This is a genomic window from Streptomyces sp. SAS_270, assembly GCF_052543295.1.
Genome location: NZ_JBMNDS010000066.1, coordinates 1 through 56,386, shown reverse-complemented (window position 1 = coordinate 56,386; position 56,386 = coordinate 1). Strand labels below are relative to the sequence as shown.

52 protein-coding genes (1 of these 52 cut by a window edge) are annotated in these 56,386 nt (G+C 71.2%); 31 read left to right on the top strand and 21 right to left on the bottom strand.

Going from position 1 to position 56,386, the window contains the following annotated elements; all coding sequences use genetic code 11:
- A protein-coding gene (locus ACN6LB_RS33405; RefSeq protein ID WP_445029101.1) for a PH domain-containing protein crosses the window boundary here: on the bottom strand, positions 1-202 show its start. 1,136 nt of this gene lie to the left of the window's left edge; the window shows 202 of its 1,338 coding nt (coding positions 1-202); its start codon is at positions 200-202; the stop codon falls past the left edge of the window.
- A 119-nt stretch (positions 203-321) separates the two neighbouring features.
- Positions 322-834: a PH domain-containing protein gene (locus ACN6LB_RS33400; protein ID WP_356146861.1), complete on the bottom strand. Its 513-nt coding sequence runs from the start codon at positions 832-834 to the stop codon at positions 322-324.
- 31 nt (positions 835-865) lie between these two features.
- Here ACN6LB_RS33400 and ACN6LB_RS33395 point away from each other — a divergent pair, with 31 nt between their 5' ends.
- Positions 866-2,017, top strand: a complete 1,152-nt coding sequence (locus ACN6LB_RS33395) for an NADH-quinone oxidoreductase subunit D (protein WP_445029096.1) — start codon at positions 866-868, stop codon at positions 2,015-2,017.
- Here ACN6LB_RS33395 and ACN6LB_RS33390 read toward each other — a convergent pair.
- Positions 1,982-3,049 carry an SAM-dependent methyltransferase gene (locus ACN6LB_RS33390; protein WP_445029095.1) on the bottom strand — a complete coding sequence of 356 codons (1,068 nt, stop codon included), beginning with the start codon at positions 3,047-3,049 and terminating at the stop codon, positions 1,982-1,984. The two genes, ACN6LB_RS33395 and ACN6LB_RS33390, sit on opposite strands and share 36 nt — an antisense overlap.
- Positions 3,050-3,304: 255 nt before the next feature.
- Here ACN6LB_RS33390 and ACN6LB_RS33385 point away from each other — a divergent pair, with 255 nt between their 5' ends.
- The 3 genes from ACN6LB_RS33385 to ACN6LB_RS33375 are packed head-to-tail and all read left to right on the top strand — an operon-like array spanning position 3,305 to position 5,926.
- Entirely contained in the window at positions 3,305-4,510 is a 1,206-nt protein-coding gene (locus ACN6LB_RS33385; RefSeq protein WP_356146852.1) for a sensor histidine kinase, read from the top strand.
- A gap of 54 nt (positions 4,511-4,564) precedes the next feature.
- A complete protein-coding gene (locus ACN6LB_RS33380; protein WP_356146850.1) occupies positions 4,565-5,236 on the top strand; it encodes a response regulator transcription factor in 672 nt (223 codons plus the stop codon).
- Between the two features lie 57 nt (positions 5,237-5,293).
- Positions 5,294-5,926, top strand: coding sequence for an AAA family ATPase (locus ACN6LB_RS33375; protein ID WP_356146847.1), 633 nt, complete (start codon positions 5,294-5,296; stop codon positions 5,924-5,926).
- Positions 5,927-5,944: 18 nt separating this feature from the next.
- Here ACN6LB_RS33375 and ACN6LB_RS33370 read toward each other — a convergent pair whose 3' ends face one another.
- The gene (locus tag ACN6LB_RS33370; protein ID WP_445029094.1) at positions 5,945-7,051 is read right to left on the bottom strand and encodes a DUF5937 family protein; all 1,107 of its coding nucleotides are present in this window, start codon (positions 7,049-7,051) and stop codon (positions 5,945-5,947) included.
- A gap of 168 nt (positions 7,052-7,219) precedes the next feature.
- Here ACN6LB_RS33370 and ACN6LB_RS33365 point away from each other — a divergent pair, with 168 nt between their 5' ends.
- Complete coding sequence (locus tag ACN6LB_RS33365; RefSeq protein WP_356146841.1) at positions 7,220-7,441, top strand: hypothetical protein; 222 nt, start codon at positions 7,220-7,222, stop codon at positions 7,439-7,441.
- On the opposite strand, the gene ACN6LB_RS33360 is transcribed toward ACN6LB_RS33365, so the two are convergent.
- On the bottom strand, positions 7,431-8,606 hold the full coding sequence (locus tag ACN6LB_RS33360) for a threonine aldolase family protein (protein WP_445029093.1): 1,176 nt from the start codon (positions 8,604-8,606) through the stop codon (positions 7,431-7,433). The two genes, ACN6LB_RS33365 and ACN6LB_RS33360, sit on opposite strands and share 11 nt — an antisense overlap.
- Positions 8,607-8,789: 183 nt before the next feature.
- Between ACN6LB_RS33360 and ACN6LB_RS33355 the strand changes: the two genes are divergently transcribed.
- From ACN6LB_RS33355 to ACN6LB_RS33310, 10 genes are all read left to right on the top strand, one after another.
- Entirely contained in the window at positions 8,790-9,710 is a 921-nt protein-coding gene (locus tag ACN6LB_RS33355) for a Rossmann-like and DUF2520 domain-containing protein (RefSeq protein ID WP_356146835.1), read from the top strand.
- Positions 9,707-10,699, top strand: coding sequence for a pantoate--beta-alanine ligase (gene panC, locus ACN6LB_RS33350; protein ID WP_445029092.1), 993 nt, complete (start codon positions 9,707-9,709; stop codon positions 10,697-10,699). The genes ACN6LB_RS33355 and panC overlap by 4 nt, the downstream gene beginning before the upstream one ends.
- The gene (locus ACN6LB_RS33345; protein WP_445029091.1) at positions 10,696-12,453 is read left to right on the top strand and encodes an L-aspartate oxidase; all 1,758 of its coding nucleotides are present in this window, start codon (positions 10,696-10,698) and stop codon (positions 12,451-12,453) included. Before panC ends, ACN6LB_RS33345 begins: the two co-directional genes overlap by 4 nt.
- Positions 12,454-12,458: 5 nt before the next feature.
- The gene (nadC, locus tag ACN6LB_RS33340; RefSeq protein ID WP_356146867.1) at positions 12,459-13,436 is read left to right on the top strand and encodes a carboxylating nicotinate-nucleotide diphosphorylase; all 978 of its coding nucleotides are present in this window, start codon (positions 12,459-12,461) and stop codon (positions 13,434-13,436) included.
- A gap of 7 nt (positions 13,437-13,443) precedes the next feature.
- The gene (locus tag ACN6LB_RS33335) at positions 13,444-14,241 is read left to right on the top strand and encodes a type III pantothenate kinase (RefSeq protein ID WP_356146826.1); all 798 of its coding nucleotides are present in this window, start codon (positions 13,444-13,446) and stop codon (positions 14,239-14,241) included.
- A 497-nt stretch (positions 14,242-14,738) separates the two neighbouring features.
- Positions 14,739-15,365, top strand: a complete 627-nt coding sequence (locus ACN6LB_RS33330) for a hypothetical protein (protein ID WP_445029100.1) — start codon at positions 14,739-14,741, stop codon at positions 15,363-15,365.
- A gap of 92 nt (positions 15,366-15,457) precedes the next feature.
- Positions 15,458-15,637, top strand: a complete 180-nt coding sequence (locus tag ACN6LB_RS33325; protein WP_356141562.1) for a hypothetical protein — start codon at positions 15,458-15,460, stop codon at positions 15,635-15,637.
- Between the two features lie 177 nt (positions 15,638-15,814).
- A complete protein-coding gene (locus tag ACN6LB_RS33320) occupies positions 15,815-16,216 on the top strand; it encodes a BlaI/MecI/CopY family transcriptional regulator (RefSeq protein ID WP_445029099.1) in 402 nt (133 codons plus the stop codon).
- Between the two features lie 9 nt (positions 16,217-16,225).
- Positions 16,226-16,807 carry an amino-acid N-acetyltransferase gene (locus ACN6LB_RS33315; protein ID WP_445029090.1) on the top strand — a complete coding sequence of 194 codons (582 nt, stop codon included), beginning with the start codon at positions 16,226-16,228 and terminating at the stop codon, positions 16,805-16,807.
- Positions 16,808-17,033: 226 nt separating this feature from the next.
- The gene (locus ACN6LB_RS33310) at positions 17,034-17,369 is read left to right on the top strand and encodes a histone-like nucleoid-structuring protein Lsr2 (protein WP_356141625.1); all 336 of its coding nucleotides are present in this window, start codon (positions 17,034-17,036) and stop codon (positions 17,367-17,369) included.
- On the opposite strand, the gene ACN6LB_RS33305 is transcribed toward ACN6LB_RS33310, so the two are convergent.
- Positions 17,348-17,941 carry an SCO3374 family protein gene (locus ACN6LB_RS33305; RefSeq protein WP_356141568.1) on the bottom strand — a complete coding sequence of 198 codons (594 nt, stop codon included), beginning with the start codon at positions 17,939-17,941 and terminating at the stop codon, positions 17,348-17,350. The genes ACN6LB_RS33310 and ACN6LB_RS33305 overlap by 22 nt on opposite strands.
- A 441-nt stretch (positions 17,942-18,382) precedes the next feature.
- On the opposite strand from ACN6LB_RS33305, the gene ACN6LB_RS33300 reads away from it, so the two are divergent.
- The 4 genes from ACN6LB_RS33300 to ACN6LB_RS33285 all read left to right on the top strand — a co-directional run bounded on the left by ACN6LB_RS33300 (position 18,383) and on the right by ACN6LB_RS33285 (position 23,583).
- On the top strand, positions 18,383-20,911 hold the full coding sequence (locus tag ACN6LB_RS33300; protein ID WP_356141570.1) for an ATP-dependent Clp protease ATP-binding subunit: 2,529 nt from the start codon (positions 18,383-18,385) through the stop codon (positions 20,909-20,911).
- 94 nt (positions 20,912-21,005) lie between these two features.
- Entirely contained in the window at positions 21,006-21,668 is a 663-nt protein-coding gene (locus tag ACN6LB_RS33295) for a response regulator (protein WP_445029089.1), read from the top strand.
- A gap of 107 nt (positions 21,669-21,775) precedes the next feature.
- Positions 21,776-22,420, top strand: coding sequence for a GOLPH3/VPS74 family protein (locus ACN6LB_RS33290; protein WP_445029088.1), 645 nt, complete (start codon positions 21,776-21,778; stop codon positions 22,418-22,420).
- Positions 22,421-22,824: 404 nt separating this feature from the next.
- The gene (locus ACN6LB_RS33285; RefSeq protein ID WP_445029087.1) at positions 22,825-23,583 is read left to right on the top strand and encodes a M23 family metallopeptidase; all 759 of its coding nucleotides are present in this window, start codon (positions 22,825-22,827) and stop codon (positions 23,581-23,583) included.
- Positions 23,584-23,594: 11 nt separating this feature from the next.
- Here the strand turns inward: ACN6LB_RS33285 and ACN6LB_RS33280 are convergent, their stop codons facing one another.
- Positions 23,595-24,182, bottom strand: coding sequence for a TetR/AcrR family transcriptional regulator (locus ACN6LB_RS33280; RefSeq protein ID WP_445029086.1), 588 nt, complete (start codon positions 24,180-24,182; stop codon positions 23,595-23,597).
- Between the two features lie 221 nt (positions 24,183-24,403).
- On the opposite strand from ACN6LB_RS33280, the gene ACN6LB_RS33275 reads away from it, so the two are divergent.
- Positions 24,404-26,008, top strand: coding sequence for an MDR family MFS transporter (locus ACN6LB_RS33275; RefSeq protein WP_445029085.1), 1,605 nt, complete (start codon positions 24,404-24,406; stop codon positions 26,006-26,008).
- 83 nt (positions 26,009-26,091) lie between these two features.
- Here the strand turns inward: ACN6LB_RS33275 and cseC are convergent, their stop codons facing one another.
- The 5 genes from cseC to ACN6LB_RS33250 all read right to left on the bottom strand — a co-directional run bounded on the left by cseC (position 26,092) and on the right by ACN6LB_RS33250 (position 30,696).
- Entirely contained in the window at positions 26,092-27,501 is a 1,410-nt protein-coding gene (gene cseC, locus ACN6LB_RS33270; RefSeq protein ID WP_445029084.1) for a two-component system sensor histidine kinase CseC, read from the bottom strand.
- An 8-nt stretch (positions 27,502-27,509) separates the two neighbouring features.
- A complete protein-coding gene (gene cseB, locus ACN6LB_RS33265; protein WP_445029083.1) occupies positions 27,510-28,217 on the bottom strand; it encodes a two-component system response regulator CseB in 708 nt (235 codons plus the stop codon).
- Between the two features lie 33 nt (positions 28,218-28,250).
- Positions 28,251-28,919 (bottom strand): hypothetical protein, encoded by a 669-nt coding sequence (locus tag ACN6LB_RS33260; protein WP_445029082.1) that lies wholly within the window; start codon positions 28,917-28,919, stop codon positions 28,251-28,253.
- Positions 28,907-29,458 (bottom strand): SigE family RNA polymerase sigma factor, encoded by a 552-nt coding sequence (locus tag ACN6LB_RS33255; RefSeq protein ID WP_356141590.1) that lies wholly within the window; start codon positions 29,456-29,458, stop codon positions 28,907-28,909. The genes ACN6LB_RS33260 and ACN6LB_RS33255 overlap by 13 nt, the downstream gene beginning before the upstream one ends.
- Positions 29,459-29,772: 314 nt before the next feature.
- Positions 29,773-30,696, bottom strand: coding sequence for an A/G-specific adenine glycosylase (locus ACN6LB_RS33250; protein ID WP_445029081.1), 924 nt, complete (start codon positions 30,694-30,696; stop codon positions 29,773-29,775).
- 247 nt (positions 30,697-30,943) lie between these two features.
- Here ACN6LB_RS33250 and ACN6LB_RS33245 point away from each other — a divergent pair, with 247 nt between their 5' ends.
- On the top strand, positions 30,944-31,759 hold the full coding sequence (locus ACN6LB_RS33245) for a hypothetical protein (RefSeq protein WP_445029080.1): 816 nt from the start codon (positions 30,944-30,946) through the stop codon (positions 31,757-31,759).
- A 109-nt stretch (positions 31,760-31,868) separates the two neighbouring features.
- Here ACN6LB_RS33245 and disA read toward each other — a convergent pair whose 3' ends face one another.
- The 5 genes from disA to ACN6LB_RS33220 form a co-directional block, all read right to left on the bottom strand.
- Positions 31,869-32,993: a DNA integrity scanning diadenylate cyclase DisA gene (disA, locus tag ACN6LB_RS33240; protein ID WP_356141596.1), complete on the bottom strand. Its 1,125-nt coding sequence runs from the start codon at positions 32,991-32,993 to the stop codon at positions 31,869-31,871.
- Positions 32,994-33,061: 68 nt separating this feature from the next.
- Positions 33,062-34,471 (bottom strand): DNA repair protein RadA, encoded by a 1,410-nt coding sequence (radA, locus tag ACN6LB_RS33235; protein WP_356141598.1) that lies wholly within the window; start codon positions 34,469-34,471, stop codon positions 33,062-33,064.
- A gap of 94 nt (positions 34,472-34,565) precedes the next feature.
- Complete coding sequence (locus tag ACN6LB_RS33230) at positions 34,566-36,140, bottom strand: MFS transporter (protein WP_445029079.1); 1,575 nt, start codon at positions 36,138-36,140, stop codon at positions 34,566-34,568.
- 129 nt (positions 36,141-36,269) lie between these two features.
- Positions 36,270-37,661, bottom strand: coding sequence for an alpha/beta hydrolase (locus ACN6LB_RS33225; RefSeq protein ID WP_445029078.1), 1,392 nt, complete (start codon positions 37,659-37,661; stop codon positions 36,270-36,272).
- A gap of 270 nt (positions 37,662-37,931) precedes the next feature.
- Positions 37,932-38,741: a PaaX family transcriptional regulator gene (locus tag ACN6LB_RS33220; protein WP_445029098.1), complete on the bottom strand. Its 810-nt coding sequence runs from the start codon at positions 38,739-38,741 to the stop codon at positions 37,932-37,934.
- 302 nt (positions 38,742-39,043) lie between these two features.
- Here ACN6LB_RS33220 and ACN6LB_RS33215 point away from each other — a divergent pair, with 302 nt between their 5' ends.
- A complete protein-coding gene (locus tag ACN6LB_RS33215) occupies positions 39,044-40,834 on the top strand; it encodes a BACON domain-containing protein (RefSeq protein ID WP_445029097.1) in 1,791 nt (596 codons plus the stop codon).
- Positions 40,835-40,863: 29 nt separating this feature from the next.
- Here ACN6LB_RS33215 and ACN6LB_RS33210 read toward each other — a convergent pair whose 3' ends face one another.
- Entirely contained in the window at positions 40,864-41,712 is an 849-nt protein-coding gene (locus tag ACN6LB_RS33210) for a hypothetical protein (protein WP_356141606.1), read from the bottom strand.
- Between the two features lie 71 nt (positions 41,713-41,783).
- Between ACN6LB_RS33210 and ACN6LB_RS33205 the strand changes: the two genes are divergently transcribed.
- The 4 genes from ACN6LB_RS33205 (at position 41,784) to ilvD (ending at position 46,687) form a co-directional block, all read left to right on the top strand.
- The gene (locus ACN6LB_RS33205; RefSeq protein WP_356141608.1) at positions 41,784-42,716 is read left to right on the top strand and encodes a Ppx/GppA family phosphatase; all 933 of its coding nucleotides are present in this window, start codon (positions 41,784-41,786) and stop codon (positions 42,714-42,716) included.
- Positions 42,717-43,185: 469 nt separating this feature from the next.
- Complete coding sequence (locus ACN6LB_RS33200; RefSeq protein WP_356141610.1) at positions 43,186-44,013, top strand: sugar phosphate isomerase/epimerase family protein; 828 nt, start codon at positions 43,186-43,188, stop codon at positions 44,011-44,013.
- Complete coding sequence (locus ACN6LB_RS33195; protein WP_445029077.1) at positions 44,010-44,633, top strand: TetR/AcrR family transcriptional regulator; 624 nt, start codon at positions 44,010-44,012, stop codon at positions 44,631-44,633. Before ACN6LB_RS33200 ends, ACN6LB_RS33195 begins: the two co-directional genes overlap by 4 nt.
- A 200-nt stretch (positions 44,634-44,833) precedes the next feature.
- A complete protein-coding gene (gene ilvD / locus ACN6LB_RS33190; RefSeq protein ID WP_445029076.1) occupies positions 44,834-46,687 on the top strand; it encodes a dihydroxy-acid dehydratase in 1,854 nt (617 codons plus the stop codon).
- Between the two features lie 61 nt (positions 46,688-46,748).
- On the opposite strand, the gene ACN6LB_RS33185 is transcribed toward ilvD, so the two are convergent.
- Entirely contained in the window at positions 46,749-48,863 is a 2,115-nt protein-coding gene (locus ACN6LB_RS33185) for an outer membrane protein assembly factor BamB family protein (RefSeq protein ID WP_445029075.1), read from the bottom strand.
- A 182-nt stretch (positions 48,864-49,045) separates the two neighbouring features.
- Here ACN6LB_RS33185 and ACN6LB_RS33180 point away from each other — a divergent pair, with 182 nt between their 5' ends.
- Together ACN6LB_RS33180 and ACN6LB_RS33175 are read left to right on the top strand one after the other, a co-directional pair.
- Positions 49,046-49,381 (top strand): SH3 domain-containing protein, encoded by a 336-nt coding sequence (locus ACN6LB_RS33180; protein ID WP_356141619.1) that lies wholly within the window; start codon positions 49,046-49,048, stop codon positions 49,379-49,381.
- Between the two features lie 48 nt (positions 49,382-49,429).
- On the top strand, positions 49,430-49,909 hold the full coding sequence (locus ACN6LB_RS33175; RefSeq protein ID WP_445029074.1) for an EamA/RhaT family transporter: 480 nt from the start codon (positions 49,430-49,432) through the stop codon (positions 49,907-49,909).
- Positions 49,910-50,256: 347 nt separating this feature from the next.
- Here the strand turns inward: ACN6LB_RS33175 and ACN6LB_RS33170 are convergent, their stop codons facing one another.
- Positions 50,257-51,726, bottom strand: coding sequence for a SulP family inorganic anion transporter (locus tag ACN6LB_RS33170; RefSeq protein WP_445029073.1), 1,470 nt, complete (start codon positions 51,724-51,726; stop codon positions 50,257-50,259).
- A 288-nt stretch (positions 51,727-52,014) separates the two neighbouring features.
- Here ACN6LB_RS33170 and ACN6LB_RS33165 point away from each other — a divergent pair, with 288 nt between their 5' ends.
- The 3 genes from ACN6LB_RS33165 to proC all read left to right on the top strand — a co-directional run bounded on the left by ACN6LB_RS33165 (position 52,015) and on the right by proC (position 54,710).
- Positions 52,015-52,872, top strand: coding sequence for an ABC transporter ATP-binding protein (locus ACN6LB_RS33165; RefSeq protein WP_445029072.1), 858 nt, complete (start codon positions 52,015-52,017; stop codon positions 52,870-52,872).
- Positions 52,869-53,666 carry an ABC transporter permease gene (locus ACN6LB_RS33160; RefSeq protein ID WP_445029071.1) on the top strand — a complete coding sequence of 266 codons (798 nt, stop codon included), beginning with the start codon at positions 52,869-52,871 and terminating at the stop codon, positions 53,664-53,666. The genes ACN6LB_RS33165 and ACN6LB_RS33160 overlap by 4 nt, the downstream gene beginning before the upstream one ends.
- A 231-nt stretch (positions 53,667-53,897) precedes the next feature.
- Complete coding sequence (proC, locus tag ACN6LB_RS33155; RefSeq protein WP_445029070.1) at positions 53,898-54,710, top strand: pyrroline-5-carboxylate reductase; 813 nt, start codon at positions 53,898-53,900, stop codon at positions 54,708-54,710.
- Positions 54,711-54,809: 99 nt separating this feature from the next.
- On the opposite strand, the gene trpS is transcribed toward proC, so the two are convergent.
- Positions 54,810-55,808: a tryptophan--tRNA ligase gene (gene trpS, locus ACN6LB_RS33150; protein ID WP_445029069.1), complete on the bottom strand. Its 999-nt coding sequence runs from the start codon at positions 55,806-55,808 to the stop codon at positions 54,810-54,812.
- Positions 55,809-56,386 lie beyond the last annotated feature (578 nt).

Genomic DNA, 56,386 nt, shown 5'->3' with positions numbered 1-56,386 from the left:
CGAGTCCGACGAGCAGCGCGGTCGTGGTCAGCCGGGTCAGTTGGTGCTGCGCCTGATCGGGATCGTGCACGGCCCACCCGGCGATCACGGCGACCGGCGCCCAAGCCCGCCGCAGCGGGGTGACGGGGTGGAGACGGCGTTCGGTCAGCGGCTTCTCGTCAGGCACGTCAGTCCCGCCAGGCACGTCAGTCCCGTCAGGCACGGCGGACGCGGCAGATACCGCGGTGGCCTGCGTGATCTTCGGCGTCACCTCCGCGTCACGGGCGTCACGGGCGTCACGGGCGTCACGGGCGTCGCGCGAGGGCGACGGCGGCGGCGTGGTCACAGCCCCGCCGATCGGGCCTCGCCCAGCTCTGTCAGCCGGTCGCGCAGGCGTTCGGCCTCGGCCGGGTCGAGGCCCGGGATGCAGGCGTCCGTCGCGGCGGCGGCCGTGTGCAGCTGCACGCTGGCGAGCCCGAAGTGGCGTTCCACAGGGCCCGAGGTCACTTCGACCAGCTGCATCCGCCCGTACGGCACCACGGTCTCCTCGCGCCACAGCACACCCCGGCTGATCAGCAGGTCGTCCGCGCGCTCGGCGTACCGCCAGGAGCGCCAGTTGCGGCCGAGCAGCACCCAGCCCCACGGGATCCCGGCGAGCGGCACCAGCGCGAACGCCGCCCAGGTGAGACCGGCGAGCCAGCCCACCAGCAGCGCCACGGCGAGCGCTAGCAGCCCCAGCCACACCACCAGCAACAGGCGCCGCATGCGCAGCAGCCCCGGCGGCAGCCCGTTCCACACGGGCCCGCCCCCGGCGCCGTCCGTCATCCCGGTGGTCTTCATGCTCCCCGTCTCCATGTGGCCAGCGTACGTACGACAGACTGTCCCCATGACTCCCACGACGGAGACCATGGTCGGTATCGGCGGCGCTGCGGAGAGCACCGACATGGTGCTCAACATCGGGCCCCAGCACCCGTCCACCCACGGCGTGCTGCGGCTGCGGCTCGTGCTCGACGGTGAGCGCATCCAGCACGCGGAGCCCGTCATCGGCTACATGCACCGCGGCGCGGAGAAGCTCTTCGAGGCGCGCGACTACCGCCAGATCGTGATGCTCGCCAACCGCCATGACTGGCTCTCCGCGTTCTCGAACGAGCTGGGCGTGGTCCTCGGCGTGGAGCGGATGCTGGGGATGGAGGTCCCCGAGCGCGCGGTGTGGATGCGCACGCTGCTCGCGGAGCTGAACCGCGTCCTGAACCATCTGATGTTCCTGGGGTCGTACCCCCTGGAACTGGGCGGAATCACACCGATCTTCTACGCCTTCCGGGAGCGCGAGGAGCTCCAGCACGTCATGGAGGAGATCTCCGGCGGGCGCATGCACTACATGTTCAACCGCGTCGGCGGCCTCAAGGAGGACCTTCCCGCGGGATGGGCCACGCGTGCGCGCGCGGCTGTCGCCGACGTCCGCTCGCGGATGAACGTGTACGACGAGCTGGTGCTCGGCAACGAGATCTTCCGGGGGCGCACGCGGGGCGTGGGCGTCCTGACGCCGGAGGCCGTGCACGCCTACGGAGTGAGCGGGCCCATCGCGCGCGCCTCCGGCGTGGACTTCGACCTGCGCCGCGACGAGCCGTACCTCGCCTACGGGGAGCTCCAGGACACGCTGAAGGTGGTCACGCGCCAGGAGGGCGACTGCCTCGCCCGCTTCGAGTGCCTCCTGGCGCAGACCCACAACGCCCTGGAACTCGCCGACGCCTGCCTCGACCGGCTCGCGGAGCTGCCGCCCGGGCCGATCAACCAGCGCCTCCCGAAGGTGCTGAAGGCCCCCGAGGGCCACACGTACGCGTGGACCGAGAACCCCCTCGGCATCAACGGCTACTACCTGGTCAGCAAGGGCGAGAAGACCCCGTACCGGCTGAAGCTGCGCTCGGCCTCGTACAACAACATCCAGGCGCTCACCGAACTGCTGCCGGGCACGCTGGTCGCGGACATGGTGGCGATCCTGGGGTCACTGTTCTTCGTCGTCGGGGACATCGACAAGTAGGCCGAGCAGGCGGCCGCGCAGTTCCGGGTCACCCGCGGGCTGGAGCAGCCAGCCGAAGTCGCCGAGGCCGCCCGGCGCGGTGAGTTCGGCGGCCGCACCGGCGCCCGCGAGGGCGCGCACGTACGCAGTCGGGTCCGTGGACGCGAGTGAGAGCGAGGGGCGTGCGCCGCTCACGCCGAGCGCGCGCAGTGCGTGCCGCTGGGTGATCACGCGACCTCCGGGCAGCCTGCACGCGTCCAGTGCGACGTGTGCCGTGATGTCGCACGACCCGTCCGGCACGGGCGCCGTCTCGCGTCCCGCGCGAAAGCCGGTGAGCGTCCCGAACGGCGGTCGCGCCCCGGCGCGGTGCGCGTAGTCGGCGGCGACGGCGAGACCTCGGTCGAGGCCCGCGACGGCGGCGGCCCAGGCGAAGTCCCTGGGGAGCCCGATCTCGGCACGGAAGCCCTCGCGCAGCCCGGCCTCCTCGCGAGCACCGGGTCCGTCGTCGGCGAGCGGCCACCATCTGCGCAGCCACTCCCCGTCCGCCCCCGCGACGGGCTCCCCGAGGCGTTCGGTCCCGTCCCGCCGTACGAGAACCAGCCGGGCCACGCCCTGTGCGTCTGCCTCGGCGACGTCGAGCGGCACGTTGTCCAGCCACTCGTTGGCGAACAGCAGCCCGGTGATCCCCTTCGGGGGCTCGGCGCACCACTCGATCCGGTGATCAAGATCACGTGGGCGGTCGGCGCGTTCGACGGCGTACGCACGCACCCGGGAGGCCACGTCGGCGGGGAGTTCGGCGAGGACTCCCGTCACCAGTTCGCCGCGGCCCGCCGCCATGTCGACGAAGGCGAGCGCCGCCGGGTGCCCCAGCGCGGCGTCGACCCGGCACAGCAGCCGGGCCACCGCACCGGCGAAGAGCGGGGACGCGTGCACCGACGTACGGAAATGGCCCGCCGGCCCCTCCGGCCTGCGATAAAAGCCCGACGGCCCGTACAGAGCCTCCTCCGCAGCCTCGCGCCAGCCGCGCCACTCACCCGCCGTCCGATCCGTCACGGCGCCAGGCTAAGCGCCGCCGGGCACCCGGGGATGCGCGGGGCGACCGGTCGGCGCACGCCTCGCTGTGCGCTCCCCGGCGCGCTCCGGAGCGTGCTTCCCGGCGTGCTTCAGGATGCGATCCCGGAGGAGATCCGGGACGCGATCCAGGCGTCACGGACCAGGGAGCCTCCACCTTGGGGAGTACGCGCGCCGTTCGCGGATCGGTCCTCCGGTTGACCCCTGCACGCTGCACGCTTCCCTACTCTGGGTTACGTGCAGCGTCTCTATGACTTCCTCCGCAGGCACCCGACATGGGTCGACAGCTTCTGGGCCGTCGTCCTGCTCGGGATCTCCGCCATGAGCGGATCCGCCCGCGGGGGAGAGGACGGGGGAACCCACCTCGCCGTCGTGGCGGTCCCGATCACCGTCCTGCTGTGCCTGGTCATCGCCCTGCGCCGGCGGATGCCCGAGACGATGCTGCTGCTGACCGCCGCCGTGGGCCTGGCCCAGCTCGTCCTGAACATGGCGCTGGTCCCGGCCGACTTCGCGATGCTGGTGATCGTCTACACGGTGGCCGCGGACGGTGCCCGCTGGGCCTCCCGGTTCGGACTGGTCGCGGGCCTGTGCGCGGCGCCGCTGTCGCAGATCCGCTGGCCGGACGAGCACTCCAGCGGGTTCGGCCAGGTCATGGCGGCCGTCTTCCTCAGCGTGCCCTTCGCGCTGGCCTGGGTCCTCGGCGACTCCATCCGCACCCGCCGCGCCTACCTCGCCCAGCTGGAGGAGCGCGCCGCCCGTCTGGAGAAGGAACGCGAGGCGCAGTCCAAGGTCGCCGTCGCCGCCGAGCGCGCCCGGATCGCCCGCGAACTGCACGACGTCGTCGCGCACAACGTGTCGGTGATGGTGGTCCAGGCCGACGGCGCCGCCTACGTCCTCGACACCGCCCCCGACCAGGCGAAGAAGGCCCTGGAGACGATCTCCGGCACCGGCCGCCAGGCCCTCGCCGAGATGCGCCGCCTGCTCGGCGTCCTGCGCACCGGCGAGCACCAGGAGGGCGGCGAGTACGTGCCGCAGCCCGACGTCGAACAGCTCGACGACCTCATCGAGCAGTGCCGTACGTCGGGCCTGCCCGTCGACTACAAGGTCGAGGGCACCCCGCGCCCGCTGCCCAGCGGCGTCGAGCTCACGGCGTACCGCATCGTGCAGGAGGCGCTCACCAACACCCGCAAGCACGGGGGCCCGAACGCGGGCGCGAGCGTCCGCCTGGTCTACTTCGACGACGGCCTCGGACTGCTCGTCGAGGACGACGGCAAGGGCGCCCCGCACGAGCTGTACGAGGACGGGGGCGTCGACGGGCAGGGGCACGGCCTGATCGGCATGCGTGAGCGCGTCGGCATGGTCGGCGGCACCCTGGACGCGGGCCCGCGCCCCGGTGGAGGCTTCCGCATCAGCGCCCTGCTGCCCCTCAAGCCCGCCCACTGACACCTGTACACACCCGCGCCCACCGACCTCCGTACGAATGTGAAAGGGACCCCGATGGCGATCCGCGTGATGCTCGTCGACGACCAGGTGCTGCTGCGCACCGGCTTCCGGATGGTGCTCGCCGCCCAGCCGGACATGGAGGTCGTCGCCGAGGCGGGCGACGGCGTCGAGGCCCTCCAGGTGCTGCGGGCGACCGCGGTCGACGTCGTGCTGATGGACGTCCGCATGCCGAAGCTGGACGGCGTGGAGACGACCCGCCGCATCTGCATGGAGTCCGACCCGCCGAAGGTGCTCATCCTGACCACCTTCGACCTCGACGAGTACGCCTTCTCCGGGCTGAAGGCGGGCGCCTCCGGCTTCATGCTCAAGGACGTGCCGCCCGGCGAACTGCTCGCCGCCATCCGCTCCGTGCACAGCGGCGACGCCGTCGTCGCGCCCTCCACCACCCGGCGCCTGCTCGACCGCTTCGCGCCGATGCTGCCCAACGCCGGCAACGAGCCCCAGCACAAGGAGCTGGAGCGGCTCACCGGCCGCGAGCGCGAGGTCATGATCCTGGTGGCGCAGGGTCTGTCCAACGGCGAGATCGCGGCGCGGCTGGTCCTGTCGGAGGCGACGGTGAAGACCCATGTCGGCCGCATCCTGACCAAGCTCGGCCTGCGCGACCGCGTCCAGGTGGTCGTCCTCGCGTACGAGACGGGTCTGGTGCGCGCCGGAGGGAACGGCTGAGAGCCGGGCAAACGGGGGCGTGACCCGGGCGTGACCGGCGCCCACTAGGGTCTGCGCATGCTCCTGTGGATCAACGGCCCCTTCGGGGGCGGCAAGACACAGACCGCACACGAGATCCAGCGGCGGCTGCCCGGCAGCGTCATCTGCGATCCCGAACACGCCGGCTTCGGCCTGCGCCGCATGCTGCCACCCGAACTGCGGGGCGACTTCCAGGACCTGGCGTCCTGGCGGCAGGGCGTCGTCGAGGTGCTCGACCTCGCCCTCACCAAGCACGACGGCCCGGTGATCGTCCCCATGACGGTCACGGACTCCGGGTACTTCGACGACACGGTCGGACGGCTGCGCGAACTCGGCCACGACGTAAGGCACTTCACCCTCCTCGCCGAGCGCGAGACCGTACTGCGGCGGCTGCGCGAGCGCGGCTTCGGGCACCTCCTCGGGTACGTCGCGGGCAAGGACGCTCCGCTGCGCCGCGAGAGCTGGGCCGTGCAGCAGCTCGACCACTGCCTGGAACGGCTGCGCGAGCCGGAGTTCGCCGAGCATCTGTGGACGGATCACACGACGGTGCCGAAGACCGCTGACCGGATCGCCGTGCTGGCCGGGCTCACCCTCACCCCGAACAAGGAGGGCGCACTGCGCACGCGGCTGCGTCAGGTGCGGATCGGCGTCAGGCACATCCGGTTCGACTGACGCTCCGAGAACCGGGTGTCAGCGCAGGATGCCCTCCAGGAAGTCGCTGCCCAGCCGAGCCACCACGGTCACGTCCAGCTGGTGCAGTACGTACCGGCCGCGGCGGCGGGTGGTGAGCAGGCCCGCCTTCTTCAGCACGCCCAGGTGCCGGGATATCTCCGGTGCCGTCATCCCGTGCATCTGCGCCAGCTCGCCCGTGGTGTACGCGCTGCGGGCCAGATGGCGCGAGATCCGCATCCGGACCGGGTGGGACAGCGCGCTCATGCGCCGGGACAGCTGCTCGACCGAAGGCGGATCGCTCAGCTCGGACGTGCTGACCGGGTAGTGCAGCACCGGCTGCCAGCCGTACCGGTGGAGCACCATGAGATGGGGGCGGCCGAGGCTGGTGGGGACGAGCAGGAGGCCGCCGTCCGCGGTGACCGTGCGGCCCTCCGTGAGCTTGTCGATGACGATCCGCCCGGCGCTCTCGTCCAGCGCCACCGCGGGGGACACCGCGGCCAGCGCTTCCGTGAGGCCCTTGCGCCGCAGCAGCTCCGTCTTGTGCCGGGCGTCGGCCGCGAGCTGGTGGCGCAGCCGGGACCAGGCCTCCGCGAAGAAGGCCTCGTCGCAGCCCTCCAGGAACTGCCGCAGCCAGGCCCGAACGCTCGGCGGGTCCTCCAGCAGCCGCCGGGTGAACCGCACCTGCTGCGGACCGCGCGAGGCCGCCAGGTCCAGCGCGCGCCGCCGCACCGCGAGGTCGGAGAGCGCGTCGGGTCCCTGCGCGTCGTATGCCAGAGCGCAGGTGAACTCCAGCGCCGCGTCCACGAACTGCCGGTCGGTCAGCTTGTCCAGCAGGTCCAGGTCCTCGGGGAGCGTCGCGCCCGGGAGCGTGGGCCCGCCCGGGATGCCCGCACAGGGCAGGAACAGGTCCGAGAACGTCGACCGCCACAGGAAGTCGGCCTCGCACATCCGGTCCGCCAGGTGCGAGTCGAGCCGGGCGGTCACGCCGGTCGCCCAGCCCTGCAGCCCGGGGTGGTGCCCGGGCTCGGACAGTGCGTGCAGCGCCATGCCGAGCTCGGCCAGGGGGGAGGGCACGACGGCGATCCGCTCCCGTCGCAGCCCGGCGATGTCGATGTGCACGCTCATGACCACATGGTGCACCCCGGCACTGACAACGCGGCCGTCGATTGACGGCGGCCGTCAATCGAGGCGACGTACGCCCTGAACGGGTGCAGGCTGGGAGCACCGGGGCAGTCCGCGCGGGGCCTTCGGATCCCGTTACCCGTCCCGAGATTCCCGAAGAGGCGATCAGCCATGAGCATCACGCAGCAGTACCTCCTCGACACCCACCGCGCCCTGCAGCACGGCGAGGCCGCCCCGCCCGCGCCCGGCACCCACGACCGGCAGACCGTGCGCGAGCTGCGCGACTACCGGCGGTTCCGGGCCGTCCTGGCGGGTCGCCCGGCCCATGGGCGGATACGGGGAGCCCTGAGCAGGTGGCTGCACGCCCGCTCTGCTTCGCGCCCTACTTGCTGACCTCGCCGGGCAGCCGTCGTACGAAGTCCGCGACCGCCGCCTTCACGTCCCGCGCCGTCCACTCAAGACCCGGGGCCGCGACCGTGACCTCGGTGAACGCCAGACCGGGCCCGCTGCGGTCCCACCACTGGGAGAAGAGGGCGGTCTTCGTCTCCTCGGCCTGCCGCATCCCCGCTTCCATGAGGACCTCGGGCTCGTACGGCAGCCAGAGCTGGAACTGGTGGGTGTGCGGCTCCTCCGGGTGCACGCGCGCCCACGGGACCCCGGCCTCGGCGAACCCTTCGCGCAGCGCGGCGGCGACCACGCGCGCGTGGGCCACGCATTCCGGCAGCCGGGGAAGATCCCGATCCAGGCCGATGAGGGCCGACAGCGCGGTCGGGAACTGCTGGAAGAGCTGGCCGCCGTACCGGTGCCGCCAGGTCTTCGCCTCGTCGACGAGCGTCCTGGGGCCCGCGATCGCCGCGCCGCCGAAGCCCTGGACCGACTTGTAGAACGACACGTAGACGCTGTCCGCGAGGCCCGCGATCTCTTCCAGGGTGCGGCCGAAGTGCGTGGTGCACTCCCACAGCCGGGCCCCGTCGAAGTGCACGACGGCGTCCCGCGCGCGTGCCGCCTCGGTGACCGCTTCGAGCTCCTCCCAGGAGGGCAGCACGAAACCGGCGTCCCGCAGCGGCAGTTCGAGCATGAGAGCCCCGAAGGGCTCCTCGAAGTCACGCACCTCGTCGGCGGTCGGCAGCCTGGGCTCGGTGGTCACATGGACCGGGCGCAACCCGCTGACCCGGCTGAAGGCGTGCCGTTCGTGGACCTCGGGGTGGCTGAGCGGATGCAGTGCCACCGTCGGGTCGCCGGTGCGGCCCGCCCAGCAGCGCAGGGCGACCTGCTGGGCCATCGTGCCGCTGGGAAAGAAGGCGGCCGCTTCCTTGCCGAGCAGGGCCGCGACACGCTCCTCCAGGGTCTCGACGATCCCGCCGCCGTAGATGTCGCTCTGTTCGTCGAGGTCGTAGGCGCCCTCCGCCGCCTCGGTCAGCCAGGCCAGCCGTTCGCGCACCGTGTACAGGAACGGAGGCCGCCACATGACACGCTCGGCCCCGCGCCGGGCGGCCAGCCGCCGCTTCCGCTTCTGCTCGGCCGTCTCCTGCGCCGTCTGCTCACCCGTATCGCTCATCTCCGGATCATGTCGTGAGCGGCCGCGGCCGGGCATCCCATTTCCGCTCGCCGAAGCCGTGGGGAAACCCACAGCCTGTGGACAACCGACCGGCCCTCGAACCAATCGCGTTAACATGACGAGAAATCGTCCGGTACATCGTCCGGTACCCCGAGCGGACTGGAACGGGAAGGCCGCCGTCGAGTGAGTACATTCCAACAGCCAGACCCCAGGGACCGCCCCGCGCGGCTCACCGTCGGCGTGGTCGGCGCCGGCCGTGTCGGCCCCGCCCTCGCCGGGTGTCTCCAGCTCGCCGGGCACCGCCCGGTGGCCGTCTCCGGCGTCTCCGACGCCTCCGTGCGGCGGGCCGCCGAGATGCTGCCCGACGTGCCCGTGGTGACCCCGGCGGAAGTCCTGCGGCGCGCCGACCTGGTCCTGCTGACCGTCCCGGACGACGCCCTGCCCGGACTCGTCGAGGGCCTCACCGAAACGGGCGCCGTCCGGCCCGGACAGTTGCTCGTGCACACCTCCGGGCGCTACGGCACGCGCGTACTCGACCCCGCGCTGCGGGCGGGCGCACTGCCGCTGGCCCTGCACCCCGCGATGACCTTCACCGGCACCCCCGTGGACGTCCAGCGGATCGCCGGCTGCTCCTTCGGCGTCACCGCGCCCGAGGAACTGCGCCTCGCCGCCGAGGCCCTGGTGATCGAGATGGGCGGCGAGCCCGAGTGGATCGCCGAGGACAGCCGCCCGCTCTACCACGCCGCCCTCGCCCTCGGCGCGAACCACCTGGTCACCCTGGTCGCCGAGTCCATGGAGCTGCTGCGCGCCGCGGGCGTCGAAGCCCCCGACCGGATGCTCGGCCCGCTCCTCGGCGCCGCCCTCGACAACGCCCTCAGGTCGGGCGACGGCGCCCTCACCGGGCCGGTCGCACGCGGGGACGCGGGCACCGTCGCCGCGCACGTCGCCGAGCTGCGCAAGCACGCCCCCGGGACCGTCGCCGGCTACCTGGCGATGGCCCGGGCGACCGCCGACCGCGCGCTCGCGCACGGGCTGCTCAAGCCCGAACTCGCCGAGGACCTCCTCGGAGTCCTCGCCAACGGCACCGAGGGAGACGCCGGATGACCACCACCCTCCTGCGCACCGCCGACGAGCTGCACGCGCGCGTACGGGGCGGCCGCCGCGCCGTCGTCATGACCATGGGCGCCCTGCACGAGGGCCACGCCACACTGGTCCGCACCGCCCGCGAGATCGCCGGACCCGAGGGCGAGGTCGTCGTCACCGTCTTCGTGAACCCGCTGCAGTTCGGCAAGGGCGAGGACCTCGACCGCTACCCGCGCACCCTGGACGCCGACATCAAGATCGCCGAACAGGCGGGTGCGGACGCCGTGTTCGCCCCCTCGGCGGACGAGGTCTACCCCGGCGGCGAGCCCCAGGTGCGCATCAGCGCCGGCCCCATGGGCGAACGCCTCGAAGGAGCCGTCCGCCCGGGCCACTTCGACGGCATGCTCACCGTCGTCGCCAAGCTGCTGCACCTCACCCGCCCCGACGTGGCGCTGTACGGGCAGAAGGACGCCCAGCAGCTCGCCCTGATCCGGCGGATGGTGCGCGACCTGAACTTCGGCGTGGAGATCGTCGGCGTGCCCACCGTCCGTGAGGAGGACGGGCTCGCCCTCTCCAGCCGCAACCGCTACCTCTCGCCCGAGGAGCGGCGCACCGCGCTCGCCCTCTCCCAGGCCCTGTTCGCGGGCAGTGACCGGCACGCCGCCCAGGAGGCCCTGCGCGCGCGGGCCCGCGAAGTGCCCGCCACGCACGCGCGTGCCGAGGCCCTCAGCGCCCTCGGCGAGTCGCGTGCGGCCGCCGACACGCACGCCGTCGCCAAGGCGGAGCCAGGCGGCCCCCAGGGCGTCCGCCAGGCCGCCCGCCTCGTCCTGGACGAAGCCGCCCGCGTCCAGCCGCCGCTGTCCCTGGACTACGTGGCCCTGATCGACCCGTCCGACTTCACCGAGATCGAGGACGACTTCACCGGCGAGGCGGTCCTCGCCGTCGCCGCCCGGGTCGGGACAACCCGGCTGATCGACAACATCCCCCTCACCTTCGGAGCCGCTTCGTGACCGGCACAGGTACGGGTACCAGCACTGGTACCGGCATACGACTGCACGCGCCCGCCCCGGGCTGGTCCCTCACCGCGGACGTCGTGGTCGTGGGCTCCGGCGTCGCGGGCCTGACCGCCGCCCTCCGCTGCGAGGCCGCGGGCCTGACGACCGTCGTCGTCACCAAGGCCCGCCTGGACGACGGCTCCACGCGCTGGGCGCAGGGCGGCATCGCCGCGGCCCTCGGCGAGGGCGACACCCCCGAACAGCACCTCGACGACACACTGGTCGCGGGCGTCGGCCTGTGCGACGAGGAAGCCGTACGCATCCTCGTCACCGAGGGCCCCGACGCCGTACGCCGCCTCATCGCGACCGGCGCCCACTTCGACGAGTCCGAGGAGGGCGACCTCGAACTCACCCGCGAGGGCGGCCACCACCGCCGCCGCATCGCGCACGCGGGCGGCGACGCGACGGGCGCCGAGATCTCCCGCGCCCTCGTCGAAGCGGTACGCGCGCGTGGCCTACGCACGGTCGAGAACGCGCTCGTCCTGGACCTCCTCACGGACGCCGACGGCCGCACCGCCGGAGTCACCCTGCACGTCATGGGAGAGGGCCAGCACGACGGCGTGGGCGCCGTGCACGCCCCCACCGTGGTCCTCGCGACCGGCGGCATGGGCCAGGTCTTCTCCGCGACCACCAACCCCGCCGTCTCCACCGGGGACGGCGTCGCGCTCGCCCTGCGCGCGGGCGCCGAGGTCAGCGACCTGGAGTTCGTCCAGTTCCACCCGACCGTGCTGTTCCTCGGCTCGGACGCCGAGGGCCAGCAGCCGCTGGTCTCCGAGGCCGTACGCGGCGAGGGCGCCCACCTGGTCGACGCCGGCGGTGTGCGCTTCATGGTCGGGCAGCACGAGCTGGCCGAGCTCGCGCCCCGCGACATCGTCGCCAAGGGCATCACGCGCCGCATGCAGGAGCTCGACGCCGAGCACATGTTCCTCGACGCCCGGCACTTCGGCGCCGACATGTGGGAGCACCGCTTCCCGACGATCCTCGCCGCCTGCCGCGCCCACGGCATCGACCCTGTCACCGAGCCCATCCCTGTCGCCCCGGCCGCCCACTACGCCTCCGGCGGCGTCCGCACGGACTCCCGGGGCCGTACGACCGTGCCCGGCCTCTACGCGTGCGGCGAGGTCGCCTGCACCGGCGTCCACGGCGCCAACCGGCTCGCCTCCAACTCCCTCCTGGAGGGACTGGTCTACGCCGAGCGCATCGCGGCCGACATCATTGAGGGCCACGCGGAAAACGGCCTCCACGCGCGCGTGCCCGTACCCGTCCCGCACCCCGAGAAGCCCGCGCACCCGCTGCTCGCCCCCGAGACCCGGTTCGCGATCCAGCGGATCATGACGGACGGGGCGGGCGTCCTGCGCTCGGCGCAGTCCCTCACACAGGCCGCCGACCGCCTCCAGCGGCTGCACACGGACGCGCGCGACGCCCTCGACGAGAACGGCAAGACGGCCGAACCCGGCGTCGACACCTGGGAGGCCACCAACCTCCTGTGTGTCGCCCGCGTCCTGGTCGCCGCCGCCCGGCAGCGCGAGGAGACCCGCGGCTGCCACTGGCGCGACGACCACGCCGACCGGGACGACACAGCCTGGCGGCGCCACATCGTCGTACGGCTGAATCCTGACCGCACCCTCGCCGTGAACCCCACGGACACAGCAGACTTCCCCCCGACCAGCCGGCCCCGGCCGACGGCGCACCGTACCCAGGAGCAGTGACCGAAGTGAGCACCCCCGACCTTCCCCTCGCCGAGAGCGGCGGCTGCGGCGACGGCTGCGCCTGCGGCGCCGACACGGACGAGGCGTACATGGAGTGCGGCCTCGACCCCGCGCTCGCGCAGCTCCTCGCCGACGCCGGCCTCGACCCCGTCGAGGTCGAGGACATCGCGAACGTGGCGATCCAGGAAGACCTGGACCACGGCGTGGATGTCACGACCGTCGCGACGATCCCCGAGGACGCCGTCGCCACCGCCGACTTCACCGCCCGCGAGGCGGGCGTCGTCGCCGGTCTGCGCGTCGCCGAAGCCGTCATCTCGGTCGTCTGCACCGACGAGTTCGAAGTGGAGCGGCACGTCGAGGACGGCGACCGCGTCGAAGCCGGACAGAAGCTCCTCTCCGTCACCACCCTCACCAGGGACCTCCTGACGGCCGAACGCAGCGCGCTGAACCTCCTGTGCCGCCTCTCCGGCATCGCGACGGCCACGCGCGCGTGGGCGGACGTTCTGGAGGGCACCAAGGCCCGCGTCCGCGACACCCGCAAGACGACGCCGGGACTGCGCTCCCTGGAGAAGTTCGCCGTACGGTGCGGCGGCGGCGTCAACCACCGCATGTCCCTCTCGGACGCGGCCCTGGTCAAGGACAACCACGTGGTCGCCGCGGGCGGTGTCGCCCAGGCCTTCAAGGCGGTCCGCGAGCTCTTCCCCGAGCTGCCGATCGAGGTCGAGGTCGACACCCTGCACCAGCTGCGCGAGGTCGTCGACGCGGGCGCCGACCTGATCCTTCTGGACAACTTCACGCCCACCGAGTGCGAGGAGGCCGTCGCCCTCGTCGCCGGCCGCGCCCTCCTGGAGGCCTCGGGCCGCCTCACCCTCGGCAATGCCGAGGCGTACGCGAAGACGGGCGTCGACTATCTCGCGGTGGGCGCGCTGACCCACTCCGCGCCGATCCTGGACATCGGCCTCGACCTGCGAGCTGCGGAGTAACGCGGTCATGCTGCTGACCATCGACGTGGGCAACACACACACCGGCCTCGGCCTCTTCGACGGCGAGGAGATCGTCGAGCACTGGCGCATCTCCACGGACGCCCGTCGCACCGCGGACGAGCTCGCCGTGCTCCTCCAGGGCCTGATGGGGATGCACCCGCTGCTCGGCGACGAACTCGGCGACGGTATCGACGGCATCGCCATCTGCTCGACCGTCCCCTCGGTCCTGCACGAGCTGCGCGAGGTGACACGCCGCTACTACGGAGACGTACCGGCCGTCCTGGTCGAACCCGGCATCAAGACCGGCGTTCCGATCCTGATGGACAACCCCAAGGAGGTCGGCGCCGACCGCATCATCAACGCGGTCGCGGCGGTCGAGCTCTACGGGGGCCCGGCGATCGTCGTCGACTTCGGCACGGCCACCACCTTCGACGCGGTCTCGGCGCGCGGCGAGTACACGGGCGGCGTGATCGCCCCGGGCATCGAGATCTCCGTCGAGGCCCTCGGGGTCCGCGGCGCGCAGCTCCGCAAGATCGAGCTGGCCCGTCCGCGTGCGGTGATCGGCAAGAACACCGTCGAGGCCATGCAGGCGGGCATCGTCTACGGGTTCGCCGGGCAGGTCGACGGGGTCGTGACCCGGATGGCCCGCGAACTCGCCGACGACCCGGACGACGTCACGGTCATCGCCACGGGTGGACTTGCTCCGATGGTCCTCGGCGAGGCCTCGGTCATCGACGAACACGAGCCCTGGCTCACCCTCATCGGCCTCCGCCTGGTCTACGAACGCAACGTCTCCCGCACCTGACCACGTCCACCGGCCCCGGGCACCCTCCGCTTGAACGGTCACCCGGGGTGGGTGGGCAAACCCCTCTCACCCTTTGTTTCCTTCGCGCCCGGTGTGGGTGCCGGCCGGGGGTGGGTCACGCAACTCGGCGCTTACGAGGTGCCGCTGCGCCCACCCGTGCCGCCCCTGGCGGCACGATTGCCCGCAGAAACGAGGCTTCGCCGGCCCCCAGCGCCACACGCACGCCCCCACGCACCCGCAGTCGTGTACGCACGGAAGGGTCCGTGCCGGTACGTCTCTGCCCGTCGCGTAGCCGGCCCCCAGCCAAGCTCCGCCGTACTCGACTCCCGGGCAGTACGCCCACGCGGCGACGGGCAAGACGTACCGGCACGGACCCGACCCACCCACCGCACCCCCCTGCGACACGACCCAAGGCGCCCCCGCCAGCAAAACGCGGATTTTGTCTGATTAGCGCGTATCGTCGCCGCATGCCCACGCCATACGGATCCCGCGGCGGCATGGCGTTCGGTGCGGAGGAGCTGCGTGTGCTCCGTCGCGCTCTCGCCCTCGCCCTCCACCCCAGCCCCGCCTCGGCCGAGGACGTCCAGGACTGTCTCCGTGTCGCCGAGTCCGTCGACGAGGCGACCCGCGAGGGGGCCAGGCTCCGGGCCTTTCTGCTGGCCGACCTCACCCGCTACCGGGCGGCCCTGCCCGGCACCGCCGCCGGCTACCTCGCCCTCCTGGAGGAAGTCCTCGGCAACGGCTACCGGCCGAACCCCGACGACCTCGCCGCGCTCCGCGCCCTGCGCGGCAACCCCGCCGCCGCAGCCCTCCTGTACCGCTGCCGCACCCTCGCCGAGCAGGACGTACGCACCCGCCTCGCAGACCGCGGCCGCGCCACCGCCGCCGTCACCGCCACAGTCCCGGCATCCCGCACCCGTCTGCACGCCCTCCCGGGCGGCCGAGCAGCCGGCGAACCGGCGAAGAAGCCCACGGAAAGGCCCGCGGGAAAGCCCGGCGATCCGGCAGCCCGCCCCCCGGTCAAGACCCCCCGCCCCATCCCCACCCCCGGCGAGGTCTTCCCCCCTCGCCGCAAGCCGACCCCGCCCCCGGCGAACCCGCCGCAGCAACTCGCGGCGGGCTGAGCCGCTCCGGGGAAGTCCAGGCACGTCTCCACGCCGCCCGGCACGGGGAACGCGCCCGCACTTCCCCGGATCCGCTTCGCTACTCTGGAGCCATGGACTACGTCTCCGCGCTCGTGCCCCCCGTAGTGATGGCCGTGTTCTTCATCGGGCTGATCGTGACGATCGTGAAGACGCAGGGCGGTGCGAACAAGGCCAAGGAGGACGCGTTCGTCGACGCGGCCCTCGCGAGCGCGGAACACACCCGCCAGGCCTCCCGGGACACCGACACCTGAGATCCGAGCGGCCTCCGAGCGGTCCCGCCCCACCGGCGTACGACTCATTTTTCCGAGTCGTACGCCCTTTTTGTTCCTGTTTGTCGGTGAAAGCGCACGTCCGCCACGCCATTAGTGACATCTCCCACTATTGTTCTGAGGGTGCCTCGCCCATTGGGAGAACTCGAAGACGCGGTCATGACGCGGGTGTGGAAGTGGAACCGCCCGGTGACCGTTCGAGAAGTCCTGGAAGACCTTCAGCAGGAACGGTCCATCGCGTACACCACGGTGATGACCGTTTTGGACAATCTCCATCAGAAGGGCTGGGTACGCCGCGAGGCGGAAGGCCGGGCCTATCGATATGAGGCGGTCTCCACCAGGGCCGCCTACGCCGCCGCGCTGATGAACGACGCCTGGTCGCAGAGTGACAACCCGGCGGCCGCTCTCGTCGCCTTCTTCGGGATGATGAGTGAGGAACAGCGGCAGGCTCTGACCGACGCCGTACGCATGGTGCAAGGCCCCGAAGCGACCGAAACGCGGGGAACCCCCGATCGCCCCGACGAGAACCCCGCCTCGGTCCGGGACGACACCGGGCGATAGCGTCCGCACATGCCAGCAGAGCATCCCGCAGAGCTTCCGACAGAGCTTCCCGCGGCGCTTCCCGCGGAGCCTCGCGAAGCCACCGCAAAAGCCGTCACCGTCCGCCGGGCCAGGACCGGCGATGTCGCGGCCGTGCGCCGCCTCCTTGACGCGAACGTCCGACGCCGCATCCTGCTCGACAAAGCAACGGTGACGCTTTACGAGGACATCCAGGAGTTCTGGGTCGCGGAACGGGACGACAACGCAGAGGTGGTCGGCTGCGGCGCACTGCACGTGATGTGGGAAGACCTCGCGGAAGTGCGCACTCTCGCGGTGAACCCCGCGCTCAAGGGCGCCGGCGTGGGCCATCAGTTGCTGGAGAAGTTGCTGCAGACAGCCCGTTGGCTCGGTGTTCGCAGGGTTTTCTGTCTGACCTTCGAAGTGGACTTCTTCGCGAAGCACGGCTTCGTGGAGATCGGTGAGACACCCGTTGACACAGACGTCTACGCCGAGCTACTGCGTTCCTATGACGAGGGCGTGGCAGAGTTCCTCGGTCTCGAACGAGTGAAACCGAACACCTTGGGCAACAGTCGGATGCTTCTGCATCTGTGATCGCCGACAGCTATTCCGGCGGAGCTCCATGCCCAGGTTCCCTATGTCCGAAACGCGCACGTTTCCGGTCTTCCCGGAGCAGATGAGTCTCCCCCAGGGGTTTGTGTTTTTCCGGCAAAAGCGGTTTGCTTTCCGACGTACTGCAGTACTGCATATAACAGGGGACGTGAAACAGCGGCTGTCGCCGCAGACCTCGGCCCTCAAGTTATCGATGAAAGGAAATCCGGTGGCACAGAAGGTTCAGGTCCTTCTTGTCGACGACCTCGACGGTGGCGAGGCGGACGAGACCGTGACGTTCGCGCTGGACGGCAAGACGTACGAGATCGATCTCACGACCGCCAATGCGGACAAGCTGCGTGGCCTTCTTGAGCCCTACGTGAAGGGTGGTCGTCGTACCGGAGGCCGTTCTTCGGGTGGACGCGGAAAGGCGCGCGCCGCTTCGGGTGGCAGCCAGGACACCGCGCAGATCCGCGCGTGGGCCAAGGAGAACGGTTACGAGGTCAACGACCGTGGCCGCGTTCCCGCGTCCATTCGCGAGGCCTACGAGAAGGCCAACGGCTGAGCGCTCGCGCTCCGCAGTCGTACCCGGTGGCATTGCGTTGCCATCGTGTCCACAAGTCGTACGAGGTCGGGGGCGCCCCCCACGCCCCCAACGGCCGACAGTGTCGGCAGCGAGGGTTCGATCTCGCACCCCGGCTCGGGGGGCCGCAGCCACATGGCGGCCCCCTGCGACCCGGCCTGTGAACCGTCCAGGCCCGGCGGCGGGGGAGCCGCCATGGTTCCGCCCGCGCCGATCCCGCTGAGATCCAGCGCGAGGGAGCCCCACTCCAGCCAGTCGAGCAGCCCCGGCAGTTCGTCCGCGCCGCCCGCCGCCACCAGAACCCGCATCCGGTCTCCGTGGAGGACCACTGGAGAGGCGGGGCCCAGATGCCGCAGCGCCGCGAAGCCCGCCTCCGCCGGTACCTCCAGGACGTCAAAGCGCAGCCCCGTCACCAATTCCACCGGATATCCGGAATTTTCAGGACGACCGGGCACGGTTGCCCAGCCCAGTGCGTTCTCATACCAGTGCCGTACGGGATCGCCCGTGTCGAGCGGCCGACGGGGGAGAGGAACGGTGGGGCTCGTGGGAACCATGACAGGAGCAACAGCGAGAAAGGCCCCGGAGTTACGCTGGGTGTCCCGGTGAATGCGCACAGTGCGGATCTGGGGGGCGTTCAAGAGCGTGGGGCAGCGCAAGGTTGTTCGCCCGTAGCGGAGGGAACCGGTGCGCGCGGCATGGAGTGTCAGTGCGTGCGGGTAAGACATCCCTAGTGGGAGGGGCGACACGCGTGGCTCGGGCATCTCACGTTCGCCATCGGCGTACAGATGGTGAGGGTATCTGCCTGGCCTGCGGGAACATCGTCTCGCACCATCAGGTTGGAGCATATGTCGGCGTTCGGGGTCAGGAGGCTGTGTTGGTTCTCGGTCCGGTGTCGGCAGTTGGAATGAGCGGTCCCCGCTTGCGGGACTAAGCTGCGGAAGGACAGGGAGGGGAGCGTCCCCTTACTGCCTGACCGCTCTGAGGAGCGATTAACGATGTTCGAGAGGTTCACCGACCGCGCGCGGCGGGTTGTCGTCCTGGCTCAGGAAGAAGCCCGGATGCTCAACCACAACTACATCGGCACCGAGCACATCCTCCTGGGCCTGATCCACGAGGGTGAGGGTGTCGCCGCTAAGGCCCTGGAGAGCCTCGGGATTTCGCTCGAGGCGGTCCGCCAGCAGGTGGAGGAGATCATCGGGCAGGGGCAGCAGGCCCCGTCCGGGCACATCCCCTTCACCCCCCGTGCCAAGAAGGTCCTGGAGCTGTCGCTCCGCGAGGCCCTTCAGCTGGGCCACAACTACATCGGCACGGAGCACATCCTGCTCGGCCTGATCCGTGAGGGCGAGGGCGTCGCCGCCCAGGTCCTGGTCAAGCTGGGCGCAGACCTCAACCGGGTGCGGCAGCAGGTCATCCAGCTGCTCTCCGGTTACCAGGGCAAGGAGACCGCCGGCGCCAGTGGTGGTCCTGCCGAGGGCACCCCCTCGACGTCCCTGGTCCTCGACCAGTTCGGCCGGAACCTCACCCAGGCCGCTCGTGAGTCCAAGCTCGACCCGGTCATCGGGCGCGAGAAGGAGATCGAGCGGGTCATGCAGGTGCTGTCCCGTCGTACGAAGAACAACCCGGTCCTCATCGGCGAGCCCGGCGTCGGCAAGACCGCCGTCGTCGAGGGCCTGGCGCAGGCCATCGTCAAGGGCGAGGTGCCCGAGACCCTCAAGGACAAGCACCTCTACACCCTGGACCTCGGCGCGCTGGTCGCCGGCTCCCGCTACCGCGGTGACTTCGAGGAGCGCCTGAAGAAGGTCCTCAAGGAGATCCGCACCCGCGGCGACATCATCCTGTTCATCGACGAGCTGCACACGCTGGTCGGTGCGGGCGCCGCCGAAGGCGCGATCGACGCGGCCTCCATCCTCAAGCCGATGCTGGCGCGAGGCGAGCTGCAGACCATCGGTGCCACGACGCTCGACGAGTACCGCAAGCACCTCGAGAAGGACGCGGCCCTTGAGCGCCGCTTCCAGCCGATCCAGGTGGCGGAGCCTTCCCTCCCCCACACGATCGAGATCCTCAAGGGCCTGCGCGACCGCTACGAGGCGCACCACCGCGTGTCCATCACGGACGAGGCCCTGGTGCAGGCGGCCACGCTCGCCGACCGGTACATCTCCGACCGCTTCCTGCCGGACAAGGCGATCGACCTGATCGACGAGGCCGGTTCCCGGATGCGCATCCGCCGGATGACCGCGCCGCCGGACCTCCGTGAGTTCGACGAGAAGATCGCCGGCGTCCGCCGCGACAAGGAGTCCGCGATCGACTCGCAGGACTTCGAGAAGGCCGCCTCTCTGCGCGACAAGGAGAAGCAGCTGCTGGCCGCCAAGGCCAAGCGGGAGAAGGAGTGGAAGGCCGGCGACATGGACGTCGTCGCCGAGGTCGACGGCGAGCTGATCGCCGAGGTCCTCGCGACCGCGACGGGCATCCCGGTCTTCAAGCTGACCGAGGAGGAGTCGAGCCGCCTGCTGCGCATGGAGGACGAGCTCCACAAGCGGGTCATCGGCCAGAAGGACGCCGTCAAGGCGCTCTCGAAGGCGATCCGCCGTACGCGTGCCGGTCTGAAGGACCCGAAGCGCCCCGGTGGTTCGTTCATCTTCGCGGGTCCGTCCGGTGTCGGTAAGACCGAGCTGAGCAAGGCCCTGGCCGAGTTCCTCTTCGGTGACGAGGACGCGCTGATCTCCCTCGACATGTCGGAGTTCAGCGAGAAGCACACGGTGTCGCGTCTCTTCGGTTCGCCCCCCGGATACGTGGGCTACGAAGAGGGCGGTCAGCTGACCGAGAAGGTCCGCCGCAAGCCGTTCTCCGTCGTCCTGTTCGACGAGGTCGAGAAGGCCCACCCGGACATCTTCAACTCGCTGCTGCAGATCCTGGAGGACGGTCGCCTGACCGACTCCCAGGGCCGGGTCGTGGACTTCAAGAACACGGTCATCATCATGACGACCAACCTCGGCACGCGGGACATCTCCAAGGGCTTCAACCTGGGCTTCGCGGCCTCGGGTGACAAGAAGTCGAACTACGAGCGCATGAAGAACAAGGTCTCGGACGAGCTCAAGCAGCACTTCCGTCCCGAGTTCCTCAACCGCGTCGACGACGTGGTCGTCTTCCCGCAGCTGACGCAGGACGACATCCTCAAGATCGTTGACCTGATGATCGGCAAGGTGGACGAGCGCCTCAAGGACCGGGACATGGGCATCGAGCTCTCCCAGGCCGCCAAGGAGCTGCTGTCCAAGAAGGGCTACGACCCCGTCCTGGGCGCGCGGCCGCTGCGGCGCACGATCCAGCGCGAGATCGAGGACTCGCTCTCCGAGAAGATCCTCTTCGGCGAGCTGCGTCCCGGTCACATCGTGGTCGTGGACACGGAGGGCGAGGGCGAGACCCAGACCTTCACCTTCCGCGGCGAGGAGAAGTCGGCGCTGCCCGACGTCCCGCCGATCGAGCAGGCGGCCGGCGGCGCCGGTCCCAACCTGAGCAAGGAGGCGTGACCTCCGGGTCCGCCTGAGGAACTGAAGGGGCTGCCCCGGGACTTCGGTCCCGGGGCAGCCCCTTTTTCGCAACGCCGTTGATGGGATGCCGTTCATGACGATCCGGGTCGTAGTGGCCGACGACGAAGAACTGCTGCGCACCGGCTTCCGTCTGGTGATCGATTCCTGGGACGACCTGACGGTGGTGGGCGAGGCGGGTGACGGACGGCAGGCGGTGCAGTTGACCCACCGCACGCGGCCGGACGTGGTCCTGATGGACATCCGGATGCCCGGCATGGACGGAATCGAGGCCACCCGGCAGATCGTGGCCTCCGGCAGCACGGCCCGGGTGCTGATGCTGACCACGTTCGACGAGGACGAACACGTGCTGGCGGCGCTGCGGGCGGGTGCCGACGGGTACCTGCTCAAGGAGATGGAGTCCGCCGAGCTCGTCGGGGCGATCCGGGCCGTGGTGCGCGGGGACACGATGCTCGCGCCGGGCCTGACCCACCGGCTGCTGGAGCGCTTTCTGCGCACGGCGCCGGACGCGCGCCCGACGCCGCCCGCGCTGACCGGCCTGTCCGCGCGCGAGATCGAGGTGCTGACCCTGATCGGGCAGGCGCTGTCCAACACGGAGATCGCCCGCCGGCTGTCCCTGTCCGAGGCCACGGTCAAGCGGCACCTGGCTGCGGTGCTGCGCAAGCTGGGGCTGCGGGACCGCGTCCAGGCGGTGGTCGCCGCCTACGACCACGGTCTGGTCCGGCCGCGCGGCCAGTGAACCTCCTCCCCAGGGAGGAGGAGCCGCGCGGGTGATCCTGGCGGCCCATCGCGAAGTGCCCCTTCAGGTCGATCACGGGCGGGCGCCGGCGCCGTAGCGTCGCAGGCATGACGGATGCCCTGCCCCACCGGATGTACCTGCTGGCCTACGACGAGGCGGCGCGCGGCCCCTACGACCGCACCCGGACCGGGTTCCTGGTCCGGGTCGCCGCGCTCGTCGACCTCACCCTGCGCGGCCACCTGACGGAGCGCGAAGGGGCGGTGCGGGTGGCCGAGCCCGGCCCGGTGGGCGATCCGGTCCTGGACGGTGTGCTGGACGAGGTCGCCGCATCCACCCACGGCTGGAAGCACCTGGCGCGGCGCAACAGGACGCAGACACTGCAAGCCGTGGAGGACCGACTTGCGGCACGTGGACAGCTCACCGTCGAGGACGGCCGGATCCCGGTCCTGTCCGGGCGGCACACGACCGTGCGGGACCCGGATGCCGTACGGGCGCTGCGGGCACGCGTGACCGCGGTCCTGCGCGCCGCCGATTCGCCGCAGGAGGTCGCCCTGGAGGATGCCGCCCTGGTCGCGCTGGCTGCGGCCGGCCGGATCGGCTCGGTGGTGTCCGGAGAGGACCGGCGCCGGCACCGTGCGCGGATCGACGCCCTGACCGGCCGGCTCGGTGAACTCGCGCCGGGCCTGGAGACGGCGGTGCACGGCATGCGCACCACGATGATCGCCGCGCAGGGTGGGATGGGCGGCAGCTGACGCGCCCGCGCCGGACGCCATCGAAAAAGCCCTGCTCCGACCGGGGTGGACCGGGCGTTTCGGCGTAGTGCGCGTCACAGGCGGCAGGGCCCCGCTTCCGCCGCCCGGTGACATGACGCACAGGCGATATGTCCGTTACTAAGGCGGGTAGTGGAGGATGCCGTGAGGGAGGAGCGGGACCCGGTGGAGTGCGGTTAAACCTTGCTTCTGGAAGAAATCGGGCAGATCGCTCCTGGTGGGATGTCTGTCAAGAAGAGGGAAGTTTTCGGATGAACTACGAGCGAACGTCGTAGATCGGTGTTTTGGGGGTCGGCGGGGGTCGGGGTTACCAAGGGATGGTCCATCCGGCGAGTGCCTGGCGCCGGGTGGTTTCTGTGTCCCGTCCCCGTCCTGTCGAGGTCTCCATGTCGAAGCGCGCCACGATCCGCCAGTCCCGAACGTCCCTGCTCCGTACCCGCACCGCCGTGGTGGCCGTCGGGCTGGGAATGTCGGCCGTACTGGGTGCCGGGGTCGCGACCGCCGCCGACACCTCCCTCGCCGCGAGCGGCACCGACACCGCGGCCACCGCACTGCAGACGCAGGCCGCCGCTCAGGCCAAGGCCGCCGCCCATGCCAAGGTGGCCGCCAAGAAGGCCGCCGCCACGGCGAAGCGTGCCGCTGCCAAGAAGGCCGCCGCCACGGCGAAGCGTGCCGCTGCCAAGAAGGCCACCGCCACGGCGAAGCGTGCCGCTGCCAAGAAGGCCGTCTCCTGGGTCGACCCGGTGCGCAAGTACAAGCTCTCCGCGAGCTTCGCGCAGGCCGGCAACATGTGGTCGTCCACGCACAGCGGCCAGGACTTCGCGGTGGCCACCGGAACCCAGGTCGTCGCCGCGCACGGCGGCACCGTCGTCAAGGCCGGCGGCAACGGCGCCGGTGACGGGTCCGCGTACGGCAACGCCATCGTCATCAGGCACGGCAACGGGACCTACTCGCAGTACGCCCACCTGTCCCGGATCGACGTGAGGGTCGGGCAGGTCGTGGCCACCGGGCAGCACATCGCGCGCTCCGGCAGCACCGGGAACTCCAGCGGGCCGCACCTGCACTTCGAGATCCGTACGACCGCGAACTTCGGGTCCGCCGTCGACCCCGTCGCCTTCCTGCGCTCCAAGGGCGTCACGGTCTGACCCCTGGGTGATCAGGCGCCGCCGTGCGCCTGGGTCACCAGATCGATCGCGACCTCCAGGACTGCCTTGCGCTTGTCCTCGGGGTCGCCTTCGACGTCCTTGAGGACGAACATTCCGGCGTGCATCGTGAAGAGCGCGCTGACGCAGCGGACCTGGTCGGTCAGGGCGGACTCCGGTTCCTTGATGATGTCGAGCATCGCCAGCATGCGGTCCTTGAAGGTCTCGCCGACGCTCAGCTCGCGCACCGTCGCCTGGTTCTCCTGCATGAAGCGGAAGAGCGGGGCCGCGCCGGTCAGGGCCTCGCTGTAGCGGCGCAGGACCTCCTGCTTGGTCTCCAGGGTGTGCGGCTGCTGTTTGGCCCAGTCGATCAGCTCGTCCAGCGGCCGTGTCAGGTCCTGGAAGAGGCTGATGAGGATCTCTTCCTTGGTCTTGAAGTGGTAGTAGAGCGCCGCCTTCGTGACGTCGAGGTGCTCCGCGATCTCGCGCAGGGAGGTCTTCTCGTAGCCCTGCTCGGAGAAGAGTTGGAGCGCCACGTCCTGGATGCGCTGGCGGGTGTCCCCTCGCCGCTGCCGCTTGGTGCCGTCCATGGTGCCGCCCATCTTCGTACTCCTCACGCTCCCCGAGAATGCTCGTCGACGGACCGCCGACCGACCGTAGAAACGTACTTGACGCCCGGCTAGTTACGGGTCTATCTTCCCTCAGTGTAGCCAACTAGCCGGGCGGCAAGTAAGTAGCCGAGTGAAGGCAGAAGCAGAGACGCACGGCAGTGCAGACGCACAGCAGTGCAGAAGTACCGCATGTACCTAGGGGAGTGGGAACGATGGCGGACAACACGGGAACGGACGCGGTCGCCGAGACCGCCGCAAAGGAGAAACCAGCGCGCAGTGTGCGCGTCGTGGTCCTCGCGCTGATGATCGCGATGCTGCTGGCCATGCTCGACAACATGATCGTCGGCACCGCGATGCCCACGATCGTGGGCGAGCTGGGCGGCCTGGAGCGCCTGTCGTGGGTGGTCACCGCATACACGCTCGCGACCGCGGCCTCCACCCCGCTCTGGGGCAAGATCGGTGACATGTACGGGCGCAAGGGCGCCTTCCTCACGTCGATCGTGATCTTCCTGCTCGGGTCCGCGCTCAGCGGCATGGCCCAGAACATGGACGAGCTCATCGGCTTCCGCGCGATCCAGGGGCTCGGCGCCGGCGGTCTGATGGTCGGCGTCATGGCCATCATCGGCGACCTGATCCCGCCGCGGGAGCGCGGCAAGTACCAGGGCATGATGGCCGGCGTGATGGCGCTCGCGATGATCGCCGGACCGCTTGTCGGCGGCACCATCACCGACCACCTCGGCTGGCGCTGGTCGTTCTACATCAACCTGCCGCTGGGCGCCGTGGCGCTGGCCGCCGTCAGTGCCGTACTGCATCTGCCGAAGAAGCGGTCGCAGGCGCGCATCGACTATCTGGGCGCCGGTCTGCTGACCGTCGGCATCACCTCCATCGTGCTCGTCACCACCTGGGGCGGCAGCGAGTACGCCTGGGGCTCGGCCATGATCATGGAGCTCATCGGGATCGGCGTCGCCGCGCTCGTCGGCTTCCTCTTCTGGCAGACCAAGGCCGCCGAGCCGGTCATGCCGCTGCACATCTTCCGCAGCCGCAACTTCTCGCTGATGTCCGTCATCGGCTTCATCACCGGCTTCGTGATGTTCGGCGCCGTACTCTTCCTGCCGCTGTACCAGCAGTCCGTGCAGGGCGCGTCCGCGACCAACTCCGGACTGCTGCTCCTGCCGATGCTCGGCGCGATGCTGGTCACCTCGATGGTCGCGGGCCGGGTCACCACCAACTACGGCAAGTACAAGATCTTCCCGATCGTCGGCGGTGTGCTGATGTCGGTCGGGCTCTTCCTGCTCTCCGAGATGGACACCGACACCACCCGTCTGACGTCGGGGCTCTACATGGCCGTCCTCGGCGCCGGTATGGGTTGCCTGATGCAGGTCACCATGCTGGTCGCGCAGAACAGCGTCGAGATGAAGGACATGGGCGTCGCGTCCTCCTCGACGACCCTGTTCCGCACCCTCGGCTCGTCCTTCGGCGTCGCGATCATGGGCGCGCTGTTCAACAACCGGGTCCAGGACGTGATGAGCGAGCGCGCCGGAGCGCTGGGCTCCAAGATGACCGAGAAGTCCGCCCAGCTGGACGCGGCGAGCATGGCCAAGCTCCCCGAGGCGGCCCAGGACGCCTACAAGCACGCGGTGTCCAGCGGCACGCACTCCGCGTTCCTGCTGGGGTCCGTCATCGCGCTGGTCGCGCTGGTCGCCTCGGTGTTCGTCAAGGAGGTCCCGCTGCGGGGCTCCGCTCCGAAGCCGGCGGAGGACGCGGCGGCGGGCGAGTCGCCGTCCAAGGAGACCGAGGCCGTGGCAGGAGCGGTCTGACCTCCGGCAGTACGAAGGCCCCCGGCGTTGTCCGCCCCGGGGGCCTTCTCTCTTTTGCGTCCGGCGTCGGGGCCGGCCGCCGCTCAGCCGCCCGGCCTCGGATTCGGCCGCCGCTCGCCGCCCGACGTAGGCAGCATCGGATAGCTCCCCGTGTTCGTCGGCGCGTGCTCCGGCAGCCACAGGACCGCGACCGCGCCCTCGGCGGGTACGCCGTCCGGGGCGCCCGCCGGCCGCACGTTGCGGAAGGTCAGCCGGGCGCCCAACACCCGGGCCTGGCCTGCCGCGATGGTGAGCCCCAGCCCGTGGCCGCGGCCCGCGCGGTCGCTGCTGCCCGTGCGGAAGCGGCTCGGGCCGTCGGCGAGGAGCTCCTCGGGGAAGCCGGGACCGTGGTCGCGTACGCGGATCACGCGGCCCTCGACGGAGACCTCGATCGGCGGCTTGCCGTGCCGCGCGGCGTTCGCCAGAAGGTTGAACAGCACGCGCTCCAGGCGCCGCGGGTCCGTCGTGACCTCCGACTCGTGCACCACCCGCACCTCGATGGCGGGGTCCTTCGCGGTCACCCGCCGCGCCACGAACTCGCCCAGCATGATGTCCTGCAACTCGGCCCGCTCGGACGCGCCGTCGAGCCGCGCGACCTCCAGGACGTCCTCCACGAGGGTCCGCATGGCCTGCGCCCGGTCCCGTACGAGCTCCGTCGGACGGCCCGGGGGCAGGAGTTCGGCCGCGGTGAGCAGGCCGGTGACCGGGGTGCGCAGCTCGTGCGCGATGTCGGCGGTGACCCGGCGCTCGGCCTCGATGCGCTGCTGGAGCGCGTCGGCCATCGCGTCCACGGCCCGCGCGAGATCGTCGGTCTCGTCCCGTACGACACCGCCGATGGCGTCCCGTACACGGACGTCGGTCTCGCCCTTGGCCACCTGGTTGGCCGCCACCGCGGCCTTGCGCAGCCGCCGTGACAGCTGGCCGCCGATGAGCACACCGAGCGCGCAGCCGCCGAAGACGACCGCGATCGAGCCGATGACCAGCGCCTGGTCGAGGTCGTCCATGACCTTGGCGTTGCGGTCGGTGAACCGTTTGTGCAGCGACAGGACACGGCCGTCCCGCAGCGGTACCGCCGCCCAGATGTCGGGCGCCCCGCTGTGGCTGTCCGACACATAGGTGGCCCGCCGCCCCTGCGAGACCTTCAACAGCAGGTCCCGCGGAATGGCCGGGTCGTCGATCTTCACGCCGAAGTTCTGGCCGAAGCCGGTCTGCGGCCGGTTGGAGTCGTAGAAGCGCTGTACGACCTGGAGGCGCTCGTTCGCCAGATCGCGCCCGTTGTCGAGCATCGAGACGCGCGCCGCGTTGTGCACCACCAGGCTCAGCGCGACCGCCACCAGCGCGCCGACCAGCGCGATCGCCGCGCTGAGCTTCCACCGGATGCCCGTACGGATACCCGAGTGGTCATTGAATCCCGTACGGCCGCCCGGAACCAGGCGCTGAAAAATCCCCCGCATACCCCTGCTCAGGCCTTCAACTTGTAGCCGAAGCCGCGGACCGTCTCGATCCGGTCCTGGCCGATCTTCGTACGCAGCCGCTGCACATGGACGTCCACGACACGGGTGTCGCCACCCCAGCCGTAGTCCCACACACGTTCGAGCAGCTTGTCGCGGCTCAGTACCGTACCGGGCGCGGACGAGAACTCCAGGAGCAGCCGCATCTCGGTGGGCGTGAGCGCCACCGGCGTACCACCCCTGCGGACCTCCATGCCCTCCGTGTCGATCTCCAGCTCGCCGAAGGACAGCACACCGCCGTCGACCGCATCCGGTCCGCCCCCGGCGCCGCCCGCGGGACCGCCGGCGTGGCCGAAGCGGCGCAGCACCGCGCGGATACGGGCGACCAGGACCGCTCCGTCGAAGGGCTTCGTCACGTAGTCGTCGGCGCCCGCCTCCAGGCCCAGCACCACGTCGATCGAGTCGGCGCGCGCGGAGAGCATGATCACGGGGACGGTCGACTCGTCGCGGATACGGCGGCACAGGCTGACGCCGTCGAGGCCGGGCACCATCACGTCCAGGAGCGCGATGTCGGGACGGTCGGCACGGAACGCCTCCAGGCCCGACAGCCCGTCGGGCATGGCGGTCACCGCGAAGCCGTCGCGCTCCAGGGCGAGCTGCGTGGCCTCGCGAATGACGTCGTCGTCCTCGACGAACAGGACGTGGGTCTGCTCTGCCATCCGGCTGCTCCGTCTGCTTTCAGGTCTCAGGGCTCAGCCGGCGTCGGGCGTGGCCGTGTCGGTGCCGCCCACCGCGTTGCTGTAGTTGTTGCGCGTGCGCGAGTCCGCCTTGAAGTGCGTCGTCGCCCAGCTGTAGGTGATCACTTCTTCGCTGGACGGATACGTCACCGGGTCGCCCTTCTCGTACAACTGCTGCGTGACCACCAGGTCGCCCCGGTCGATCTCCGCGTAGACCGGAGGCTCCTCGGCCTTGAAGACATTCTGGTACCCGCTGCCCTGCCGGCGATACACGTACGAGCCGACCCCGACCGCGTCACCGCAGGTCATCACGTTGACCACGATGTCGCTCGCGGACCCCCCGGTCAGCTCCCCGTACGACACGTCGACCGGGTACTCGTCGCCCACGCACGGCTTCAGGTCGCCCTTGACCGACGCGCTGACCTTCGGATCGTCCTGTATCAGCTTGACCGCGTCCACCCGCTTCGCTGCTTGGGCGGGCGAGGCGGACGCGGAGGCGGACACCGAGGCCGAGGGGGTCGGCGCGGCCGCCACCGTGTCGGCGTCGTGGGCCGGGCCCTCGTCGCGGGCGCCCGTTCCCCCGGTGGCGCAGCCGGACGTCAAAAGGCCGAGGGCGGTGAGCGCGGCCGCTGCCGTACTCCCCGCCTTCAGGACCTGCCTGGCCCCTGTTCCTAGGCCGCGCAACGCTCCCGCTCCTCACTCGCTTCGAGTGCGCGTGCGCCGCGCTCCTCGAGGTCCCGGCTCTCCAGCTCCTCGCGGAGCCGGGCCAGGGCCCGGTGCAGTGTGCTCTTGACCGTACCGGCCGACATGCCGAGGGCGGCGGCCGTCTCCTCCGTGGACATCTGCTCCCAGTGTCGCAGCACCACGACACTGCGCTGCTTGGGTGCCAGCACCTTCATGATGTCCATGAGCAGGGCGCGGTCGGCGTGCTGCTCGGTCGAGTCGTCGACGCTCGCGTCCGGCAGCTGCTCGGTCGGAACCTCTTCGAGCTTGCGCGCCCGCCACCACTCGGTCCGCGTGTTGATCATGACGCGGCGCAGGTAGGCGTCGGCCAGCCGCTTGTCCGCGATGCCGTCCCAGCGGCCGTACGTCCGTACGAGCGCGGTCTGCAGGAGGTCCTGGGCGTCGACCGGGTCGGGGACGAGGCGGCGGGCACTGCGCAGCAGCGCGTCCTGCCGAGTGCGGACGTACTCCTCGAATTCGAGCACCTCGCCGTGCGCCATGATCAACCGCCTCCATCCCCGTTTCCGACCTGCCTGCCGCTTCCTGCGGTCTGCTGTCGGGTGTCCGTCTGCCCGCTACCTGTGAACCGCTGTCGTTCCGCTGTGGAGCGGCTGTCTGTGCGGTACGGCAATGAAGCTACGGAGGGGTTGTCACGGCGTTGTCCGGGCCGGCCTGCGGCAAGCACTCGGCTGTCCGTCGGTTGTGTAACGGAAGTAGGGAGTGGGTAAGGCGACCTGCGGTTATGCCCTGGTTGGGTGGATTTGAGCGCCCGTTGGGGCCCAGTGGGCAACGCACCCGCCTGTTACGTCGACCGTTACGTCAACGGCAGGCGGTACAGGCCGCCCGGGAGAGGTTCCACCAGACCGTCGGACACGAGGCCGTCCAGTGCGCGGGCCCGCTGCACCGGTTCCTCCCATACGCGGTCCAGCTCGGCCTGCGGGACCGCGGTGACCGCCTCCCGCAGGACGGCCAGGAGCCTGCCGCGGACCTGACGGTCCGTGCCCGCGTACGTCTGAGCGCGCCGCGGCGGCCCGTCGTGCTCCGGCTTCCCCGCCAGCAGCCAGGCACACTGCGCCGCGATCGGACAGCGCCGGCAGCTCTCGTTCTTCGCCGTGCAGACCAGCGCGCCCAGCTCCATCGACGCGGCGGCCCAGCGCGACGCCCTGCCCTCGTCGTCGGGGAGCAGGGCGCGGGCGAGCTTGCGCTCGGCGGCGGTGGTGGCGTTGGGCGGGTACTGGACGCCGGTGACCGCGCGGGCGAACACCCGGCGCACGTTCGTGTCGAGGACGGCGTGGCGCCTGCCGTACGCGAAGGACGCGACCGCCGCGGCCGTGTACTCGCCGATGCCCGGCAGCGCGAGGAGCTGCGCGTGGTCGGCGGGTACGTCGCCGCCGTGCCGTTCCGTTATGGCGACCGCGGCGCCGTGCAGACGCAGGGCGCGGCGCGGGTAGCCGAGCCGGCCCCAGGCGCGGACGGCCTCGCCCGGCGCCTCCCCGGCCAGGTCGGCGGGGCGCGGCCAGCGGGCCAGCCACTGCTCGTAGACGGGCAGCACACGGCTGACCGGCGTCTGCTGGAGCATGAACTCGCTGACCATCACTCCCCAGGGGCCCGCGTCGGGATGACGCCAGGGGAGATCACGTGCGTGCTCGTCGAACCATGCGATGACCGGGGTGTGGAGGGCCTCGCCAAGGGCGGTGCGGGCGGCGGTGTTCGCGGTGGTGTGCGCTGGTGCAGTCATGACGTGTCGATCCTGCCATGACGGGGCGCCGGTGGGTGGGGCGCCTTGCGGTCCATGGCGGTTCACCTTCGGGCGCGTGAAGCGGCTTCGGGTGTGTCGCTCTGTGTCGCTGTCTGTGGTTGAGCGTGGCCGTGCGTGGCCGCCGATCGCCTCAACGGGCTTGGCCGGGATGATGATCCGGAAAAGTTGCGGGCCGGGGCGGCGGGTGGGGCGAGCGAAGGGTCGGATCTCTCGTAGAGTTTGCGCCGTGGGATCTATGCGCAATCCGGTCGGGCCGCTTCCCTCCACCATCTACTGGCGACGGAGGGCCGTTCTGCTGTGCATGGTGGCGCTGTTGGCGCTGCTCATCGTGTGGGTGGTCGGCTCCGGTGGCGGAGGCGGGAAGAACAACGGGAACGGTTCGAACGGGAAGAACCCCGCGCAGACCATCACTCCCGGGCCCTCCAGTTCTGGGCCGGCGATCAGTCAACACCCGGGCGGGCGCGACGAGTCGAGCGGGAGTGACTCGGGCGGTTCGGGGTCAGCTTCCGGGTCCGGCGGATCGTCGGGGGACGACGGTGGTTCCGGGTCCGGGTCGGGTTCCGGCTCCGGGGGGAACTCGGACGACGGGTCCAAGAGCGGGGCCGGCTCCGCGGATCAGCTTCCGGCCGGATCCAGCATTCCCAACTGCACTGCGGGCGGGGTGAAGTTGACGCTGCGCAGTGTCCACAACACCTACGCGCCCGATGAGAAGCCCACCCTGGAACTGGTCGCCAAGAACACCTCGGGCAGCGACTGCAAGGTCGACTTCGGTCCGAAGAACGCCGTGGTGACGATCACTCAGGCGGGTGGCGACGACGCCTACTGGTCCTCCGGTGACTGCCCCAGGAGTGCCGCCGCGGTCCTCCTCCGCGTCCCGGCCGGCAGCCAGATCACCTACACCGTCGAGTGGGACCGCAAGCCCAGCGCCGCCGCGTGCGCCACGCCTCCGGCCGGGTCCGCCACCGCAGGCACCTACCTGGTCGAGGCGAAGGCCCCTGGTCTGGCCAAGGCCCAGGCGTCCTTCGTGCTGGAGAAGGACTGAGAACGAGCAAAGGGCGCCCGGGGTCCGACGATCACCCCGAGCGCCCGAGGGTGTGACGCGCGCCCCGAAATCCGCCGTGGCCACACGTGACGCCCAAGATCCGCCGTAGTTACACGTAACGCTCAAGAATCGACGACTCCGCCAGCCGCGACAGCCCCTCGCGCACACTCCGCGCCCGCGCCTCCCCGACACCGTCGACGGTCTGGAGGTCGTCCACGCTGGCGGCGAGCAGCTTCTGCAGGCCGCCGAAGTGCTCCACGAGGCGGTCGATGATCGCGCCGGGCAGCCGGGGCACCTTGGCGAGGAGGCGGAAGCCGCGCGGGGACACCGCGGAGTCGAGCGCCTCGGGAGAGCCGGTGTAGCCCAATCCGCGGGCCACGGTGGAGAGTTCGAGAAGCTCCGCGTGGGTCAGCGCGTCCAGCTCGAAGAGGGCCTCGTCGACCGTGCGGGAGCGCTTCGCGGTCGGCTCGGGCACGTAGTCCCGGACGACCAGCTCGCGTTCGGGCTCCACACCGGCGATCAACTCGTCCAGCTGGAGGGCGAGCAGGCGCCCGTCCGTGCCCAGCTCGACGACGTACTCGGCGATCTCGGTGGCGATCCGGCGCACCATTTCGAGGCGCTGGGCGACCGCCGAGACATCCCGGACGGTGACCAGGTCCTCGATCTCCAGCGCGGAGAGCGTGCCCGCGACCTCGTCGAGACGGAGCTTGTAGCGCTCCAGGGTCGCGAGGGCCTGGTTGGCGCGGGAGAGGATCGCGGCGGAGTCCTCCAGCACACGGCGCTGACCGTCGACGTACAGGGCGATCAGGCGCATCGACTGGGAGACCGAGACGACCGGGAAGCCGACCTGCTTGGAGACGCGGTCCGCGGTGCGGTGCCGGGTACCCGTCTCCTCGGTGGGGATGGTCGGGTCGGGCACCAGCTGCACGCCCGCCCGAAGGATCTTGGTGATGTCCTTGTCGACAACGATGCCGCCGTCGAGCTTGCACAGCTCGCGCAGACGGGTCGCCGAGAAGTCGACGTCCAGGACGAATCCGCCGGTGCACATCGACTCGACGGTCTTGTCCCAGCCGAGCACGATGAGTCCGCCGGTGTTGCCGCGGAGAATCCGCTCAAGCCCGTCGCGCAGCGCCGTGCCGGGTGCCACGGCGCTCAGTGAGGCGCGCATCAGGCCATCGGCACCGGAGCTCCCACCGGACTTTCCGGGAGCTGCTGCCCGGTCGTTGGCTGCCACTGCACTCCTCCGGTCGCGGGTTTCCGGTCGCCCTCTGTTCGTACGGACGGGCGAGACCAGGGCAAAGTCTACCGGCGGTCTTCCTCCTCCCGTGGGGCCTCTCGCCGACGAGAGCGCGGAAGCACCCGCAGCGCGTCGCCCATGTCGGCGACTTCCAGGACCTTCATACCGGGAGGGATCTTGCCCGGGTCGGTCGGTACGAGGGCATGTGTGAAGCCCAGACGGTGGGCTTCGGCCAGCCGGCGCTGGACCCCCGTGACCCGTCTGACCTCGCCTGCAAGGCCCACTTCGCCGATCGCGACAAGGTTCTTGGGCAGCGGGGTGTCGCTCGCGGCGGAGGCGAGGGCGAGGGCGATCGCGAGGTCCGCGGCCGGTTCGGAGAGCTTCACGCCGCCGACCGTCGCGGAGTAGATGTCCCGCTTTCCGAGGGCGGTGATCCGGCCGCGCTGCTCCAGAACGGCGAGCATCATCGACACCCGGGAGGTCTCCAGCCCCGAGGTGGTGCGCCGCGGGGAGGGGATCTGCGAGTCGACGGTGAGCGCCTGGACCTCGGCGACGAGCGGGCGGCGGCCCTCCAGGGTGACGGTCAGGCAGGTGCCGGGGACCGGCTCGGCTCGGCGGGTGAGGAAGAGGCCGGAGGGGTCGGCAAGGCCCGTGATCCCCTCGTCGTGCAGCTCGAAGCAGCCGACCTCGTCCGTGGTGCCGTAACGGTTCTTGACCCCTCGTACGAGCCGGAGCCGCGCGTGCCGGTCGCCCTCGAACTGGAGCACCACGTCCACCAGGTGTTCCAGCAGCCGGGGCCCGGCGATCGCACCGTCCTTGGTGACATGGCCGACCAGGAGGGTGGACATGCCCCGGTCCTTGGAGGCGCGGATCAGCGCCCCGGCGACCTCCCGCACCTGGGCCATGCCGCCGGGTGCGCCGTCGATCTCCGGGGAGGCCACGGTCTGGACGGAGTCGAGGACGAGCAGGGACGGCTTCACCGCGTCCAAGTGGCCGAGGACGGCGGCCAGGTCGGTCTCGGCGGCGAGATACAGGTGGTCGTCGATCGCCTTGATGCGGTCGGCGCGCAGCCGCACCTGGCTCGCCGACTCCTCACCCGTGACATACAGCGTGCGGTGCTCGTCGCTCGCCGCCTTGGCCGCCACGTCCAGCAGGAGTGTGGACTTGCCGACGCCGGGCTCGCCCGCGAGGAGGACGACGGCGCCGGGGACCAGGCCGCCGCCGAGGACGCGGTCCAGCTCCGGTACGCCGGTGGAGCGGGCGGTGGCCTGGCGGCCGTCGACCTCGCCGATGGGAACCGCGGAGGTGGTGACACGGCCGGGTGTCGTCGTGCGGACCGCGGGCGCGCCGTACTCCTCGACCGTCCCCCACGCCTGGCACTCGGGGCAGCGGCCGAGCCACTTGGCCGTCTGCCAGCCGCACTCGGTGCAGCGGTAGGACGGCCGGTCCTTCGCGGTTTTCGTACGGGCAGCCATGGACGAAACCGTAGCCCAGGCCACTGACATCACCGTCGGGCGTACGCGGGCCGGGCGGTTGCGGCTCCGCCGCGGCCCGCGTACGCCCGGGCGCTCATCCCGTGACGGCCACCGCCGTCTCCTTCCCCGTCTCCGTCTCCTCGGCCGTCTTCTCGGTACGGCCGCGCAACGCGAACAGCACCAGCAGCGCCGAGAACAGGGCCGCGCTGCCGCACACCACGAAGCCGATGGAGTAGCCGTGGCCGAGCGCGTCGAGGGCGAAGGAGCGGGCCGCGCCCGGCGGGGAGTTCGGCGGCACCGAGTTGAGGGCGAGCGGGCCGCCCTCCTTGAGGACCTCGTGCGCGGCCGCCTTCGACTCCGCGCCCAGCGACGCCGTACCGAGGGAGGCGGTGACCTGTGAGGCGGCCTGGCTCAGCGCGACCGCGCCGATGACGGCCGGGCCGAGGGTGAAGCCGAAGTCGCGCAGCAGGTTGGTGGAGGCGCTGGCCATGCCCGCGAGATGGACGGGCACGGTGTTGACGGCGGTCGCGGTGATCGACGACACCGTGAACGCGAAGCCCGTGCCGACCAGACCCAGCGGCAGGATCAGCGAGGTCAGCGCCCGGTCGTCGACGGCCAGCGTGGCCGCGAGGAAGTCGCCGGCCGCGATCAGCGCGAGCCCCGCCGTGAGCGTCGTACGCGGGGAGACCCGGCTGAGGAGGCGGGAGGTGACCGGTGTCAGGAACGGGGTCAGACCGCTGAGGAGCAGGAAGGCGAAGGACGTCCGCATCGGGCTCTGGTGCTGGATCGGGCCGAGCCGGATGCTCGCCGCGTACGCCGTGCCGAGGAAGCTGAACATGCCGATGACCGAGACGACGGACGCGATCGCGAAGGAGCGGTCGCGGAACAGGTCGAGGCGCAGCAGCGGCGAGCGGGCCCGGTTCTCGGCCGCGATGAACAGGCCGATGAAGACCGCCGCGACGACGAAGGCCACGACCACCCACGTCGACGCCCACCCGTCCGCGGGCCCCTGGATGACGGCGTACAGGAGCGCGAAGAGGCCGACGCCGATGGTGACCTGGCCGGCGATGTCGAGCGAACGCCCCTCCGGGGCCGCGGAGTCGGCGGCGAACACGACGCTGACCAGCGCGCTGACGGCGGCGACCACGGCGACCACCACGAACGCCGCGCGCCAGGAGCCGTAGGTCCCGGTGATGCCGCCGAGCAGCGGCGCGAGGAAGCCGCCCGCGGACAGGCTGGACGCCCACACGGCGATGGCGCGGGCACGCTGGGCCGCCCCGTGGGTACCGGCGGCGATCATCGCGAGCGAGGTCGGGAACAGTGCCGCCGCGCCGAGCCCGGCGAGCGCCTGTCCCACCCACAGCTGGTGGACGCCCGAACTGGAGGCGGCGACCACTTCGCCGGCGCACAGCAGCGCCGCACCGCCGACCAGCAGCCGCTTGCGCCCGAAGAGGTCGCCGAGCACACCGAAGGACAGCTCCAGCACGGCGACCGGCAGCAGGAACGCGTCCGATATCCAGGTCAACTGCGAGCCCACCGGGTGCAGATGCTCCTGGAACAGGCCGTTGAGAGTGGCCGGCATGGCCAGACCGATCTGCGCGAGACAGACGGCCAGACAGCCGGCGATGAGGGTGCCGAGGGGGAGACGGGGTGCGTCTGTTTCAGACATGAGCAGTCCCTAGGGGGAAGTCTGGAGTCTTGAGCCCGTCCGGCGTTTGAGGACGAGCCCTTGGGGCGAAACGGGGGTCTGGGGGCGGAGCCCCCCGATACGGGACGGGTAGGGGCGGAGGGGGCGAAACTAGTTGGCCGTGTCCACGCGCGCGTGGAGCCCCGTTTCGCGCCCCACTGTCAACTCGGAGGGCCGATAGGGGACATACGCCGCCCCGTCCAGCCCGAGCCCGAGCGCGGCCTTCTGCAGCACGGCGGGTGTGGCGGCATCCCCCCAGTGACCGGTGGCGACCCGCTGTTCGACGGCGTGCACGGCGGCGACCGTCTCGGCGGTGGTGAAGGCGCAGTGCCCCTGCCGCTCGACATAGGCCTGCCGCAGCGAGGCACCGTCGCCGGAGGCCCGCACCCGGTCCGCGAACCGGTTCTCCTGCTCGACCGGCACGAGGTTGTCCGCGGTGGTGTGCACGTCGAGGAGGGGCACGCCGAGCCCCTGTCCGGCGGACGAGGTGCGCGCCGCCTCCCGTACCGCGGCCGGGTCCGCCGTGACGGTGGCGCCGCGCGTGAGTATGCGCAGGTCGGCGTGCAGGTCGAGCCCCGCCGCCCGGTACAGCGCGCGCACCTGGGGGGCGTGCGCGGAGCCCGCGAGGAGGCGGGCGTAGTCGATGCCCCGGTTCCAGGAGTTGTTGCCGCCGACGGACTGCTCGACGGCGTACCGGCCGCCTTCGATGAACGACAGCACGCCCTGCGCGAACCACGCGTACTGCTGCTCCTCCTGCCCCGCCCAGTCGTCGTCGGCCGGCCGGTCCTGGCCGGGGGCCCAGGTGGGGAGGTTGAGGAAGGCGGCGGCGAGGGCGACGCGGGCGCGGCCCTGGGGGGTCTTCTGGGCGGCGGTGACGGCCGCGGTGAGCCGGTCGGCGGTGGCGGAGGCCTCGGCCGGGGAGGCGAAGTTCACCAGCTTCAGGTCCTGCGCGGGCAGGAGCAGGCGGGCGAGGGCGTACTCGGCGTCGAGCTGGTAGTTGTCCAGGTCGGTGCCGCCCGCGACCAGGCCGCAGAAGCCGAGCGCGCCGTCGACGCGGCCGGCGCCGTCCCGGGCGATCCGCGCGTTGACGAGGCCCCCCATGGACTGGCCGACGGAGAGTGTCCGCCGGGGTTTGCCGATCTCCTTCTCAACGGCGTCGAGCGCGCCGAACTGGTCGCGTTCCGCGCTGGCCAGCGCCCACATGGACCCGTTCGGGTCGTACGAGGACCCGGTCAGCGCGTACCCCTCGGCGAGCAGCTCGGTGCGGGAGGCGTCGGAGGGCGCGTCCCGCGCGACGGTGGGGCCGAAGCCGTGGCTGAACAGGAGCAACGTGCCGTTCCAGTTCGCCGGTACGTCGGCGATCCAGGTGGCGCCGTCGGCGAGGGTGCCGGTCAGATGCCGGGCTTCGGGGGTGTCCGCGTGGGCGGCGGGGGCGGTGACGGAGAGGGCGACTGCCGTACCGAGGGCGGCCGTCGTACGGGCCAGGCGGGTGCGTGCAGGCATGTCGTGAGGCTCCGATCTGCGGGGAGGGGGAGCGCTGAGGACGGGTGCAGCGGATGCTCAGTGCACTGAACGACTGAACGCCTCGGAATGTAGGGCGCTTATCTGACTGCCGTCAATGGAATGCACAACATCAGTTCGGAAGGGGGCTCGGCGGTGGTCGGCGGCGGCCTGACGGCGTACGGCACAAGACGCACGCCTCAATCGCGAGCCGAGCGGCTCCGGCGTGGGCAGGGGAGGTGCAAAGGGGGAGGACGAGGGGAGCGGGCGGGGTTACGCCTCCGCAGGCACCGTCTCCAGCACGCGTCGCGCCGTCTCCCGTGCAGGCGCGTCCAGGCAGGCGTGCACCGCGCGGAACGTCTCCTCCGCCGGGCCCGCGGGCCAGTCGGCGGGCAGGTGCTGCACGGGCAGGCGCGGGTCGCTGCGGATCACGTCCAGCCATGCCGTCGCGAGGCGCAGCCGCAGCGCGAGGGCGTCCTCGGGCGTGCCGCCGCCCGCGTCGCCCGGCTGCGCGCCGGGTTCCCGGAGCGGGCGCCACGCGGTGTCGAACGCGCGGTAGCGGTCGGCGAGTTCGGCGAGGTCCCAGGTGTCGTTGATCATCTCGGCGATGTCCATGCCGATGTCGGCCCGCGCGCGGAACACCTTGACGTGCGCGGACAGCCCGAGTTCCGCGAGGATCCCGGAGACGTCGACCTCGCCGGGCGCGATCCACAGACCGCTGAACAACGGCCCGAACCCGGCCCAGGTGAGCTGCGAGCGCAGGTCGTGCCGCTGCCGCTGCCACGACTCGGGCAGCGAGAAGCCGAGCAGCGACCAGGTGCCGTCCCAGTCACGGTTCACGGCGCCGGTCTTCCAGATGCGCTGCTCGCCGTCGCGCAGGATCGCCTCGGAACGCTCGGTGAGCCCGAAGTACATGCGGCGGCCCTCACGCCTGCGGCGCAGCAGCCCGCGGTTGACCATCCGGGTCAGCGTCGACCGGGTCGCGTGCTCGCCGACGCCGGCCCGCGCGAACACCTCGATGACGCTCCCCGAGTACACGCACACACCGCGGCCGAGCACCTGGTCGCCGAGGAACGACAGCATCAGGGACTGCGGGCGCGGGGCGTTGTCGGTGGCCACGGGCTTACGGTACGACGCCGTCGGCGGACAAGGAGCGGTCGGGACCCGAACTGCCGACGGGCTCCCGAACCGCTCGAAGCGAAGGCATCCACGCGCGCGCGTCGCCCGAAACCACCCACGCGCGCGTGCCGCCATCGCCGCCCGTGAAGGCCTGGGCCACGGGACGGAGGGCTGCTGTCCCCTTATGAGGGATCGTTTCACCCGTACGGATTAAAAGTGCTCAAGGGGGAAGAAGGGGCCACCCCATGGCACCTACGGTCGCACGGGTGATGAGCAGCCGTCCGGAGACCTCCACGCACACCACCGGCGCACACCGGGCGCACGGAGACGCGCGCAAGCGGGTGACAGCGCCCCGCGCGAACACCCGCACCATGGCCCAGCACCCTCCAGCGCGCTACGAGCCCTACCTGGACGGCCTGTTCACCTACTGCCTGTCCGTGCTGTGCGACCACGACTCGGCCACCGCCGCCCTGGGGGACGTCCTCGCGCTGGCCGAACGTCGCAACCCGCGCGGCCCGGAGTCCCCGGACGACCGCAGAGCATGGCTGTACGCCCTCGCCCGCTGGGCCTGTCTGCGCAAGCTCGCCGAGGCCAGGCGCCGACGACAGGCGACACACGCCGGTGGCCGCCGAGCGGCCCACAAAGGCACGGAGAACGCGCAGAACCCGCCGAACTCCCCGCGTGACGCGCACAAGGACACCGCCGACCGGCGCGCCGCCGAAGCCCTGAGCGCCGTTCCCGTCTCCGAGGACGCCCAGGCCCACCGGCAGCGCGAACTCGCCCTGCTGGCCTGGCCGGAGGCCGCCGGTACGTCTCCCGAGCAGCGCGAGGCGCTCGAACTCGCGGTGCGCCACCAGCTCGCCGTCCACGAGGTCGCCGCCGTGCTCGGCATGGATCTCGCGTCGGCACGTGAACTCCTCGCCTCCGCCGCCTGCGAGGTCGAACGCACGCGCGCGGCGCTCGCGGTGGTGGAGACCGGCGCCTGCCCGAGCGTCGCCCGCCTCACCGACGACAGCCAGGTCGTCCTGAGCACCGCCCTGCGCCGCGAACTGGTCCGGCACGTCGACGACTGCCCGCGCTGCCGTCGCACCGCCGAGCGCGCGGTCCCCGGCTCCTGGCCCGGCACCAGCGTCACGCCCGCCGCGCTCCCCGTACTCGAAGCCCCGCGCGCGGCCCTGCACATGGCGATGGCGCGCCTGCCGCGCGCGCGGGGTGAGGCCCCGCGCTTCGACCGGCGCGGTTTCCCGATGGACCCCAAGGACCGTGCGGCCCGCCGCGACCGGCTGCGCGCGCGTGCCGTCACGACCACGGTCGTGGCCACCGTCGTCGCCGCGCCCGTACTCGCGCTCTGGGCGGCCTACCGCGGCGCGCCCCTGATCGGCGAGGGCGCCGACGGCCGCTCGGTCACCGCGAGCGAGGCGCACGACCCCGGCGGTCTCAACGGCGAGGACGCGGGCGGCTACGAGAACGCCGGCAACGCCAGTACCCGGCCCGAGGGCCGCTTCGCCAAGGGCAGCCGCTCGCCCGACGTCTCAGTGGAGGTCGTCAGCGTCGCCGGAAAGGGCACCGGACGGCTCTCGGTGTCGGCGGGCAACAGCGGCGACACGACACTCATCACCCTCACGGCGGCCGGGGACGCACCGGTGCGGTGGTCCGTCCGTACCGGCGCCGACTGGCTCTATCCGAGCAAGTCGTCGGGAACCCTCGACCCCGGCGAATCGTTGACGATCAAGATGTACGTCGACCATCTTCGCGAGCCGGTGGGCCCCTGGACCGCGCGGGTGGCCGTCGCACCGGCGGGCGCGGTGGTCACGATCGACGGATACGGCAACGCGGGCCCGTCCGACCCCGGCCCGACCCCCGGCGACCCGACGCCTTCCCACCCGGACCCCGATCCCACCCCGAGCGACCCGACCCCGTCCGAGCCGGACCCGACGCCCAGCAGCCCGACGCCGTCCGACCCCGACCCGACGCCGACGGACTCGTCCCCGGCCCCCTCGGACCCGGGGGGCTCGACGCCGCCCGGCGACAGCGGCGACCCGAGCCCCTCCTCGTAGACCCGCGGTGCCCCGAAGGCCGGAGGGCCTCAGCCCACCGGATCGGCGGGATGCGGAGCCAGCAGCGGTAGCTGCGAGGCGAGCCTCTCCTCGCAGAGCTCGACGAGCCGGTCGTACCCCGCCTTGCCCATCAGTTCGACCAGCTCCGGCCGGTACGACACGTAGACCGGGTCGCCCGCGCCGTGCGCCGAGGTCGCCGACGTGCACCACCAGTGCAGGTCATGGCCGCCCGGACCCCAGCCTCGACGGTCGTACTCACCGATCGACACCTGCAGGACGCGGGTGTCGTCGGGCCGGTCGATCCAGTCGTACGTACGCCGCACGGGCAGCTGCCAGCAGACGTCCGGCTTGGTCTCAAGGGGCTCGCGCCCCTCCTTGAGCGCCAGGATGTGCAGTGAGCAGCCGGCGCCACCGGCGAAACCGGGCCGGTTCTGGAAGATGCACGATCCCTTGTACGGGCGGGTCTGGCGCTCGCCGTCCTCGTCCTCGGAGACCCAGCCGGACTCGGAGCCCACGTCGTGGTGCTGCCAGATGTCCGGCGTGAGCCGCGCCACATACCCGGCCACCCGCTTCTCGTCGTCCTCGTCCGAGAAGTGCGCGCCCAGCGTGCAGCAGCCGTCGTCCGCGCGGCCCGCCTGGATGCCCTGGCAACCGCTTCCGAAGATGCAGTTCCACCGGGAGGTCAGCCAGGTCAGATCGCAGCGGAAGATCTGCTCGTCATCGGCGGGGTCCGGAAACTCCACCCAGGCGCGAGCGAAGTCGAGCCCCTTCTCGTCACTCACCCTCGGGGCTTTCGGTGACTTCGTGGACTTGGCCGCCTTCGCCTGCGAAGAACCCTTGGCCGATTTGTCAGGCTTCGCCTTTTTCGTCTTTGGCACCCGTCCAGGGTAAGTCGCCGGAGGCCACTCCGGGGACGGCCAATCGCAGGCTGGGCAGTAGCGTTCCGTGTATGAGACTCGGTGTCCTCGACGTGGGTTCGAACACGGTGCATCTGCTGGTGGTGGATGCGCACCCGGGCGCGCGCCCGCTTCCCGCGCACTCGCACAAGGTGGAGCTGCGGCTCGCCCAACTCCTCGACGAGGCGGGAGCGATCGGCCCCGACGGCGTCGACAAACTGATCGGCGTCGTCCAGGAGGCGCTGGAGGCCGCCGAGGACAAGGGCGTCGAGGAACTGCTGCCGTTCGCGACCTCCGCGGTGCGGGAGGCCAGCAACGCGGACGACGTACTGGCCCGCGTCCAGGCCGAGACCGGGGTCGAGCTCCAGGTCCTGACCGGTGCGGAGGAGGCCCGCCTCACCTTCCTCGCCGCCCGCCGCTGGTTCGGCTGGTCGGCCGGGAAGCTGCTGGTCCTGGACATCGGCGGGGGCTCGCTCGAAATCGCGTACGGCATCGACGAGGAGCCCGACGCGGCGGTGTCGCTGCCGCTCGGCGCCGGGCGGCTGACCGCGGGCTGGCTGCCGACGGATCCCGCCGACCCGGCGGACATCAAGGCGCTGCGGCGCCATGTCCGGGCCCAGATCGCCCGGACGGTGGGCGAGTTCAGCCGCTTCGGTGCGCCCGACCATGTCGTGGCCACGTCCAAGACCTTCAAGCAGCTCGCCCGTCTCGCCGGGGCCGCGCGCTCCACGGACGGGCTGTACGTCCAGCGCGAGCTGAAGCGCCGGTCCCTGGAGGACTGGGTTCCGCGGCTCGCCTCCATGACCGCCGACGAGCGCGCCGAGCTTCCCGGCGTCTCCGAGGGGCGCGCGGGCCAGCTCCTCGCGGGCGCACTCGTCGCCGAGGGCGCGCTCGACCTCTTCGGCGTCGAAACCCTGGAGATCTGCCCCTGGGCCCTCCGAGAAGGCGTAATCCTGCGCCGCCTGGACCACATGGCAACCACCTGACCCTCCCGGGGCGGGTGGGCAAACCTCGGGTGCCCCCTTTCTTCTTTGGCACCCGGGGTTGGTGCCGGCCGGGGGTGGGTCACGCAGCCCGGCGTTCACGGGGTGCCGCTGCGCCCACCCGTGCCGCCCCTGGCGGCACGATTGCCCGCAGAAACGCGGCTCCGCCGACCACCCGGCGCCACAGCACCCCCGCTGCTGGCGGGTGGGCAGCCGCACGCCCCCACTCCCCGGCCCCCAAGCACCCGCAGTCGTGTACGCACGAAAGGGTCCGTGCCGGTACGTCTCTGCCCGTCGCGTAGCCGGCCCCCAGCCAAGCTCCGCCATGCTCGACCCCCGGGCAGTACGCCCACGCGGCGACGGGCAAGACGTACCGGCACGGACCCGACCCACAACGCACCCCCCCTTCGAACGGCACCCCCGCCCCGAACCCCCTGCGAAAGCCACCCCACCTCCCCGTACCCTGTCCCTCGTGGCAGAACCAGTGGTGCGCATCCCGGATGCGAAGGTCGCGCTGTCCACGGCCTCCGTCTATCCGGAGTCGACGGCGACGGCCTTCGAGATCGCCGCGCGCCTCGGCTACGACGGTGTCGAGGTCATGGTGTGGACCGATCCGGTCAGCCAGGACATCGAGGCCCTGCGCCGGCTCAGCGACTACCACCAGGTCCCGATCCTCGCCGTGCACGCCCCATGCCTGCTGATCACCCAGCGCGTCTGGTCCACCGACCCGTGGATCAAACTCCAGCGCGCCCAGGCGGCCGCCGAGAAGCTCGGCGCCACCACCGTCGTCGTACACCCCCCGTTCCGCTGGCAGCGTCAGTACGCCCGAGACTTCGTCACCGGCATCTGGCGCATGGCGAACGAGACGGACGTACGATTCGCCGTCGAAAACATGTACCCGTGGCGCTACCGCGACCGCGAGATGCTCGCGTACGCCCCCGACTGGGACGTCACGAAGGACGACTACCGGCACTTCACGATCGACCTCAGCCACACCGCGACGGCACGCACGGACGCGACGCAGATGATCGACCGCATGGGCGACCGCCTCGGCCACGTCCACCTCGCCGACGGCAACGGCTCCAACAAGGACGAGCACCTCGTCCCCGGCCGCGGCACTCAGCCCTGCGCCGAGCTCCTCGAACGCCTCGCGCTCACCGGGTTCGACGGCCACGTCGTGATCGAGGTCAACACCCGCCGCGCGATGTCCGGCGCGGAGCGCGAGGCGGACCTCGCGGAGGCGCTGGCCTTCACCCGGCTGCACCTGGCCTCCGCCGCCGTGAAGGTGCCCCGCCAGTGACGGAGACGACGCCCGGCCCCCGCCGCCGGGGACGCCCCTCCCGTACGCAGGCGGAGGCGGCGGGCCCCGCCACCCGCGACCGGATCCTCGACGCGGCTCGCGAGGAGTTCGCCGAGCGGGGCTACGACAAGACGTCGATCCGGGGCATCGCCAAGGCGGCCGGGGTGGACTCGGCGCTGGTGCACCACTACTTCGGCACCAAGGAACAAGTCTTCGAGGCGGCCATCGAGGTCGCCTTCGCACCCGCGCTGAACGAGCCGACGGCGCTCGCGGACGGCCCCCTGGACGACGTGGGCGAGCGACTGACGCGTTTCGTCTTCGGCGTGTGGGAGAACCCGACGACGCGCAGGGCCCTGCTGGCGATCGTCCGCTCCGCCGTGAACAACGAGGCCGCGGCGGCCGTCTTCCGCCGCCTCGTCGCCAGCCAGCTGCTGCGCCGCGTCGCCCAGCAGCTCGACCTCCCGGACGCCGAACTGCGCGCCGAGCTGGCCGCGGCGCAGCTCGTCGGAACGGCGATGCTGCGCTACGTGATCAAGGTCGAGCCGCTCGCCTCCGCGGACCCGGAGCAGATCATCAGAAGGCTGGCCCCGGTGGTGCAGGGCCACCTGACGAACCCGTGACGACCACCTCGCCCCGTACGCACAGCCGCTGACCGGCCCTCGTACGCACTGCCGCTGATCCGCCCTCGTACGCGCAGCCGCTCAACCAGTCATAGCCGTGGAACGAGACATGCATCCCGCATTTCGGACACGCTGTCCAGATCCTGGAGCACCGGCGTAGGCTCGGTGGCAGCCAGAACTGTCTGAAGGAGCGAGCGACGATGCCCGAGCTGAGGTCCCGCACAGTCACCCACGGACGCAACATGGCGGGCGCCCGCGCCCTTATGCGCGCCTCCGGTGTACCAGGCGCGGACATCGGCCGGAAGCCGATCATCGCGGTGGCGAACTCGTTCACGGAGTTCGTCCCGGGACACACCCACCTCCAGCCGGTGGGCCGGATCGTCTCCGAGGCCATCACCGCCGCCGGTGCCATCCCGCGCGAGTTCAACACGATCGCGGTCGACGACGGCATCGCGATGGGTCACGGCGGCATGCTGTACTCCCTCCCCTCCCGCGACCTGATCGCGGACAGCGTGGAGTACATGGTCGAGGCCCACTGCGCCGACGCCCTGATCTGCATCTCGAACTGCGACAAGATCACGCCCGGCATGCTCATGGCCGCCCTGCGCCTGAACATCCCGACGGTCTTCGTCTCCGGCGGCCCCATGGAGTCCGGCCGGGCGACCCTCGTCGACGGCACGGTCCGCACGCTCGACCTGGTCGACGCGATCTCCGACGCCGTGAACGACAAGATCTCGGACGAGGACATCCTCCGTATCGAGGAGAACGCCTGTCCGACCTGCGGCTCCTGCTCCGGCATGTTCACCGCCAACTCGATGAACTGCCTGACCGAGGCGATCGGCCTGTCCCTCCCGGGCAACGGCTCGGTGCTCGCCACGCACACGGCCCGCAAGGGCCTGTACGAGGACGCGGCCCGCACGGTCGTCGAGATCACCAAGCGCTACTACGACGGCGACGACGACTCGGTCCTGCCCCGCAACATCGCCACGCACGCCGCGTTCGAGAACGCCATGGCCCTCGACATCGCCATGGGCGGCTCCACCAACACGATCCTGCACCTGCTGGCGGCCGCCCAGGAGGCGGGCGTCCCCTTCGGCCTGGACGAGATCAACGAGGTCTCGCGCCGTGTGCCGTGCCTCGCCAAGGTCGCCCCGAACGTGGCGAAGAACCGCACGTACTACATGGAGGACGTGCACCGCGCGGGCGGCATCCCGGCCCTGCTGGGCGAGCTGCACCGCGCCGGCCTGCTGAACGAGGACGTCCACACGGTCCACAGCCCGTCCCTCTCGGACTGGATGAAGACGTGGGACGTGCGCGCCGGCTCCCCGTCCGCCGAGGCGATCGAGCTGTGGCACGCGGCCCCCGGCTGCGTCCGCTCCTCCGAGGCCTTCTCCCAGTCCGAGCGCTGGGAGGCCCTGGACGAGGACGCCGAGAACGGCTGCATCCGCTCCGCCGAGCACGCGTACTCCAAGGACGGCGGTCTCGCGGTCCTCAAGGGCAACCTGGCCGTCGACGGCTGTGTCGTGAAGACGGCGGGCGTCGACGAGTCGATCTGGACCTTCGAGGGCCCGGCGGTCGTCTGCGAGTCGCAGGACGAGGCCGTCGACAAGATCCTCAAGAAGGAGATCACGCACGGCGACGTCGTGGTCATCCGCTACGAGGGCCCCAAGGGCGGCCCCGGCATGCAGGAGATGCTCTACCCGACGTCCTTCCTGAAGGGCCGCGGCCTCGGCAAGACCTGCGCACTGGTCACCGACGGCCGCTTCTCCGGCGGCACCTCGGGCCTCTCCATCGGCCACGCCTCCCCCGAGGCGGCCTCCGGCGGCACGATCGCGCTCGTCCGGGACGGCGACCGCATCCGCATCGACATCCCGAACCGTACGATCGAACTCCTCGTCCCGGGCGAGGAGTTGGACGCCCGCCGCACCGCCCTGAACGGCGTCTACGCCCCGGTGAACCGCGACCGCAAGGTCTCCGCCGCCCTGCGCGCGTACGCGGCGATGGCGACCAGCGCGGACAAGGGCGCGGTGCGGGACGTGTCACAGCTGGGCTGACCCGCTCCTGCCTCCTGAGCCTCATGAGGGGCCGCTCCCGCGGGGGCGGCCCCTCTTGGTGTCACCAGTCGGACGGGTCGCCCGCGTCCAGTGCGAAGACGGTGCCGTCGGGGGAGGCGGCGAAGATGTGGCCGTTCGCCATCACGGGCACGGGCAGCTTGCCCGTGATCCCGCCGGACTTCGCGCCGAGCCGCGGGGCGGTCTGCCCGACGAGCTTGCCCGTGCGGATGTCCGCGGCGACAAGCCGCCCGTCGCCGGCCGTGAAGTACACATGCCGGTCGTCGGCCACGGGCGCCGAGCCCCGGACCACGGCGGTCTCAAGGCGCCACCGCGGCCTGCGCGCGTCCATGTCCACGGCAGTCAGCGAGCCTCCGGCACCCGTCAGAAGGACAAGGCCGCCGCGCACGGAGCCCTGGGCCTGCTCGAGCCGGGCGGGCAGCACCACCCGGCGCGAGGCCCTGCTCCTGGGGTCGTACCGCAGCAGTGCCTTGGCGTCACCGTAGAAGGCGTCGCTCACGGTGAAGACGACGGCGCCGTCGCTCGTGCCGATCGGGGTCAGCGCGCCGTTCAGCCGCGCCTCCCACCGCAGGTCACCCGTTGCCGGGTCCACGGCGGAGACCCGGGTGCGCGACCCGTTGCCGACCGCGCTCACCGCATACGCCAGCGGATCCCCGTCGAACGACGTGAAGTACGGCACCGGCTGGCCCGGGATCCGATGGCGCCACTTCGTGTCGCCCGACGCGCCGTCCATGCCGGTGACCGTTCCGTCGGCGCCGGTGAGGAGCACCGTTTCGCCGACGTGCCGCAGGCCGCCGTACGCGGACACGTCCCGCGTCCACCGCGTCCTGCCCGAGGACGGGTCGAGCGCCTCCAGACGCTTGTCGCCGTCCGACAGCACGTGCACCAGCCCGCCCGACACGACGGGCGCCTTGACCGAGACCCCCTGTTCGGTGACGGCGTGCCGCCACCGTACGGTGCCGTCGACCGGGTCCAGGGCGGTGATCTGCCCCGGCTGCGCGCAGAGCAACTTCTTAGCGCCGTACGAGCATTGGGGCATGCCCCCGCTCTTCGACGCCGTCCGGGTGTGCCAGCCGCTGAACCCCGCCGGCGCCGACCGGGGGCTGCTGCCCTGGGGCGCGGGGTCGCCTCCGTCGAGCAGTTGAGCGGAGGCGAACGCCCCGCCCGCGGTGAGGACGAGTGCCCCCGCCGCGAGAGCCGTCCACTTGTGGCGGCGCCCCTTGGTACGCGGCCCGGCCGGGTCGGCACCGGGCCCCGGCACCTCGGACACCTCCGGCTTCGCCGAGTCGCCCGTCCGCTGGGCCGGTATGAACGCCTGGGTGTCGTACGAGGCTGCCACGGACCGCAGTTCGCGCATCAGCTCGTCGGGCGTGGGCCGGTCCTCGGGCTCCTTGGCGAGGCAGCGCAGCACCAGCGGCGCCAGATTCCCCGGTACGCCGGCCAAGTCGGGCTCGTCGTGCACGACTTGGTAGGCGACGACGTACGGGCTGTCGGAGTCGAACGGCCCGCGCCCGGTCGCGGCGTGCACCATGACCGAGCCGAGCGCGAAGATGTCCGCGGCGGGCCCCACCTCACGCGGGCGCCGGAACTGCTCGGGCGCCATGAACGGCGGAGTGCCGATCAACTTGCCCGTCTCGGTGCGCAGTTCGCTGTCCTTCGGCCGGGAGATGCCGAAGTCGATGACCTTGGGCCCGTCGTCGGCGAGCAGGACGTTGCTGGGCTTGAGATCCCGGTGCACCACTCCCACCCGGTGGATGTCACGCAGGGCCTCGGCGAGCCCGGCCATCAGCCGGCGCAGCTGGGGCGGGGACATCGCCCCGTTCTGCTTCACCTGCTCCGCGAGGGTGGGCCCCGGGATGAACAGCGTGGCCATCCAGGGCCGTTCGGCCTCCGGGTCGGCGTCGACCACCGGCGCGGTGAAGGCCCCGCTCACCCTCCTGGCCGCGGCCACCTCCTGCCGGAAACGCCCCCTGAATTCGGGATCCCCGGCGAACTCCGCGTGCACGACCTTGACCGCGAGCCGCAGCCCGGAGGTCGAGCTGGCCAAATGGACCACACCCATGCCGCCGGAGCCCAGGCACGACTCCAGACGGTAATGACCGGCGTACTCCGGAAGTTCCGCTTCCGCGCCCGCTCCGGTATTTCGCTGTGGCGCCATGGAACCACCCCCGTGCTGTTCGTCCGCGCGCGCGACGCACGGAGCCTAGTCGATGACTCGTGCGAGACAGAGGCGGCTTGCTAGCCTCCGCGTGCGAGTCGCGCACAGGCGTGCGGGACGCGTTTCAGGTGAATCAAAGGGGCCCCATGACAGCCATGGGACCCAACGGGGGAGGTTTTTTCATGTCTGTTGACCGTACCGAGGAGATCGCCGGAGGCGACGAGGCCGAGGCCGTCACGACGGCGGCCACGAGCGCGACCGAGACGGCCCTGCGTTACTACTCGACCGCGCCCGGCAGCGCCCTCAACGTCCGAGGCGGCCCGGGCACCAGCTACAACATCGTCCGCGTCCTGCCCGCGGGTTCCCGCGTGCCGATCTTCTGCCAGACCCCGGGCACGACCGTCACCGGCCCGTACGGCACGACGAAGATCTGGGACAACATCGGCAACGGCGAGTACGTCTCGGACGCCTACGTGCACACCGGCAGCGACGGCTACGTCGCGGGCCGCTGCTCCTGAAGCAGCGCGGGATGTGGTCCGAGGCCCACCCGGCGCGATAATCGCCCCGTGAGCAACGAGACCACCCCCACAGGCCCGCACCCCGAGCCCATCCGCTTCTTCGGCACGACCTGGGTGAACCACGACGGCGGCTACGCGGCCCGCAGGGCAGGCGTGGCCGCCGGCTCCCTCGTGGCCGCCGCCGCGGCCTGCCTCGTGCTGCGCTTCGCCTACCAGGGCCTGGAGATCGCGGACGTCGGCAAGCTGGTGAACGTGCTGGTCGTGGTGATGTTCGCGGTGTGCAGCGCCCTCGCGTTCGGCCACACCTGGGGAGCGTTCACCAAGCGCCCCGACCCCGAGCGCCAGGCCTCCCTCCGCGGCCTCCTCGCGATCGGCTTCATCGGCTCCCTCCTCGCCTACTTCTTCCGCACCCTCTCCGAGGCCCCCGGCGAGAAGCTCCTCCGCCAGGAGTACGAGACGGCCCGCGACCAGCACGCAAAGCGCAGCAACCGCCGCACAGGCAACCCATCAAAACGAAAGGGTTCCTGAGCGACCCGAGGGAGGCTCCGACGCGCACCTGGCAGCCGCAAGCCTCCACGTACCCGCGGCCGGGTACGTACGGAAGGGTCCGTGCCGGTACGTCTCTGCCCGTCGCGTAGCCGGCTCCCAGCCGAGTTTCGCCGTGCTCGACTCCCGGGCAGTACGCCCACGCGGCGACGGGCAAGACGTACCGGCACGGACCCGACCCACCCACCGCACCGCGAACGGCGCCCACGCCAGCAGACGTACCGGCACGGACCCGACCCACCCACCGGCCTCACGTGAACGGCGCCCACGCCAGCAGACGGCACGGACCCGACCCACAACGCACCCGCACCCCCCGACAGGCGCCCCCGTCAAGGCGTGACCGCAGGCGGCGCCCCCGTCAACGCATGCCCGCGCCCGGCGGCCCACCCCTCCGGACAGGCATGCCCGCGCGCAGCCGCCCACCCCTCCAGCGCCGCCGCGCACGCATGGTCCACATGCCGCAGCCCGCCCAGCTCCAGCCGTACGTCGCGGTCGTGCGGCAATGCCTCCAACGCGTCCAGCAGCTTCGGCAGCCGTAGAAACGTCGCATTGCCCATCACCCGCACCACCAGCCCCACGTCCCCCAGGTCCTCCGTCTCCACATGCACATGGCTGATGTCCCACGCCGTCTTGGCGACGGCCAGCGCCAGCCCCACCAACACCCCCTCGAACAGGTTCCCGACCACAATGGCCACGGCCGTCACCACCAGCACCACGAACTCACCCCGGTGCTCCCGCCACAACACCCCCAACTCCCGTACGGGCACGAGCTTGCATCCGGCGTGCACGAGCAGCCCGGCGAGCGCCGCCACCGGAATCACCCCGAGCACCCCGGGCAGCAGCGCGGTGAAGACCAGCAGCCACACCCCGTGCAGCACCCGTGACGCCTTGGTCCGCGCCCCGGCCTGCACGTTCGCCGCGCTCCGCACGATCACCGCGGTCATCGGCAGCGCCCCGAGCACCCCGCACACCGCGTTCCCGGCGCCCTGCGCGATCAGTTCCCTGTCGTAGTCGGTCCTCGGCCCCCGGTGCAGCCGGTCCACCGCCGCCGCGCTGAACAGCGACTCGGCGGACGCGATCAGCGCGAACGCCAGCACGGTGCCGATCACGCCCACTTCCGTGAGCCGTCCCAGATCCGCCACCGCAGGCGGCCGTACGGCATCCAGCAGCCCGTGCACCCCGACCCGCCGCACGGACAGGTCGAGCAGCCCGGTGGCGGCGGACGCGAGCCCGACCGCCGGCAGCGGCGCGGGCACCACCCGGGCCCCGCGCCGCCAGCGCGGCCACAGCACGAGGACGAGTACGGTGCCGCCGCCGACGACCAGCGCCACCGGATCCGCGTCCCCGCCCAGGCTGAACAGCCCGGCGATCTTCCCGATGCCGCTCGCGGGCGCGGCCGCGTCACCCATGGCGTACAGCTGCCCCGCGATCAGCACGAGCCCGATCCCGGCCAGCATCCCCTGCACCACGGCCACGGACACGGCCCGGAACCACCGCCCGAGCCGCAGCGCCCCGAGCCCGACCTGCACGACCCCGGCGCCGAACACCAGCACACCCAGCGCCCGCAGACCGTACGTCTGCACCGCCTCGTACACGAGCACGGTCAGCCCCGCGGCCGGCCCGCTCACCTGCAGGCTGCTCCCGGGCAGCACCCCGGCGACCAGCCCGCCCACGATCCCGGTCACCAGCCCGAGTTCGGCCGGCACCCCCGAGGCCACGGCGACTCCCACGCACAGCGGGAGCGCCACGAGAAACACGACGAGCGACGCGGACAAATCGACTTTGGGTACGACATGCATGACGACTGCACCTCCATGGCGAACGGAACGAACGGGAGATGCGCGGGCCGCCGAGCCGGGGGAGGGCTCGACGAACACGTCATACGAACGGCATATGACCGTGCACTGAAATCCATTGTCAGGAAAGGGAGTTGAACGCACACCCCTTGCGGACGACCCATCGGGTGGCCCCAACGGCGCACGGACGCACTCGGATGTACGTCGTCGCCGCCGAGGTGCGCCGGTACGCCCACCCTGCCGAGCGCCCCCTGCTTGACGGCCCTGTCGTGCAGGAGCATTATTCATCACATGATGAATAATGCTTCCCGTCCACCCGACCGAGCCCTCGACCACCTCGGCGCCCCCGCCGTCCGCGCCGAAGACCTCACCGTCGTGCGCGGCACGCGCACCGTCCTGCGAGGCCTCGACTTCGCCGTGCCGCGCGGGCAGATCACCGGGCTGCTCGGCCCCTCCGGATGCGGAAAATCGACCCTGATGCGAGCGACCGTCGGCACCCAGGCCAAGGTGACCGGCACCCTCGAAGTCCTCGGCCACCCCGCCGGCGACGCCTCACTGCGTTCCCGTATCGGCTATGTCACCCAAGCCCCGTCCGTCTACGACGACTTGACGGTGCGTCAGAACCTGGACTACTTCGCCGCGATCCTCGACCCCGGTCGCGCCGCAGTCGACCGCCGCCACGACAACGTCACCCGGGCCATCACCGACGTCGACCTCACCAGCCACGCCGACTCCCTCGCGGGGAACCTCTCCGGCGGCCAGCGCAGCCGCGTCTCCCTTGCGGTCGCCCTCCTCGGCACCCCGGAACTCCTGGTCCTCGACGAACCGACGGTCGGCCTGGACCCGGTCCTGCGCCGCGACCTCTGGAACCTCTTCCACGCCATCGCCGCCGACCGAGGAGCGACCCTCCTCATCTCCTCCCACGTCATGGACGAGGCCGAGCGCTGCCACCGCCTCCTCCTGATGCGCGAGGGCGAGATCCTCGCCGACGACACCCCGGACGCCCTGCGCATCCGTACCGGCTCCGACACCGTCGGGGCCGCCTTCCTCCACCTGGTGGACGAGGCGATCGCAGCAGGCGACGAGGCGAGCGGGACCAGCACGAGCAACGAGTCCAGCGAGACAGGCAGCAAGGAGTCCCTCCGATGAGCACCACCGCGACCCCGGGCACCACGACGACCCCCGCGCCCCCGCGCCCGAGCGCGATCAACCCCTCCCGCACGACCGCCACGGCGACCCGCGTCCTGCGCCAGCTCCGCCACGACCCGCGCACGATCGCGATGATGATCCTGATCCCCTGCCTGATGCTGTTCCTGCTGCGCTACGTCTTCGACGGCAGCCCGCGCACCTTCGACTCCATCGGGGCCTCGCTCCTCGGCATCTTCCCGCTGATCACGATGTTCCTGGTCACGTCCATCGCCACCCTCCGCGAACGCACCTCGGGCACCCTCGAACGCCTCCTCGCCATGCCGCTCGGCAAGGGCGATCTGATCGCCGGCTACGCCCTCGCCTTCGGCACGCTCGCGATCATCCAGTCGGCCCTGGCGACGGGCCTCGCCGTCTGGTTCCTGGGCCTGGACGTGACCGGCTCCCCCTGGCTGCTCCTCCTCGTCGCGCTGCTCGACGCCCTCCTCGGCACGGCCCTCGGCCTCTTCGTCTCGGCCTTCGCGTCCTCGGAGTTCCAGGCGGTCCAGTTCATGCCGGCGGTGATCTTCCCCCAACTCCTCCTCTGCGGCCTGTTCACCCCGCGCTCCAACATGCACCCGGTCCTCGAAGCCATCTCCGACGTGCTGCCCATGTCGTACGCCGTCGACGGCATGAACGAGGTCCTCAAGCACACCGACATGACAGCGAACTTCGTCCGCGACGCCTTGATCGTCGCGGGCTGCGCATTCTTGGTCCTGACACTGGGAGCAGCCACTTTGCGCCGTAGGACAGCGTGAGACTTTGATCTTTCAGCCCGTCCGGCGCTTGAGGACGAGCGCGAAGCGCGATGGCAGGGGGAAAGGGGGCGCAGCCCCCAGAACAACGGGAAGGGAAGGGGCGGAGGGGGCGAAAAACCCCTGCGCACCCCACTTCACCACCGTCCGCCCACCGGACGCCAAAGCCCCCCGGTACCCCCGGGTGCGAGGATGGCCCAACGGACGACGCACCCCCGGAGGGCACCCGCAGCCATGACCCAGAAAGTCGCAGTCCTCGGCACCGGCAAGATCGGCGAAGCCCTGCTCAGCGGAATGATCCGAGCAGGCTGGGCCCCCACCGACCTCCTGGTCACGGCCCGCCGCCCGGAACGGGCCGAAGAGCTCCGTACCCGCTACGGCGTCACCCCGGTCACCAACCCCGAGGCCGCCAAGTCCGCCGACACGCTGATCCTCACGGTCAAGCCGCAGGACATGGGCACCCTTCTCGACGAGCTGGCCCCGCACGTTCCCGCCGACCGCCTGGTCATCAGCGGAGCCGCCGGCGTGCCGACCTCGTTCTTCGAGGAGCGCCTCGCCACCGGCACCCCGGTCGTCCGCGTCATGACGAACACGCCCGCCCTCGTCGACGAGGCGATGTCCGTCATCTCCGCCGGCACCCACGCCACCGCCGCACACCTCTCCCACACGGAGGAGATCTTCGGCGCGGTCGGCAAGACGCTCCGCGTCCCCGAGTCCCAGCAGGACGCCTGCACGGCCCTCTCCGGCTCGGGTCCGGCGTACTTCTTCTACCTGGTCGAAGCCATGACGGACGCGGGCATCCTGCTCGGCCTGCCCCGCGACAAGGCCCACGACCTCATCGTCCAGTCCGCGATCGGCGCCGCGACGATGCTCCGCGACAGCGGCGAACACCCGGTCAAGCTCCGCGAGAACGTGACCTCCCCCGCGGGTACGACCATCAGCGCCATCCGCGAACTCGAAAACCACGGTGTACGCGCCGCTCTCATCGCCGCCCTGGAAGCAGCCCGCGACCGCAGCCGCGAACTGGCCTCCGGCAACAACACCTGACCAAGAGGCCGCGACGGGAACACCCGCGAAACCCGGACCGGAGCCGGCGTCAGCCGCCCCCGGCAGCCTTGGGGCGTTCCCGTCGAACGACTCTCCCCTTCACACGGGCGGCAACAACCCCACCGCCCGATACGCCTCGTCCACCCGAGGCCGAGCCATCTCCCGCGCCTTCTCCGCCCCGCCCCGCAGCACCCCTTCCACATAGGCGGGATCGGCGCACAACTCCTTGTGCCGCTCCTGCAAGGGCCGCAGCAGTTCCACGACGGCGTCGGCGGCGTCCTTCTTCAACGCCCCGTACGACTCGTATCCCGCACTCAGCTCCTGCGGGTCCCCGCCCTCACATGCGGCCAGGATCTCCAGCAGATTCGAGACCCCGGGCCGGGCCTGAGGGTCGTACACGACGTCCTGCCCACTGTCGGTCACCGCCCGCATGACCTTCTTGCGTACGGCATCGGGCTCGTCGAGCAGATAGACGATCCCCGGCCCCGCGTCCTCGCTCTTCCCCATCTTCGACGCGGGCTCCTGCAGGTTCATGACCCGCGCCGCGACCTCCGGACGGGTGGCCCGGGGAACCACGAACGTGTGCCCGTACCGCTGGTTGAACCGCACCGCCAGATCCCGGGTCAGCTCGACATGCTGCGTCTGGTCGTCCCCGACGGGCACCTCATCGGTTCCGTACGCCAGGATGTCCGCCGCCATCAGTACGGGATACGTCAGCAGCGACAGCCGCACACTCCCGCCCCGCGCCCTCTCCCTCGCGGCCTTCTCCTTGTACTGGATCATCCGCCGCATCTCCCCGTCGGTGGCGACGCACTCCAGCAGATACGACAACCGCGCGTGCTCGTCCACATGACTCTGCACGAAGACGGTGCACACCCCCGGATCGAGGCCCGCCGCGAGCAACAGCGTCGCCGCCTGCCGACTGAGCCTGCGCACCCGCCCCGGATCGTGTTCCACGGTCAGCGCATGCAGATCCACGACGCAGAACAGCGCGTCGGCCCGATGCTGGTCGACCTCGGCCCACCGCCGTACGGCCCCCAGATAGTTCCCCAGCGTCAGATGCCCGGTCGGCTTGACCCCACTGAAGATCCTCGTCATCTCTCCACCTCCTGGTCGAGGCCGCCGCGCCCGCCGGCCGGCTCTCCTGGAGGGAGATACAAGAACGGCCGCCGAGGCGGCGGCCGTTGAGTACATACGTGAGTACGGCCGCCGTCAGGCGGCCCACCACTGCTGGGTGCACGTATGCGTAGTCATGCGTCAGAGAGTACGCCTCCGGGGTGCGGTCCGGAGGCAAGTTGACACGCCTAGGCCCGGTACGTAGTGTTCTCCGAGTTGTCCGACGTGAGCGCCGACTCCGGTCGGTCCCCGGACAGCCATTCCGCACCAAGCAGACAACGAACGACGACTCGTCGTCGGATCGTTTTCCTGCGTGTTTGCGAAATGAGGAATCCGCGTTCGAAAGGACGCAAGCCCCGATTAGCTCGGGGCTCAGGAATCCGCTAAAGTCTCACTCGTCGGAACGGCCCAACAGCCGCAGAAGACACAGTGCCAATATCCCGCTAACGCGGGGTGGCGCCGACTGGGAATCAGGCCCGAAAGGATCTGATAGAGTCGGAAACGCAAGACCGAAGGGAAGCGCCCGGAGGAAAGCCCCAGAAAATGTTCTGCGGGTGAGT

Bases quoted from the DNA above. Each gene is read 5' to 3' on its own strand.
- ACN6LB_RS33400 (WP_356146861.1), bottom strand. From the start codon at position 834: ATGGAGACGGGGAGCATGAAGACCACCGGGATGACGGACGGCGCCGGG.
- ACN6LB_RS33395 (WP_445029096.1), top strand. From the start codon at position 866: ATGACTCCCACGACGGAGACCATGGTCGGTATCGGCGGCGCTGCGGAG.
- ACN6LB_RS33380 (WP_356146850.1), top strand. From the start codon at position 4,565: ATGGCGATCCGCGTGATGCTCGTCGACGACCAGGTGCTGCTGCGCACC.
- ACN6LB_RS33375 (WP_356146847.1), top strand. From the start codon at position 5,294: ATGCTCCTGTGGATCAACGGCCCCTTCGGGGGCGGCAAGACACAGACC.
- ACN6LB_RS33370 (WP_445029094.1), bottom strand. From the start codon at position 7,051: ATGAGCGTGCACATCGACATCGCCGGGCTGCGACGGGAGCGGATCGCC.
- ACN6LB_RS33365 (WP_356146841.1), top strand. From the start codon at position 7,220: ATGAGCATCACGCAGCAGTACCTCCTCGACACCCACCGCGCCCTGCAG.
- ACN6LB_RS33360 (WP_445029093.1), bottom strand. From the start codon at position 8,606: ATGAGCGATACGGGTGAGCAGACGGCGCAGGAGACGGCCGAGCAGAAG.
- panC (WP_445029092.1), top strand. From the start codon at position 9,707: ATGACCACCACCCTCCTGCGCACCGCCGACGAGCTGCACGCGCGCGTA.
- ACN6LB_RS33335 (WP_356146826.1), top strand. From the start codon at position 13,444: ATGCTGCTGACCATCGACGTGGGCAACACACACACCGGCCTCGGCCTC.
- ACN6LB_RS33330 (WP_445029100.1), top strand. From the start codon at position 14,739: ATGGCGTTCGGTGCGGAGGAGCTGCGTGTGCTCCGTCGCGCTCTCGCC.
- ACN6LB_RS33325 (WP_356141562.1), top strand. From the start codon at position 15,458: ATGGACTACGTCTCCGCGCTCGTGCCCCCCGTAGTGATGGCCGTGTTC.
- ACN6LB_RS33320 (WP_445029099.1), top strand. From the start codon at position 15,815: ATGACGCGGGTGTGGAAGTGGAACCGCCCGGTGACCGTTCGAGAAGTC.
- ACN6LB_RS33315 (WP_445029090.1), top strand. From the start codon at position 16,226: ATGCCAGCAGAGCATCCCGCAGAGCTTCCGACAGAGCTTCCCGCGGCG.
- ACN6LB_RS33305 (WP_356141568.1), bottom strand. From the start codon at position 17,941: ATGGTTCCCACGAGCCCCACCGTTCCTCTCCCCCGTCGGCCGCTCGAC.
- ACN6LB_RS33300 (WP_356141570.1), top strand. From the start codon at position 18,383: ATGTTCGAGAGGTTCACCGACCGCGCGCGGCGGGTTGTCGTCCTGGCT.
- ACN6LB_RS33295 (WP_445029089.1), top strand. From the start codon at position 21,006: ATGACGATCCGGGTCGTAGTGGCCGACGACGAAGAACTGCTGCGCACC.
- ACN6LB_RS33290 (WP_445029088.1), top strand. From the start codon at position 21,776: ATGACGGATGCCCTGCCCCACCGGATGTACCTGCTGGCCTACGACGAG.
- ACN6LB_RS33285 (WP_445029087.1), top strand. From the start codon at position 22,825: ATGTCGAAGCGCGCCACGATCCGCCAGTCCCGAACGTCCCTGCTCCGT.
- ACN6LB_RS33280 (WP_445029086.1), bottom strand. From the start codon at position 24,182: ATGGGCGGCACCATGGACGGCACCAAGCGGCAGCGGCGAGGGGACACC.
- ACN6LB_RS33275 (WP_445029085.1), top strand. From the start codon at position 24,404: ATGGCGGACAACACGGGAACGGACGCGGTCGCCGAGACCGCCGCAAAG.
- cseC (WP_445029084.1), bottom strand. From the start codon at position 27,501: ATGCGGGGGATTTTTCAGCGCCTGGTTCCGGGCGGCCGTACGGGATTC.
- cseB (WP_445029083.1), bottom strand. From the start codon at position 28,217: ATGGCAGAGCAGACCCACGTCCTGTTCGTCGAGGACGACGACGTCATT.
- ACN6LB_RS33255 (WP_356141590.1), bottom strand. From the start codon at position 29,458: ATGGCGCACGGCGAGGTGCTCGAATTCGAGGAGTACGTCCGCACTCGG.
- ACN6LB_RS33250 (WP_445029081.1), bottom strand. From the start codon at position 30,696: ATGACTGCACCAGCGCACACCACCGCGAACACCGCCGCCCGCACCGCC.
- radA (WP_356141598.1), bottom strand. From the start codon at position 34,471: ATGGCTGCCCGTACGAAAACCGCGAAGGACCGGCCGTCCTACCGCTGC.
- ACN6LB_RS33230 (WP_445029079.1), bottom strand. From the start codon at position 36,140: ATGTCTGAAACAGACGCACCCCGTCTCCCCCTCGGCACCCTCATCGCC.
- ACN6LB_RS33225 (WP_445029078.1), bottom strand. From the start codon at position 37,661: ATGCCTGCACGCACCCGCCTGGCCCGTACGACGGCCGCCCTCGGTACG.
- ACN6LB_RS33220 (WP_445029098.1), bottom strand. From the start codon at position 38,741: ATGCTGTCGTTCCTCGGCGACCAGGTGCTCGGCCGCGGTGTGTGCGTG.
- ACN6LB_RS33205 (WP_356141608.1), top strand. From the start codon at position 41,784: ATGAGACTCGGTGTCCTCGACGTGGGTTCGAACACGGTGCATCTGCTG.
- ilvD (WP_445029076.1), top strand. From the start codon at position 44,834: ATGCCCGAGCTGAGGTCCCGCACAGTCACCCACGGACGCAACATGGCG.
- ACN6LB_RS33185 (WP_445029075.1), bottom strand. From the start codon at position 48,863: ATGGCGCCACAGCGAAATACCGGAGCGGGCGCGGAAGCGGAACTTCCG.
- ACN6LB_RS33180 (WP_356141619.1), top strand. From the start codon at position 49,046: ATGTCTGTTGACCGTACCGAGGAGATCGCCGGAGGCGACGAGGCCGAG.
- ACN6LB_RS33170 (WP_445029073.1), bottom strand. From the start codon at position 51,726: ATGCATGTCGTACCCAAAGTCGATTTGTCCGCGTCGCTCGTCGTGTTT.
- ACN6LB_RS33165 (WP_445029072.1), top strand. From the start codon at position 52,015: ATGATGAATAATGCTTCCCGTCCACCCGACCGAGCCCTCGACCACCTC.
- ACN6LB_RS33160 (WP_445029071.1), top strand. From the start codon at position 52,869: ATGAGCACCACCGCGACCCCGGGCACCACGACGACCCCCGCGCCCCCG.
- proC (WP_445029070.1), top strand. From the start codon at position 53,898: ATGACCCAGAAAGTCGCAGTCCTCGGCACCGGCAAGATCGGCGAAGCC.
- trpS (WP_445029069.1), bottom strand. From the start codon at position 55,808: ATGACGAGGATCTTCAGTGGGGTCAAGCCGACCGGGCATCTGACGCTG.